Genomic DNA, 44705 nt, shown 5'->3' with positions numbered 1-44705 from the left:
TTATTTTGCCTAACATATTGCCACTATTTTATACTCAAATATACCATTTTTGGCAATAATTATCATCTATTTCTAGCTAAATTTTATTGTAATAAAATAACAATCAGACAGTTATTTGTTTTTTAAGGGATGACTAATTACTAGTCACTAATCACTAGTCACTAATCACTAGTCACTAATCACTAGTCACTAGTCACTAATCACTAGTCACTAATCACTAGCCACTAGTCACTAATCACTAGTCACTCTAAAGTCTAACGTCCAACGACTCCCCTCCGTCAAGACAAAAAGTAAAAAATCCAAGAAAAGCAGGATCTCAATACCATTCCAAAAAATCAAAAATCAACAATCAACAATCGTCAATCGTTAATCAAAATCCCCCCTTTGGGGGCTAGGGGACTAGGGGGCTCACTACTCACCCACCCTATAATACGCCTTATACCAATCCACAAAAGCTTTTACCCCTTTGTCCAAGTCGGTATGGGGTTGATAATGAAAATCGCGTTGTAATTCAGAAACATCGGCCCAGGTTTGCGCAACGTCACCGGGCTGCATAGGAAGCCAGTTTTTTTGCGCTGTAATTCCTGTATGCCGTTCGATAGCTTCAATAAAATCCAACAAACGAACGGGCTTGTTATTGCCAATATTATACAACCCATACGGTTTCGTGTAGGTGCCCGAAGCTAAGGCGGCTACAATGGCCTCCATGCCTTGGGTAATATCGTCAACGTAGGTAAAATCACGCGATAAGTCGCCATGATTGAAAACGTCTATTGGTTTTTGATTAAAAATGGCCTCTGTAAACAAAAACAAAGCCATATCGGGACGACCCCAAGGACCATACACCGTAAAGAAACGCAAACCTACAGTGGTAATGCCAAACAAATGACTGTACGTATGCGCCATTAACTCATTGGATTTCTTGGTGGCCGCATACAAACTTATCGGATGATCCACCGTATCGTTTACAGAAAATGGAACGTGTTCGTTGAGGCCATACACACTTGAACTACTCGCATAAATCAGTTTTTTTACCTGATGGTGGCGACAACATTCCAACACATTTAAAAAACCTGTTACATTACTGTCCAAATACGTAAATGGCTTTTCCAAACTATACCGAACGCCCGCTTGTGCTGCAAGATTACAAACGAGGTCAAAGGAAAATTGACCAAACAACGCGTCCATACCGCTTCGGTCTTCCAAATCGAGTAATACGAATTGAAACCGACCACCATAAGTAGTACTTTCTACAGGTACACCCGTTTGAAATACAGTGGACGTTATCCCCAAAACAGCCAAGCGATCTTTCTTTAAGGAAACCGGATAATACGGATTCAAATTATCCATACCCACTACGGTGTACCCTTTTTTTAATAAGAGTTCACAAAAATGGAATCCAATAAATCCCGCTGCTCCAGTGACCAATATGCGCATGACTCGTTTGAATTATTGATATTGTTTTTCGTAATATTCGCGGTAAGCCCCCGAAGTAACATTCTGCAACCATTGGGTGTTTTGTAAGTACCAATCAACGGTTTGCTCCAATCCTTCTTCAAAAGTGACCGAGGGCGACCACCCCAATTCGCGATTAATTTTATGAGCATCAATGGCATAACGCAAATCATGTCCAGGACGGTCTTTCACAAAGGTAATAAGCCCCTCCGAAGTCCCAACGTCACGTCCCAATTTACGATCCATTATTTGACATAACAAACGCACTAAGTCGATATTTTGCCATTCATTAAATCCACCAATATTATAGGTTTCATGATTTTTCCCTTCATGGAATACCAAATCAATGGCAATCGCATGGTCGATAACATACAACCAATCTCGCGTATATTTTCCATCCCCATAAATCGGCAGTGGTTTTTCTTGAATTATATTGTGAATGCACAGTGGAATCAATTTCTCAGGGAAATGATTGGGTCCGTAATTATTAGAACAATTGGTTAACACATAGGGTAATCCATAGGTTTCTCCATAAGCGCGTACAAAATGATCTGAGCTCGCTTTGGACGCTGAATAGGGAGAGTTTGGGTCATAGGGAGTTTCTTCAGTAAACAAACCCGTAGCCCCCAAGGTTCCATAGACCTCATCGGTTGAAATATGGTAGAAACGCTTGCCTTCAAACTGCCCTTGCCAAGCGGTTTTAGCCGCATTCAACAAATTCATAGTTCCCAAAACATTGGTACGCACAAAAGCCAATGGATCAGTAATCGAACGATCAACATGTGACTCCGCGGCCAAATGGATAACCCCCTCAAAAGCGTGCGTTTTAAAAAGAGAATCGATAAAATGGGCGTCAGTGATATCGCCTTTAACAAACGTATAATTGGGAAGTTTTTCTACATCGGCGATATTCTCTAAGTTCCCTGCATAAGTGAGGGCATCCAAATTGAAAATATGATAATTGGGGTAACGGGTCACCATGCGGCGCACCACATGCGAACCTATAAACCCGGCTCCTCCGGTAATTAATATTTTTTTCATACGTTATAATTTTCCGTCCACCGCATAGGGAAGAACGCCTTTAACATCATAAACTATTGACTTGGAATTTCGCAATCCCGCTAAATCCAGTTGTAAAAACTCTTGATGCGCCACACCCAACACAACAGCATCAAAAGTAGCTTGAGGTAGGGTGTTGGTCGTTGTCAAACCGTATTCATGCTTCACCTCCTCGGGATTGGCCCAAGGATCATAAATAGTTACCTGAATTCCGTAATCGGTTAAGGCATGCACCACATCAACAATCTTGGTATTTCGCACATCGGGACAGTTTTCTTTGAACGTTATTCCCAAAAGCAAAAGCGACGAATGATCGACCGAAATTCCTTTTTTAATCATCAATTTAATAATTCGCGACGCCACATATTCCCCCATACTATCATTCAAACGGCGTCCCGCCAAGATAATTTCAGGATGATACCCTGTCTCTTGGGCTTTTTGCGCCAAATAATACGGATCGACGCCTATACAATGTCCCCCAACCAAACCCGGCTTAAAAGGCAAAAAGTTCCATTTTGTTCCCGCAGCAGCCAAAACCGCATGCGTATCGATATCCAGTAAGTTAAAAATCTTGGCCAACTCATTGACAAAAGCAATATTAATATCGCGCTGCGCATTCTCAATTACTTTGGCCGCCTCAGCCACTTTAATGCATGGCGCTAAATGGGTACCTGCGGTGATGACAGAACGGTACAAAGCATCCACTTTTTGTCCAATTTCGGGAGTTGAACCTGAAGTGATTTTCAAGATTTTTTCAACGGTATGTTCCTTATCCCCAGGATTGATCCGCTCGGGGGAGTAGCCTGCAAAAAAATCTACATTGAACTTCAAACCACTCACCCGCTCTAAAACGGGTACGCACTCTTCTTCGGTTAATCCGGGATATACGGTTGATTCATAGACTACAATATCGCCTTTTTTCAACACCTTCCCTACCGTTTCACTTGATTTGTACAAGGGTGTTAAATCGGGGCGGTTGTTTTTATCGACTGGAGTTGGAACGGTTATGATGTAATAATTACAATCGCGAATGGCCTCCAAATCAGAAGCACACAACAACCCCTGGGCCTCCGTATGCTTCGATACCAATACCTGCTGAAGCAAGTCGGAGGACACTTCCAAGGTATTATCCTGCCCCGCATTCAATTCGGCAACCCGTTGCTGATTAATATCAAAACCTACAACGGGATACTTTGTGGCAAACAAACGCGCCAAAGGCAATCCCACATACCCCAATCCGATAACTGCTATTTTTATATCCATAGTGTTTGTATCACGAACCTATTCCTTGATAATGGAAGCCTATCGCGCGCATTGCCTCGGCATCTAATATATTCCGCCCATCAAAAATGAAGGCGGGTTTCAACATGGAATCGTAAATTTTTTGCCAATCATAGGCTTTAAATTCATCCCACTCGGTCATAATTGCAATCGCATGCGCCCCTTGACACGCTGTATAGGGATCGGCAAATGAAGTTACCAAACTGGCATTGGAAGCCGCATCACGGGTCTCCAAATAATTCAAATCCGAGAGCACTTGAGGGTGTTCCACTTTGGGATCATAAACCGCAATTTGTGCTTGTTCTTGCATCAAGGCATCGGCGACATAAATGGCCGCTGACTCACGGGTATCGTTGGTATCTTTTTTAAACGCCCATCCCAAAAAGGCAATCTTTTTTCCCGAAATGGTATTGTATAACGTACTTACGATATTGCGTGCGAAACGATTTTTCTGGTGGTCATTCAATTGAATTACTTGCTCCCAATAATCGGCAACTTCCTGCAATCCATAGGATTTGGCGATGTACACTAAATTCAAAATATCTTTTTGAAAACACGACCCTCCAAATCCAACAGAAGCTTTCAAAAACTTCGATCCAATGCGGCTGTCCATCCCGATAGCACGGGCTACTTCATTGACATTGGCTCCCGTTTTCTCACACAATTCTGAAATAGCATTAATCGACGAGACGCGTTGTGCCAAAAAGGCATTGGCCGTTAATTTCGACAACTCCGACGACCATACATTGGTGGTTAAAACACGCTCTTTGGGAACCCAATTGGCATAAATATCAACTAAAGATTGGATAGCATGCTGTCCTGCTTCGTCGGTTCCTCCTCCAATCAATACGCGATCGGGAGACAATAAATCTTCTACAGCCGTTCCTTCCGCCAAAAACTCGGGGTTGGATAGAATTTGATACTGAACTCCGTTTCCGGTATTGTCCAAAATACTTTTCAACGCTTCTGCGGTACGAACCGGTAAGGTTGATTTTTCAACGACAATTTTATCGGTAGTCGCCACGCGTGCAATTTGTCGGGCACACAATTCGATATATTTCAAATCGGCGGCCATTCCTTTACCCGTTCCATACGTTTTGGTAGGCGTATTGACCGATATGAAGATCATTTGTGCTTCATCAATAGCTTTATCTACTTCGGTTGAGAAAAATAAATTCTTCCCACGAGATTCCGCAACGATCGCACTCAATCCAGGTTCATACACCGGAATATTTTCAACATTATCATCATTCCAACGGGCAATACGTTCGGCATTTAAATCGACAACCGTCACTTTAATGTGGGGACATTTATTGGCAATGACCGCCATGGTGGGGCCGCCTACATAACCCGCTCCGATACAACAGATATGCGTAATTTTCATATGTATTTATCTTAAATTATCCCAATACCAAGCCACTGCTTCTTCTAAGCCGGCCGCAAAGTTGTATTGGGGTTGATAGCCTAATAATTTTTGCGCTTTGGCAATACTCGCTTTAGAATGCGGAATATCACCCACGCGCTGGGGTCCGTAAACGATAGGAACTTCAGCAATAGAAGCATCGTAACGGGATAAATATTTTTTGAGCAAATGCACCATTTCATTGAGCGAAATTTGATCACCGACCGCAGTATTATATACGGTATTCAGGGCTTCCGGTTGCGTTGCAGTCAATGCCAAAGCATTCATTTGAATCACATTATCAATATACGTAAAATCACGAGAATACGTTCCGTCACCATTGATCACCGGGGATTGTTTTTGCATCAATAATTTTACAAATTTAGGAATCACTGCCGCATAAGCTCCATCCGGATCCTGTCGGCGCCCAAATACATTGAAATAACGTAATCCAATGGTTTCCAACCCATAGGTGGAGGAAAAAATGGAGGCATACAATTCGTTAACGTACTTGGTTATCGCATAGGGCGACAAGGGCTTTCCTATCACCTCTTCCACTTTGGGTAAAGAAGCCGAATCCCCATAGGTCGACGAACTCGCGGCATACACAAAACGTTTCACCCCCGCATCGCGAGAGGCCACCAGCATATTCAAAAAACCAGACACATTCACTTCATTGGAGGTAATCGGGTCGTTAATTGAACGGGGAACCGAACCCAAAGCCGCTTGGTGAAGGACAAAAGTGGCTCCTTTTACCACACGATGACAGGTTGCTAAATCCCGAATATCCCCCTCGTAAAAAGTGAAGTTAGCATGGGAAAGAAACGGTTCTATATTGCGTCGATGTCCCGTTGCAAAGTTATCCAAACCCACCACGTGAAAACCTTGCTCCAAAAAGTGAGCGGTTAAATTGGAACCGATAAATCCGGCCGCACCGGTAATGACGAGGGTTTGCATAAATTTGATGCGTTATTTTTTACGCTTAAAAAGGGTTTCTTTTATTTTCTCAAATAGATTTTTGGGACGGTCATCTTCGTGATAGCCATTTGCATAATTTCCATAGCCGTAGCCATAGCCGTAGCCATAGCCGTAGCCTGTACCGTAACGTGCTTTGTTCTCAAAACCATTCAACACAATACTTACATTCGACAATTCATCCCGTTGCACACGGGTATTGATGAGTTGTACCATTTCTTTTTTGGTAAAATTCTGACGCATGATGTATAAGGTCACATCGGCAAAAGGAGCCAATTCAATAGCATCGGTCACCAAACCGACGGGAGGAGTATCCAAAATTACATAATCGTAACGACGCTTCAACTCATCCATAAACTCCCGCATCGTTTCTCCCATAATCAACTCTGAGGGATTCGGTGGAATGGGACCTGAAGTGATCACATCCAAATATGGAATTTTGGTGTTTTGAATGATTTCGTCCATGGCGTTTTGACCAATCAAATAGTTGACGACACCGATTTTATTTTTTAAGTTGAAATCATCAAAAATTTTAGGCTTACGCAAATCCAATCCAACTATAACTGTTTTCTTCTCACTGATAGCAAATACAGTAGCGATATTAATAGAACAGAATGTTTTTCCTTCCCCCGAAACGGAAGAGGTCAACATGAGGGTTTTACTTCCCTCCTTCTTCTGTTTTTTATACAAAAATTGAAGCGAAGAACGCAGTGCCCTAAAGGATTCCGAGAGGGCCGATTTGGGTTTTTCAAAAACGGCTAAATTCGAAGAGGTGTATTTCACCCCAATCACTCCAATTAATGGAATAGTGGTCAATGCACTAATATCTTCCGCATTTTGAATGGAATTATTGATAAAGAAAATCAAGAACACCACCAATAACGGAATCAGTAGTCCCGCAAAAATAGCAATTACATAGTTCACTCCCGTGCGCGGCCCAATCAATCCACCTCCAATGTCTTTGGCGGGATCAATAAACTCCACATCCGATAAATTGGCAGCTTTTACAATTTGGGCTTCATTGCGTTTTTGTAAATACGCATCGATAACACTGTTGCTTAGATTGAACTTGCGGGTAATTCGTAAATAATCTTGACTGTCCTCGGGGAGGCTTTCAATTTTGTTTTCTGACTCTCGGATTTTACGGTTTACTTGAGCCGCTTCATATTGAATAGCCGATTTAGCCGCCACAATATTTTCTAATAAAACCCGCTTTACGGCAGAAATTTCATTGTCAATATTGTTGTACATCAGCGCACTTTTCACCGAGTACGTCATCTCCGAACGGCGCACCGATAAATCAATGAGTTGCGCTACATTTTTAATTATATTGGGATCGTCAATACCCGCAACAGAAGGCGCAGGCAATTTGGAATAATCATTACTGTTGCGCAAATAATTGTTCAACACATTGTAGTAGTTGATCTTACGGTCAATTCCGTCTTTTATCAAATCTAAATCCTGAATTTGCGCTTGGTAAGTCTCCCCGCGTTTTTCTATCTCAACAACGTTACGACCCTTGCTAAAATCCTTTAAATCGTTGTTGGCCGACTTTAAATTTTCCTCCATCAAAGCCAAGGTAGTGTCAATGTACTTGATGGTGTTTTCAGCAAACAAGTTTTTGCTTTCTAATTGTTTCTTTTTCAACATTTGAACACTTTCGTTCAAATAATCAACAATACGGGCCTTATTGGTTCCTTGTAGTGAAATACGAATAATCGATCCCGCTTTTTCATCAATAACCACACGAACATTTCGGTACATACTGACGACATTATCAAACGAATTCATCCGAATGATAAATTTCTGCCCGGTATAATTTCCAGGCATCCCTTTGATGTCCAAAGTCCAATTGAGAAAAGGCAATCGCAACGGTTGTCCCACCTTGCAGCGCTTACGAAAATCGCCCGAGCGTACCGCCTGAGTGTCAATAATGTTCGTATTGTAATTAATTACGGGCACCGAATTGGATTTCACAGCAATACTGATTTCGTAGTCGGTTGGAGACACAAAATGTATTTCAACAGGAATCCCTAAAAGTTGGTTTTTGGTTTTATCCAATTTCACCTCAAAAGGAGCGGAACCGTACACATCTTTTTGATAGTATTTATCTTCTTGAAGATAGTCGATATAAAAACCGAGTTTATCCACTACCAATTCATTGTGCGAACGCGATTTCAAAGTACTCGCAATACGTTGCACCTGATCGGAAGTACCGCCCCAATTGAAAATTAAGTTGGTATTACTCATAAACAGCGGATTCTCTTGCTCTTTAACGGCTAAAGTAGCCTCCAAGGAGTAGATTTTCTGTTTACGAATATTGATTTGATGTGCCACAAATAAGGCAAAACCCAAACCAAATAAAAACCACTTCCAATAACTTCCTGTTTTAATCAGGAAAGCTTTGAAATCGAAGCTATTTTGTTTTTCAAAAAAGGAAAAATCTTTGATATCAAGCATGGAACGTCGTTTAATTGCGTAATAACAGCGTGAGCGTCAACAACATGGAAGCCGCAGTAATCATAACCGTCAATGTCTCGCGACCCGTACCTCCAAATCCCCATGATTTTTGTTTCAAAGGTTTGACGTAAATATAATCGTTGGGTTGCAAGTAAAAAGCCGGAGAATGAATTGCTGCCGCATCGGTCAAATCGATACTGAACGTCTCCAATCCATGGGGAAACTGACGAATCACCTTCACCTCTTTTCGGTCACCCGTCATCGTAATATCGCCCGAATTGGCCAAAGCTTCCAACACATTCACACGGTCTTGGTACAACACCTTCGAACCCGGATTGTTCACCTCACCATTGACTGTGTAACGGAATCCCGCAAGTTTTACATTGACAAACAGTTGGGCTTCTTTTTTAAAATAATCCGCTAACAATTGGGCCTCGATTTTGGCGCGTGCCTCCTCTACAGTGTATCCTAATACATTCACCTCTCCCAAAATTGGAATACGAATGTTTCCATGATCGTCTACGGTGTATCCATTAAAATAAAGCGTTTCCACGGTTTGACCCGCTTGATTTTGAGGAGACGTATTAAAAATTTCCAATAAACGCTCGTCCACCAACGCTTTGATTTGCACCGAAACAACATCATTGACCTGCAATCGGTAAGGCTTATTGCTTGGAGTAACTGCTTGCCCAGCGGAGGTAGTCGTATTTTTTTTATCTTGAAGGTATATGAGATCCTGTGTAGGAACACAAGCGGTAACAAGGAATAACAATACTATGGAAAACGACAGTATTTTGGTTTTCATCTACTTTGTTTTAGCCAACAAAGATAGTTTTTCAATCGTAAAATCAAAAGACTCGATGGGGAAATCTCTAATTATTTTTGAGGGAATTTTCAAAAGGAATGCGGTGTAAAATACTGCGTCCCAGCGTCACTTCATCGGCATATTCCAACTCATCACCTACGGCAATTCCACGGGCAATAGTCGACGTTTTTACCCCAGTATCTTGAATTTGTTTATAAATGTAAAAGTTGGTGGTATCGCCTTCCATCGTTGAACTTAACGCAAAAATGACTTCGTCAATGGGGGTTGTCTTCACTTTCTCAACCAATGAAGCAATGTGCAACTGACTCGGACCGACCCCATCAATGGGCGAAATTTTACCGCCCAACACATGGTAAATTCCTTTGTACTGCTGCGTATTTTCAATGGCCATAACATCGCGTACATCTTCAACAACACAGATCACGCGGTGGTTGCGGGTAGGGTTACTGCAAATCGAACACACCTCAACATCCGAAAGGGTATGGCAACTCGAACAAAACTTCATCTGCTCCCGCATTTGGGTCAAAGCCTCGGTCAAAAAACGGGTTTGCTCTTGGGGTTGTCGCAACAAATGCAGTACCAATCGCAACGCCGTTCGCTTCCCTATCCCAGGCAATTGTGCCATTTCATTGACGGCTTGCTCCAATAACTTTGATGAAAATTCCATACCACAAAAGTACATAATTTGAAAAAGGCATCAATATTTTTGTATTTTTCGCTTTTTAAAAATTACCGCATGAGCCCAACCCTCATTCTTTCCATCATCCTGGTGTATTTTGGATTGTTATTATTTATCGCCTTCCGCATTGGTAAAAAAAGCAGCGATAACGACACTTTTTTTAAAGCCAACAAAAATTCCAAATGGTACCTTGTTGCCTTCGGAATGATCGGAACAGCGCTCTCGGGTGTGACCTTTATTTCGGTTCCGGGCGCCGTAGGAAATCCTGAAAATCAGTTTTCGTACTTTCAATTTGTACTCGGCAATGCCCTCGGATTTATCCTCATTGCTACGGTGCTTCTCCCGCTGTATTACCGCATGAATCTTACCTCTATTTACAGTTATATCGAACAGCGTTTGGGGGTGGTCAGTTACAAAACAGCGGCCAGTATTTTTTTAATTAGCCGTACCATCGGATCAGCGTTTCGACTGTATTTGGTGGTTTTGGTGTTGCAACGCTATGTGTTTGATGCCTTCCAGGTGCCTTTTGCCGCCACGGTTTTAATCTCTTTAGGGTTGATTTTTGCGTATACCTATCGCGGGGGACTCAAAACCATCATCATCACCGATACGTTGCAAACATTTTTCTTGGTTACTTCGGTGTTTCTTACCATCTATTTCATTTGCAGTAGCCTCAATTACAGTCCCACCCAAGCCTTTGAAGCCGTAAAAAACAGCAGCTATTCGCAAATCTTTTTTTATGAAGATTACCTAAAAGGCCATTTTTTCTGGAAACAACTCCTTGGAGGAATCTTTGTTACTATTGCGATGGTCGGTTTGGATCAGGACTTAATGCAGAAAAACTTGAGCTGTGCCACTATCCAAGAAGCCCAAAAAAACATGTTTACGTTTACGGGAATTTTTGTACTCATCAATTTGTTTTTCTTGAGTGTAGGGGCTTTATTGTATCTGTATGCGGCGCAAAACCAAATTGCCATTCCCACCGTTAATGGTGTACCTCGAACCGATTTACTCTTTCCAGAAATTGCTTTTCATCACTTAGAAATCATTCCCGCCATCACTTTTCTGTTGGGCTTAACGGCGGCAACTTTTGCTACCACCGACAGTGCCTTAACGGCATTAACCACCTCTTTCTGTGTCGATTTCCTTCACATGGACAAGGTCGAAAACCAACATTCCCCTCAAAAACAGGTTCGTATTCGACACCAAGTACATCTCGGCTTTTCATTCCTGATGTTTTTAGTGATTGTCCTATTCAATATTCTCAATGACGAATCGGTAGTCAAAATGATTTTTAAAGTGGCCAGTTACACCTACGGTCCGCTTTTAGGACTCTATGGTTTTGGATTGTTTATGAAAACAAAAACGGTCAACGATCGCTGGGTGCCTGTCGTTTGCATCCTCGCTCCCATGGTGTGTTGGGTAATGACTACCTATGCCAACGATCTTTTTGGCGCGTACCAGTTTGACAACGAACTCATCATTGTCAATGGTTTACTGACGTTTGTAGGTTTGCTTTTTATCAGTAAACCTGCCGTGGGGCAAACCCGATTTTAATAGTGATGCATAGCCAACAACACCAACGTACAGGCCACTTCGATGTGAATTCCATGCGAAGTCAAAAGGGCATAAAACGCTGGATTTTCGGTTCCCGGATTGAAGATCACCCGTCGGGGACGCAACCCAATGATATAATCGTAATACCCCTGTTGGTGTGTGGGATTTATGTATAATGTAACGGTATCAACATCGGCCAGTTCGGGCAACCCTTCCTGAATTAGAATGCCGTCGACCTCAGTGGCTTTACGACCAATAGCGACCACTTCATGCTGGTGCTTTTGCAAACGGATTAACGCTTGGTAACTGTACCGTTCGGGGTTGTCAGAAGCGCCTAAGACTAAGGTTTTCATAGGTAACGATTATTTTACCCAACAAAAACACAACGAAACCCCCAATCCCCTACCTTTGCAACATGAACGATTTTATCTTTCTTTTAGCGGCCTTGTTTTCGGTGTTAAATCCTATTGGCACGGTGCCCATTTTTGTGGCGCTTACGCAAGATTATTCCAAAGCCGAACGCTCAAAAGTTTCCCTCTGGACTGCAATTAATGTTTGCTTAATATTGGTCATCTCCTATTTTATAGGGCAATATGTGCTCACTTTTTTTGGCATTACGATTCCCGCATTGCGCATCGCTGGGGGCATCATCATTGCCAGTTCAGGGTTTGGACTTTTGAACGGGAAATTCAGTCGCAACAAAGGGTTGGACAAAAAAGCCGAAGAGGAAGCACAACAACGCGACAACATCGCCCTTACGCCCCTTGCGATGCCCATGTTGGCAGGGCCCGGTTCTATTTCCCTTCTCATTGCCTATTACCAAGAACACAATAGTACGCGAGAAATTATTTTCTCAACGATTGCCATTTTTGCAGTGGCAGTATTGATTTTTCTCATTCTTCGAAGTGCGCATTATTTGGCTAAATACCTGGGCGCTTCTGGAATTGTAGCAATTTCTCGTATTGTGGGATTCTTAACCATTGCGATTGGTATCCAATACATTATTAATGCCGTTACCAGTATTTTAAAAATCTAAACTACTCTACGCATGCGATACGTTTTTTTTACTTTTTGTATTTCCCTTTTTTTATGGGGATGCAAATCTGCACAAACGTCAAAAAATACCGATAGTTCGGCAATGAAAGAATTAGTCACCCTCATGCAAGGCCACTACAGCTCTGAAAAACAAGCCAGCCAAGACAAAGACTATTTCAATATCTCCTTACGGATGACCCCCATTTGGAAATCCAAAGGCCATTACCTTTTTGTGGAACAAGCCTTATTTGACAAACAAAACCAACCCTATCGGGTACGCATTTACAAATTAACGCAACAAGGCGATCAATTCATCAGCACGATTTATACGCTTAAAGACGAAAAAAAATGGATAGGTAAATGGGCAACTCCCGAAGCGTATGACCAACTCACAGAAGCTGATATCGAAATAAAAGACGGCTGTGAAGTAATTTTAAAACGCACCCGCAAAAATACGTTCGAAGGCGCTACGGGGGATAAAACCTGTCCCAGTGAACTCCGCGGCGCACGTTGGGCCAATTCCAAAGTAACGGTTACCCATAACAGCATTCTGTCTTGGGACCAAGGATTTGATAAAGACGGCAAACAAGTATGGGGCGCCACCAAAGGCGGCTATGAATTCATCAAATTGTAATAAAAAAATCCCAAGCACCTAAAGCGTTTGGGATTTCTTGTAAAATTACGTTTGATTATCGCTTCGGTAAAAATACCTCTGCCATCATGCATCGGGCACTTCCTCCCCCACAAGCTTCAATGGTATCTAAACTCGAATGTAAAATAGTGACGTGCTGTTCGATTTGGGCAATTTGCTTCTTCGTCAGCGCTTGGTAAGCCGACGAGCTCATCACCAAATAGCGTTTCCCCTCCGATCCTTTCACTTCCAACATATTCCCCGCAAAATTATTGACCTGCTCTTCGGTAATCAAAATAATGTCTTTCTCATCGCTACGCAAGGAATCCAAAACCATTTTACGCTCTTTTTTATCGTCAATACAGTCGGCGCAAATCACCGCAAACGTATCGCCAATACACATCATTACATTGGTGTGGTAAATGAGTTTTCGTTCTCCATCCACGGTTTGAAACGCTTCAAAAATAACAGGCGTATACTCAAAATCCTCACAAAATTCAATCATCAGCTCCTCATCTGCACGGGGCGATAAGGCACAATAGGCTTTGCCGTTTTGTCGGTCAAGCAACAAACTACCCGTACCTTCCAGAAAGATATTGTCCTCTTCGGCTGAGGTATAATCCATAATGTCATTGACCACAAAACCTTTGTCCTCTAGTAAATCCAAAATATCTTCTCGCCGTTCAGCCCGACGGTTTTCGGCAAACATGGGGTACAACACCACATCGCCCGTTTCGTGAAACGAAATCCAGTTGTTCGGAAAAATACTGTCGGGGGTATTGGGCTCCAACGTATCGTCAACCACCGTAACATCAACCCCCACAAGGCGCAGTTTTTGCACAAAAGCATCAAACTCCTGCTGTGCTTTCGCATTGACCGTTTCGGGCGATAAGCCGTCCAAAACTTTTTGATAATAATTGTTGACCGCGGTCTGTTCGTTCATTCGAAACGCCACCGGACGGATCATTAAAATAGCATTTGTCGTTTGATTCATAGCTTCAGTCTAAAGGTTTCCCCAATTCATAATTCATAACTCATAATTCATAACTCATAACTTTTTGAGCGTGCCCTCTGGGCCGGGCTATCCGCGGTGCACGGCACCTAGCTCCTATCCCTCACGCGGCAGTGCTCCGAAAATCAATCCCGGATTAAAGGAAGTGTCGAACAACGCAACAACCCTTCTTGCTTGGCAATTTCGGCATAGGGAACTTCCTCTACTGTAAAGCCCTTGCTGCGCAACCAAGTGTTTAAACGGGTAAAATTGCGCTCGGAAACCACCACGTCTTCGGCAATCGAAAACACATTCGAATTCATATGGTACATTTCATCGCGGGTAATGTGGAATAGATTTTCTTTTCCAAACAAATTCAAGAGAAAAACATAATCGGCTTCTTCCCGAAAACCACTCTTGTAAATGATGCCTTTGTCTTTTCCCACAGGCTGAAAACAACAATCCAAATGCAAGGCATTGTCGCGGGCTTCCAATTTGGATTTGACCAAATCAAATTCTTTGACAATCTTATTTGGAAACAAACTTTGGATATAAGCCACCCCTTCCATATTGGTTCGAGCCGTAATGTAATCTTTATAATCCGAGCCTTTGTAGGTGCCAATAAAAATATAGTCGTTCCAAGGCATCACGTCACCGCCTTCGATGTGAACCTCTTCGGGGGGGCGTTGCACTTTTGCAGGATTGATTTGATCAATGATGTACTGAATCGCTTCCAATTCCCGTTCCCGATCGGGAAGAATATTGGCTTTGATAAACGTATCTTCGATAACAAATCCGATGTCCCGCGAAAAAATTTGATTGTAATTCTCGATAATTTCTGGACGAAAAACCTGCACATCGTATTTTTTAAACACGTCATGAAAAGCTTCCATTTCGCGAACCATATCGGCTTCAATCGGATAGGTTCCCGCCAAAATGTGTTCCAGTGACTTCGGATCATAAGCTTCTTCGGCCGTCGGCGTGGGTCCGTTACTCACCGCGGTCCCCAACACTACTGCACGTAACCGCGAAGTCTCGTTGGTGATATGTAATGGTAGCATAAAGTTTGTTGTTGGCTTTCTACAAATATAAAAAAGCTCCGCCGATTGACGAAGCTTTTCTACTATTGTGAACAAGTTTTAATTTTTCACCAATTTCTCCGCAATGACGGTTCCATCGGTAAGCACGATACTCACCATGTAAATGCCATTGGGATAGGCTTGCACATCCAAACGATGGCGTTGGGAAGCGCTAATTGTTTGTGCCGTCAGGATTTTTCCTTCGATGGTAGTGATTTGAATTTGGGTAAATTCACCTTCATCAACGGCAATTTCTACCCAAGATTGCGCCGGATTGGGCACCAAAGTGAAACCATTGCCTATACGAATGAGATGAATCTCTTCGGGAATTACATCCAGAGGAACCTCACGATCGGAAGGCACAGCCAAAGGAGTATCTCGATATAAGAAGTTTCCGGAACAACCCTCGGGATAAGCCGCGAAATGAGCTCCCGAAACCGCTTCAAAACCCGGAAGTAATTCGACAAAATTACCCGCATGGTACACGACACCATTGCCTACGCCATTATTCCCTTGTTGTATAACATTGGAGGCTCGAATCCAATCGGAACGCTCTTTCCGTTTTTCAGAAGGCGGCGCATTGTTACTGGTATCATCGGCGGGAGAAACTAAAGTAAGTACGGGCAAACAACAATTCTCAAACGTTACATCGGGACCAATAGCTGCCGATTCATCGCGTATGGTAAACTGAAAAGTTCCCGCAGGACAGGTGACATTGAAGGTAGCGACTACATCAAATTCAAAATCTCCTTGTGGATTGGCACCAAAGATGTTCGACGGGAGATCAAAACAAAATGTAGTGGACGTGAGTTGTGTGGGAGCATTAATTGTACCAATAATCGTATTCCCTTGCAACACATGAAGTACCAACGAACTTAGTGTGGCATTAATCGGCGGACTGTAGGTCCCACAAACTTGTACAGGAGTTGCTGGCGTAATCGACGGACAATTCAATTGAATCGGGTCAATATTTAGTGCTCCCAATTGCGGCGTAGCACACGTAAATCCACACACATTATCGATATAAACGGTACCAAAATGCGCCGAGGGTTGGCAATCACTTACCGACAACTCCAAAATTCCGGGTTGCCCAACTAATTCCCCCACATTCAAGCGAGCACATACCCACCCTGTGTATAGGATACGACGACGTGAACTCAAGTTGATACGACTGAACAAGCAGTTGTTGGGATTGGCAATAATACAAAACTCATCGACAATGTTTCCATTGACGTCTTTTACCCGAGCTCTAAAATAAGGCTGAATTTCTTGCTCATGATCGGGACGGTTGTCCATCACCAAAGAGAAATTAAAATCTAATGTTGCCTCATTGATCACCGGAAAGTAGCGAGAAACCGTAGCTAAATCAGAGGAGCCCATACCGCCCGTATTATTCAATTTAATACAGCGTGTCCCGCCGTTTGGCGCTAAAGTTGGCACATTTACCCCAAAACTCGCTAATACCGGATCAAACTGCTGGTAATTGGGTGCATTGCTATCAATTAAGGTTGCACGCGAGCCAAAATTATTGGTTGTGGCAGTAAGCACATTGGTTGTCGTTAATGCAGTGGGTGTGGCACACGATTGAAAAAAAGCGGTTCCTGATTGGGGTTGGGGACGTAAATCGGCCCAAAAAGTATAGCCTGCGGTTCCGTTTTCAAAATCACCATTGACACAAGTTTGCTCCTCCGAAACGGGTAACGTCCCGGCGCGATAATACTGTGTTTTTTCAGGAAATTTAGTAAAAAAGAGTTTTCGCAATTCGTTGCGTTTAGCCGCAATAATGGCTTTTTCTACTTCTTCATCGGTAAAATCCTCATGCTCACGAAGCTCTTCAATGAGTGTGGCCGAGGCTACTTTTGACAGTCGGTATTTGTGAAAGTTGGATTCGATAAATTGCTCCACTTCACGCTCAACGCTGGCAGCCACTGTTATTCTTCGCTGTTCCTCGTCCAAGAATTCCTGAACTTGTGCCTGTCCCCATGAAATATTTAGCAACAGGGCACTCATCCCGAGGAGATAGTGTACCTTGTTCATCTTATTTCATTTTTTGGATCAAAAGCGCTAATTGTGCTTTTAACTGATTGATTTCTTTTTGTTGCTGTGTTAGCGTAGCTTGTTGTGCTTGAATCGTTTTATTTTGATCGATTACATACAGCGTCAATTCTTCAATTTTTTCCATGTGTTTGGCTTGCATAGCAGCTACATCCAATCCCTCTTTGGCCAAAGTTTCAGCAGACGCCACACCGGGTAAATGTTTGTTTTTTTGAATAAAGGCTTCCACTTCGTTCAAAGGCATTAAACGGTAGTCATCGGCAAAAACATAATCCGCCCAATTGGCTGTACTTCGTAAGGCTACTTTCACTTTTTCTGTCAAAATACCTCCTTCAACATACAAGCGATAATTTCCTGTACTGGTGGGATAGGTCGCCGTATTTCCGATGTAAATTTTTCCATTATTTCCACTGCCGGTTGAGTTAAACCAAATGTTGCGGTTATTCATCGTCACCACGCGATTCAATCCCGTAGTGGTGGCTTGATTTATACTACCGTTGGCTGAGTATAAACTTGTATCATTTGCATTGATTACAAAGGGGGTTGCTGCCGTTCCATTGCCAGTTACGGTAACATTGGTTCCCGCTGTGATTTGAGTGGTCGGCAATGTAATGTTGTTTCCATTGGAAATGGACAACACATTACCATTTAATGCTAAGGTCTGCGCATCCGTATCAACAGGGAGCGTAAACGAACCGCCGCCGTTGGAAAGTGTTATTGTATTTCCATTTTGCGTTAAGGTTTGCAACTCATTGGTAGCATTCGAATCGCCATCGACGGGTAAGGTAATCGAATTTCCATTAGAAATCGAGAGCACCTGACCGTTTAACGCTAAGGTTTGTCCATCCGTATCTGTATCAACAGGCAGCGTAAACGACCCCCCTCCGTTGGAAAGTGTTATTGTATTTCCGTTTTGCGTTAAGGTTTGCAACTCATTGGTCGCATTCGAATCGCCATCGACGGGTAAGGTAACCGAATTTCCATTAGAAATCGAAAGCACCTGACCGTTTAACGCTAAGGTTTGTCCATCTGTATCTGTATCAACAGGGAGCGTGAACGAACCGCCGCCGTTGGAAAGCGTTATTGTATTCCCATTTTGTGTCAACGTTTGCAACTCATTGGTCGCATTCGAATCGCCATCGACGGGTAAGGTAACCGAATTTCCATTAGAAATCGAGAGCACCTGACCGTTTAACGCTAAGGTTTGTCCATCCGTGTCAATGTAAGCTGGAATGGGTAACGTCACAGGCGCGCTTGGAACACCATTAATAATTGTGACCAACTGGTTGCCTTCGTTGATTACGGTAGCCACCGAATTGATGATAGGCGTCGAAGTAGTTACTCCATTGACATTACTTTGCAACGTATTTTGAGTGGATTGCAATTGATTAGAAATTGTAAACGAAGGAATGCGTTCCAATACGACATCACCTGCTGCATTAACGGTTAAAAATTTATCGCTAAAGGTGGTATTCGTAGGCACAAAAGCACTGGTAAGATTGGTAAAACGCAACCCAGAAGCTCCGGGAGTTCCTTGTGCAATTTCCAAACGATTTCCTGGAGTAGCAGTTCCAAATCCCACACGGCCCTCAACTAAAAGTCCGTTGGTAGGGGCTGTAAATCCAGCGGTAGGGGTTGGCCAACTTCGCGAGGTATAATTGCGGCCAATGACAACGCCCCCATTGACATCCAAACGGTTGTTGGGAATCACGTTGTTTCCTAAACCCAAACCGACATTACCTGTAGCTGAAACAAATATGCGTTGGTTACCCGCCCCATCAGCAAAAATCATACTTCGATCGAGATTATTTCCAGCAATAATGGGTGTGGTAGGATCAGTAGAAACCGTTACACGACCTAGGAAGACGTTATTATCGCCCGTAAGTAAATTTACTGCGGTTTCGTTTCCTATGAAAATATTTCCGTTACCAGAGGTCATGTGTCGTGGGGTCATACTCCCCAACGCTACATTTCCACTTCCATACGTACTAAAAAGACTCCCAAATCCAACAGCTGTATTATTAGAACCCGGATTAATAACATTTCCCATACTTCGGTGACCAATAGCGACATTCCGATTGCCTGTGAAATTGTTTTCTAAGGCCCGCGTACCGATAGCCACGTTGAGCTCTCCTGTATCATTGTTGGCTAGGGCTCCATTACCAAAACCACAATTGAAGCTTCCTTTGGATAGGGTTAAGACGTTGTTTCCGAATCCAGCGTTACTTTGACCGCCGTTGTTGGTAAGTGTAAAAAAACCAAAACCGGCATTGTAGCTTCCAACATTGTTGGTTCCGGTTTGTTGTCCTTGAAACGTGTTGTTTAAAGGAGGCGTCTGTGCGAAGAACATAAAAGGGGTGCCGAGGGCAAGGCACGCCCACCATGAGGTAATTCTTTTCGTTTCCATAGGCATTAGTTTGAAGTGGGGTAGGTTAATGTTTGGGGTTCTTTTTCTACATGATAATTTAAATTAAGTTTGACCTATGATTCTGTGTGTTTTGTTGCACTAAATTATTGAATGTTTTTAAAAACAACGACAAAAAACTTATTAAATCGTTGAAAAACATATTTTAATATTTTATATAATATTTTTCTTACAAAAAAATAAAGGGCACAAAAAAAACTCTCCTAAAGGAGAGTTTTTGTAACAGGTTATCGTTGTTCAACTGGAACAAAGGGACGCAAAGCATACCCAGTGTACACCTGACGTGGTCTTCCGATAGGTTCTTTATTGATACGCATTTCTTTCCATTGGGCAATCCAACCGGGCAAACGTCCAATGGCAAACATCACGGTAAACATTTCTGTCGGTATCCCTAGAGCACGGTAAATAATCCCCGAATAGAAATCTACATTAGGATATAAATTACGTGATTTGAAATAATCATCCTCCAAAGCTACTTGCTCCAACTGTTTTGCAATATCCAAAAGCGGATCGTCAACACCTAATTTAGACAAGACTTCATCGGCCGCTTTCTTGATAATTTTTGCACGAGGGTCAAAATTTTTATAAACGCGGTGACCAAAGCCCATTAATCGGAAGGGATCGTCTTTATCTTTCGCTTTTAAAACATATTTGGCGACATCGCCTCCATCATTATTAATTTGTTCCAACATCTCCAAAACCGCTTGATTGGCTCCTCCATGTAAGGGACCCCATAAAGCAGAAACTCCAGCAGAAATCGAAGCAAACAATCCTGCATGCGAAGAGCCTACGATTCGAACCGTTGAAGTGGAACAGTTTTGCTCGTGGTCGGCATGCAAAATGAATAATTTATCCAATGCTTCTACAATGACTTTATCGGATTGATAAGGACCGGTAGGCAATTCAAACATTAATCGCATGAAATTTTCCACATAGCCTTTCGTATTGTCGTAATAATTCAAAGGGAATCCCATAGATTTACGATAAGTCCATGTAGCAATCACAATAAACTTCGCCATTGTTTTACACACAGCGATATACATTTCTTTGTCATCATGGGGATCTACCGACTTGGGATTGAATGCGGTTAAGGCACTGGTCAGAGAAGCCAAAACGCCCATGGGGTGAGCTGTTTTTGGAAACCCATCGATGATGTTTTTCATTTCCTCATTGACCAAAGTATATTTACGAATATCGTCTTCAAATTGATCAAGTTGCGTACGCGTTGGAAGCTCACCGAAAATCAACAAATAAGATACCTCTAGAAAACTTGCTTTTTCGGCCAACTCTTCAATGGCATAACCTCGGTAACGAAGAATTCCTTCTTCCCCATCGAGAAAAGTGATTTTACTCTCACAGGAACCTGAATTTTTGTACCCTGGGTCCAACGTAATAGCACCCGTTAAAGCACGTAACTTTTCGATGTCAATGGCGGCTTCATTTTCGCTTCCAACAATCATGGGAAACTCATACTTCTTGCCATCAATTTCTAATATCGCTGTTTTTGACATAATATAAATAGGAAATTAAATCTGATAAATAATAATTTAACAAAATTAGGGAATTAACCACGAACTAAAAAGGAAAATATCCAACGTTTTCGTTAAATAAATAATAAATTTTGCAAGATTGATATAGCTATACTTCAGACTGAAAATAAGCTAGTATTCACACTAAAAAATGAAAGACTATAAGTAAATGGATTAGTTCTTAATCAGTTTTTTCACAGCACTTCCGTTTTCTGTTTCTACTTTTATCCAATAAACCCCCGAAGCTTTTTGTTGAAAATCAAGTGCATCTTGTAATCCTTGGGTATATCGAATGTGCAACAAACGTCCTTGATTGTCGTACACTTCAATTTTTTGAATGGCTGCCGATGCATGAATGTTCACAAAATCGCTTACGGGATTAGGCGCTACAATTATCCCCACACTATCAGGGGTTTCCGGTAGATTCAAATCTTGATAAACCGTTTGGATAATCCCCGTATTTAGAGGAAGATTATAGTCAAAGAAAATATCCGCACGGCTGTTTACATCGTCTCCATTGCCCAAAGAATCCTTTGAACGAATTCGCATCAACACATTGCCATGACCGCCGGTATCGATTTGTAAATTTGGAAAAAAGATATCAATTAATGCATCCTTTTGACGAACCACTGCAGGAGCAGAAGTATCGAGAATTTGCCAAGAATCTATATCAAATTCAGTCCCATTTATATCTAATCGAACCACGACTTGCGCCGCTTGAGTCGCTCCCGTATTTTCAAAGTTAATCATGTAATGCAAATACGAACCAATTGCGGCTGTAGGCAATTGAGCCCCTTGTAAACACAATAATGAGTTGGGTTCAAATGATGCAATTACCGGCTGTTCAATCACAAACGAATCGTCGTTGGGCTGTTGATCACTATCTACAGGAGTTGCGGTGGCTTGAAAAGGCAAGGTATCGCCTACCCATACAGGAATCGCATCGGTTTCTGCATTCACGGCCAATTGCACATAAACTGTTTGTGTTGCCCATGGTTGTAGGCCCGTGTAATTCCACGTAATAAGTCCTCCCCCACTCTGATTTGGCACCACTGTGGCATTCAGGTAGGTACAGCGTGTAGCATCATAACTCAAGGAAAATGTTCCGTTGGACATTTGGTTGCCTTTATTACGAAGAACAACAACTAAGGTATTGGTAGTCCCGGGCTGAAATAAATATAGTGGTGCGACTGCCACTTCTACATCGTGATACACTCCGTTGGGTGCTAAACACACATCTACAATTTGCTCTTGCCCATTTTGTTGGGAAAATGTAATTGTCTGTTGAGATGGCGTAACTGTGGTATTCACTGCATTTTCAACCCAAGGCGAAAGGATATAATTAACCCCCGTGTTGGGAAATAATGCGTATGAACCATCGTTAGCAGTAAACGTACCGTAATTGGCTCCTCCTTCGACTTTAAGTTTTAAATAACGAACAGGAGCATCATTTGAATCGCATCCATTCTGCCCTGCATCCCATCGGGCTGTTCCGCGAAGGGTGTTGTAATTGCCCCCTGGCGGTATTGTACAAAAGTCGTTGACAGGAACGGTGGAAGTGCCCAAAGCAGTTTGAAAGTCATCAAAAGCCGTTGCATCGGCACAAACGTATTGTAAACTGGGCAAACTCGTTAACGTAAGTTGCTGATAGGTACTCTGTCCGTTTTTGGCAAAAATAAACTGTAAGGAGGGATTGTTATTACATTCCAAAAAGGTAAGTCCTTTTAAAGAATTAAGGTTGAGCGAAGATACATTAGGACAACTAGAAATAGTAACCGAATTTAAACTCGGCGCTAAGGGAAACACAAAAGACGAAAAGCTATTTTGACTGAGATCCACACTCAACAAGTTGGTATTTGACGATAGATCTAAATTTTGCAACCCCATGTTTCGAGCAATTAGGGTTTTCAAATTCACCAAAGCATTAAGATTTGGCGTAAATGAATTGTCTGATAACTTTAAAAAAATAATCCCTGGCGTCGACGATAAATTAAGTGTCGAAAGACTACAACTTTGTAACGATAAAAAGGAGAGCTCGGGTGTGAATTCCAAATTAACTGTCCCCAGCGGATTAAAATCGGCACGAAGGGATTCTAGCAATGCAACGGGTTGTAAATCTAAAGCCCCTAAGTTATTTTGCGAACAATCTAAATCATTCAAAAAGCCTAGTCCATTGAGGGTAAGCGTATTTAGCGCATTGTTGTTAATTTTTAAAATTTCAAGCGCAGGCAGTACCGCATCAAACTGGGTGAGTTGATTAAACGCAAGATTTAATTCGCGACAAGCCGTGAAGGCATTCAATCCCGTGGCATCCGTAAAAGCATTGGGGCTTGGTAAATTAGTATTGTTTAGTTTTAAACGCAATACAACCTGGGCTTCACTCACTTGAATTTCACCATCATTATTGGTATCGACATCACCATCGTAAATACCATCGTCATTAAAATCAGCACAGGAAGTACTAACCAATTTATTCTTCAATACAGCATCGGGAATCACAACCGTTTGTGCTCCTAGGGTAAGTGTACCCATGCTTAACCAGAAGAATAAAATTTTCTTCATATCCTGCGTAGTTATAATGTTTTGGTTATCAATTCTTGCAAGCGTTCTTTGTTTCGTTGTGAAATGGGCAAATGGGTTTGATCGGCCATGATTACATAGCCCCCATTTTTCTTGACGTAACTCTTCAAGAACGTCAAATTAATCAAATGGGACTGATGTATACGAACAAAACCATGGTCTCGCAATAGTTCTTCAAACTCTTTTAAAGTGCGTGAAACCAAAATCGGCTTGTTGTTTCGTATGTAAAATGTGGTATAGTTATCCTCACTTTCGCATCGAATAATGTCGGCGATTTCAAACAAATGAATGCCATCAGAATTCGTGAGGGCAATGCGTTTAAAATTGTTCGTTTGTCGTTTGATATTTTCTAACAACAATTCGACATGCGAGATTCCTGTTGTCTCATTTTGTGATTTTTTCAACTTTTCGACCACCGATTTCAACTCATCTGGATCGACAGGTTTGAGCAGATAATCAAGGGCACTCAACCGAAAAGCTTTCACAGCATATTGCTCATGGGCGGTGATAAATACCACTTGACTTCGCAATGTAGTGTTGTTTTTTGTAAAATATTCAAGCACGTCAAACCCCGTACCGTCGTTGAGTTGGATGTCTAAAAAAATAACTTGAGGTTGCCACTTCTCAATCGCAGCGACTCCAGTGGCTACGTCATCGGCTTCGGCTACAATCGCTACTTCGGGAGCAACCATAGACAATAAACCGCGCATACCACTGCGTAGGTTTGGATCGTCGTCAATTAAAAGGGCGGTTATTTTCATACTATTGTGCTATAAATTGAATAGGGATACTCAAAATCACTTCGGTACCCGATACCGTCCCTTCTGAGGACAATTCTTTTATTTCAACTCCCGCAGTTTTCCCTGTCGTGGAGGCTATTTTTTCTAAGCGCATTCGAATAATTTCGATCGCCATGGATTTATGCACCGATACCGATTGCGCTTTTATTTTTTGTGATGCTGTAATCCCAATCCCGTTGTCGGTAATGGTACATCGCAACTGTTCGGCGTCCAAATCAAAGCGGATGGAAATCAACCCTGCATTTTTCTTCGGCACAATACCGTGAATCAATGCATTTTCCACAAAAGGTTGGATGAGCAGTGGTGGTATTCCCATATTATCTTCAATGTCATCCGACTTTTCAATGGTAAATTCAAAAATCGAATTGAACCGCAATTGCTCCAATTCCAAATAATTTTGAAGCGCATCAATTTCTTTATCTACCGAAATTAAGGATTCTTTTGAAAACTCAAGCGTTAAACGCATTAATTTTGAAAATTTGGCCAAATATTTTACTGCCGATTCTTTTCCATTATTCACAATAAAACTGGAAATCGACCCCAAACAGTTAAAGACAAAATGGGGATTCATTTGCAAGTGCAAGGCTTTCTGTTCATATTCGGCCAGTTCTTTTTGTAACGTCAACGTTTTCTTGATTTGCAAACGATTATACCATAAAAACCCTAATCCAAATAACAACACGGCGATTAAGATGGAGTATACTAATTGTAAGCGATTTCGCTTTGCGGTTTCTTGCAATAGCAAGTCTTTCTTTAACAAGGCTTCTTTTTGCAACAAATTGCGTTTGTCAAATTCAAAATTTAGCTCTGCCTCAACACCTTTCCGTATGGAAGCCGCATTTTGAATACTATCTTTAAGTGTCGTGTATAATTTATAATGACGAAATGCCGCCGTGAGATCGCCTTCTTTTTCGGCCAATTCACTGAGCAATTTCTCAACCAGCATTTGTTGTTCCAACACGTCATTTTGCCGCGCCAATGCTAAAGTTTTTTGCGCATAAAATCGGGCTTTATCCGTTTGCTTTTCCGTTTGCCAAAACTGAGCCAAATAAAAGTACGTATCGCCCAATCCAAAGGATTCTCCGAAAGCAGTAAACGTTTGTTCTGCCGATTGCCAGGCTTGTATTGCCGCGGTTTTTTGACCTTTTTTTTGGTAGAGCAATCCTAGATTATTAAATAATTCTCCCAGACCCCGAGCGTCTTGATTTTTCTCTAAAATAATTTGAGCTTTTTGGTAATACGAAGTAGCACTAGTGTATTGTTTTTGACCTACCAAAGCATTGCCTATATTGGTATACGTCACCCCCAAAACAGGATCATTCGGATCTTTCAGCAGCTTTTCGGTTTTTGTAAAATAGGTTAATGCTTTACCATAAGCCTGTTGCGACTGGTAAAGTACGCCGATATTATTGTACAACCGTGCACATCGTTCAGGTTCGTTTAACTGCTCATAAATTGTTACTGCTTTTAAATAAAACTCGAGCGCTTTGGTGTAATTACTTTGTTCTGAAAAAATAATTCCAAGACTCCCGAGCGCTTTGGCCATTCCTATTTTTACGGAGGGTAATGTTTGATTCTCGGTTTCAAAAATAGATTTTGCTTGTTGAAAATAGCGAAGTGCTCTTTTGTAATTCGACTGCAATACGTCGGCGTTCCCCAAACTAATTAAGGCATAGCCTTCTTGCACATGATCGTCCAATTGTACCGCAAGTTTTTGAGCTTGCAATGCATAGGTTCGCATGGATTCTGGAGCTGCGGGTTTATACGCATCGGATAAAGCATTTAAAAGACGTAAGCGCTCGACAGGATTGTTTTCTTTGCGCAAAACTTGTTGCAAACTATCGGCGCTCTGGGGTTGTGCACCAACCCAGAAATAAAAAAATAAAAAACCGATAATAAATCTGTAACGCATGCCTTTTTAGGTAAGAAATCAAAGATAAACAAATCTTCACATGCACTTTACATCAATGAGCAATTGCGGGGGCAAGACGAGAATTTGCATAAAAAAAAGCCCCATCAACACTTGTGATAGGGCTTGTGTATGAAAAAAACTAACTTATCGTTGTTTAAAGGCTTTTTCACCTGGGAAGTAAGCCGTTTCAGCCAATTCTTCCTCGATACGTAACAATTGATTGTATTTGGCCATACGATCGGAGCGGGAAGCTGAACCCGTTTTGATTTGTCCACAATTGAGTGCTACGGCTAAATCGGCAATCGTAGTATCTTCGGTTTCTCCCGAACGATGCGACATCACTGATGTATACCCTGCATTATGCGCCATGGTGACTGCCGCAATGGTTTCAGACAATGTACCAATTTGATTTACCTTTACCAAAATTGAATTGGCAATTCCTTTTTCGATACCGGTAGCTAAACGCGCAACATTGGTTACAAATAAATCATCACCTACCAGTTGAACTTTGTCACCAATTTTATCGGTCAACATTTTCCATCCGTCCCAATCGTCTTCATACATGCCGTCTTCGATAGACACAATGGGATATTTTGAAGCCAAGGAAGCCAAATAATCGGCTTGCTCTTCTGAAGTACGGACTTTTCCATGTGCCCCTTCAAACTTGGTATAGTCATATTTCCCGTTTACATAAAACTCAGAAGCGGCACAGTCTAGGGCGATTTTGATGTCTTCACCAAACGTATATCCTGCCTTTTCAACAGCTACTTTAATCGAGTCGAGAGCATCTTCAGTTCCTCCTGCCAAGTTTGGTGCAAATCCCCCTTCATCACCTACTGCAGTAGAAAGATGGCGGTCGTGTAACACTTTTTTCAAATGATGAAAAATCTCAGTACCCATTTGCATGGCGTGTGTAAATGACTTTGCTTTTACCGGCATAATCATAAACTCTTGGAAAGCAATTGGAGCATCGGAATGCGATCCTCCGTTGATGATATTCATCATGGGAACTGGTAAAGTGTTTGCAGAAACACCTCCAACGTAACGGTACAAAGGCAAGCCCAATTCATTGGCAGCTGCTTTAGCCACCGCAAGCGAAACCCCTAAAATAGCATTGGCTCCTAAATTGGATTTGTTGGCTGTTCCATCCAAAGTGATCATGGTTTTATCGATACTATTTTGCTCAAAAACAGAAGTCCCAACGAGTTCGGGCGCAATTTTAGTGTTGACATTCTCAACCGCTTTTAAAACGCCTTTTCCAAGGTAATCTTTGCCGCCGTCGCGTAACTCAACCGCTTCATGCTCGCCAGTTGAAGCACCACTTGGGACAGCAGCGCGGCCTAAAACACCATTTTCGGTAACGACATCTACTTCAATGGTAGGATTTCCACGAGAGTCTAAAATTTGACGCGCATGTACTTTAATGATAATACTCATGCTAATAGGAATTTAATAGTTATGCAATGTTCTTTTTACAAAATTAAAGAATCAAAAGGAACCAAAGTTTGAATTCCTCAAAAACTTATAAACTCAATCGATTGCGCATCAGAAAAAAACAGCTCAATAGTGACCATCATGCGCTATTGATATTTTAATGTGTTTTTTCTTACCTTTAAAGCTCTTAATGTTATTTTATCGTATTTTTTTGTATTTTTGTCGAATAAAAAATTGCACAGTTCATTCGCAGTTTGTATTTTTAAACCGTTTTTTAACTAAAACAAGTGAACCCATGAAAACCCTACGCCTCCAATCGATGTTGTTGCTATGCTTTTGTTCTTCGCTGCTGATGGGACAACATTACCGCAATGCGAAAGCCTACATTAATGATTTTGGTAAAAACGAATTGTTTGTCAAGGAATCCTTAATGGAATATTCAAAATCCATTATTGATTTTACACCAGACTCAAGGATTAGTGCTACGATGGAGCGGATTTATAACAAACTGGAAGATATCAACGAAAATCTTTTGCGGAATGACATTGGTATTGAGGGTGATGTGGCTTTACGGGATGCATTCATTCAAATGAATACTAAAACCATTGAATTACTTAAAAACAAATCGCTCAAATTAAATGATTACACGGTACAAAGTGGTTTGGATTATGCGGATATTTTCAAAAATTTTGCCTACAAAGAACATCAAATTGCGAATTATTATAAAGACATCTTAGCCTATGAAACGGCCAAGAAAGCTTTTGGATTAAAGCACCGTATCCTCATTCGTAGTTTCAACAAACGCAATGTATTTGAATACAATGCCTACCAAAATCTTATTTTTTACAAGATTAACGTATTGGATGACAAATTAATGGCGTTATTAAAATTCCGTTCCGTTGACCAAGTACAAGAATGCATGACATTTATGAGTGGCGTATTGCAGGAGTCGATGTTGAAAACGGACTTATATAAGAACGATTACGAAGATCAGAGCTTAATAGAAGCAAATGTTGAGTTTATCCATTTTATCAAAAGTCAAAACGAAGCTTTACTTCCCTTGTTTCAACACTATGTGACCGTGTATGAAGATTTTCAAAAAATTAAAAAGAATTTTCTTGAAAACAACTCTCCGATTAAAGTCGAGGATTACAATGCTGAAGTACGCCGATTTAATGAAATAAAAAACACTTTTTTTGACACGCTCTATGCGATACAAGTCAAAAAAAGTGAATTAGTAAACCGCTGGTATATTACAAACAGTCAGTTCTTAAAAAACAATATTGAATTTGAAGATCTTTACGAAAAATTCACCAACAACGATTAAGCGGTAACTGATTTAACTTGCTGAATTGCTTCAATAAATTGATCAAACAAATAGGAAGCATCGTGTGGCCCCGGACTTGCCTCAGGATGGTATTGTACTGAAAAACAGGGCTTTGACTTCATGCGCATCCCTGCAACGGTTTGGTCGTTAAGATGGTAGTGGGTTATTTCCAAATCAGGATGGCTTTCTAAAGCTTCACGATCGACTGCAAAGCCGTGATTTTGAGAAGTGATTTCCCCTTTCCCTGTCACTATATTCATCACGGGATGATTAATTCCTCGGTGGCCATTAAACATTTTATAGGTAGGTACCCCATTGGCCAAAGCTAGAATTTGATGGCCTAAGCATATTCCAAACACGGGTGTATTGGAAGCAATCATCTGTCGAGCGGTTTCCTGTACTTGCACTAACGGATCAGGATCCCCTGGACCGTTAGACAAAAAATAACCGTCGGGCTGAAGAGCAGCTAAAGTTTCAAAAGGAGTATCGTAGGGAAATACATGAATACAGCAATCTCTTTGCGCTAAATTTCGAAGGATATTGCGTTTTATTCCCAAATCTAAAGCTGCAACATGATAGGTAGCCTCTGTATCGCCAAAGGTATAGGCTTCGGTTGTAGAAACTTTTGAGGCCAACTCTAGTCCTTTCATGTCTGGCACTAAAGCCAATTGGCGTTTGAGTTCGTCAACAGGAGTTCCATCGGTACAAATTACAGCATTTTGAGCACCATGGTCACGTATATAACTTACCAAAGCTCGGGTATCCACATCGGAAATAGCAACAACATGTTGTTTTTCAAAATAAGTAAACAAATCACTTTCGGAATCGGGGCGCGAATGGGTAAAACTAAAATTTTTACACACCAAGCCCGAAATCATAATTTGATCGGACTCGACTTCTATAGCATTTACCCCATAATTTCCGATATGTGCATTGGTGGTTACCATAATTTGACCGAAATATGAAGGATCGGTGAAAACTTCTTGATATCCCGTCATACCGGTATTAAAGCAAACTTCACCAAAAGTGGTTCCTGAAATTCCGATGGATTTTCCATAAAAAATTGTTCCGTCTGCGAGTAGCAAAAGGGCTTGAGGACGTGTAGTATATTTCATAGTGTTGTGTTGTTGTGGGCAAAATTAGGATTTCACTTTGGGATGAAGAAATTCTTTTATCAAACTTTTTAAACAAAAAAAAAGGATAAACCCGAAGGCCCATCCTTTATTATTGTCAATTCAAAAATTGAATTATTCTGCATTTTCAGCGGATTCTTCAGTACTTGCTTGAGGAGCTTCAGGAGCAGCTTCGGCAGCAGGAGCAGCAGTTTCAGCTTTTTTAGCTTTACCACCGCGACGGCTTTTTGCTTTTTTCTCCTCTTTTTTACCTCCGTTGTACAATTCGTTGAAATCTACCAATTCGATCATCGCCATATCAGCGTTATCTCCCAAACGATTACCCAATTTGATAATACGAGTATATCCTCCTGGACGATCACCAACTTTCGCTGCTACATCGCGGAATAATTCTGTAACGGCATATTTATTTCTCAAATAAGAGAAAACGATACGACGATTATGGGTAGAATCTTCTTTTGATTTAGTGATCAAAGGTTCAACGAATACTTTTAGTGCTTTCGCTTTCGCAACTGTGGTGTTGATGCGTTTATGCTCAATTAAAGAACAAGCCATATTCGCCAACATCGACTTTCTGTGTCCGCTTTGTCTACTTAAGTGATTTACTTTTTTTCCGTGTCTCATTTTAAAATCTTTTTACGCAATAAAGCACTAGTCTTTATCTAATTTATATTTTGATAAATCCATTCCGAAGGTTAGGTTTTTGTTGGCTACCAACTCATCCAATTCGGTCAATGATTTTTTACCGAAGTTGCGGAATTTCATCAAATCATGTTTGTTAAACGAAACCAAATCGCCAAGGGTTTCCACTTCAGCTGCTTTCAAACAGTTCAGGGCGCGAACAGACAAATCCATATCGACCAATTTTGTTTTTAACAACTGACGCATGTGAAGGGATTCTTCATCATACGTATCGGTTTGAGCGATTTCGTCAGCTTCCAACGTGATACGCTCGTCAGAGAAAAGCATAAAATGGTGGATCAAAACTTTAGCTGCTTCTGTTAAAGCATCTTTCGGATTGATTGAACCGTCGGTTTTGATTTCGAAAACTAACTTTTCGTAGTCGGTTTTTTGTTCCACACGGAAGTTTTCGATGGCATATTTCACATTGACTACTGGGGTAAAGATAGAGTCAATATAGATCGTACCGAATGGAGCATTTTGTTTTTTATTTTCTTCGGCGGGAACGTATCCACGACCTTTTTCGATCGTTAATTCGATATTGAAATTAACTTTAGAATCAAGATTACAAATCACCAATTCTGGATTTAGAACCTGGAAACCGGAGATGAATTTTTGGAAATCACCCGCAGTAATTTGGTCTTTTCCAGTCAAGGAAACAGTTACCGACTCATTATCGATATCTTCGATTTGACGTTTGAAACGAACTTGCTTCAAATTCAAAACGATTTCGGTTACATCTTCCACAACACCAGAGATCGTTGAAAACTCATGCTCAACACCCTCGATTCTTACAGAAGTAATTGCGTAACCTTCTAAAGCGGATAACAACACGCGACGCAGTGCGTTACCCACAGTCAATCCATATCCCGGTTCTAAAGGTCTGAATTCAAACTTACCTTCAAAATCGGTAGAATCGATCATGATTACTTTGTCTGGTTTTTGAAAATTAAATAATGCCATAATTTCGACAGGTGTCAGTTATTATTTGTTGTACAACTCTACGATCAATTGTTCTTTGATATTCTCAGGAATTTGAATTCTGGCAGGGACAGAAACAAAAGTTCCTTCTTTAGTATCGTTGTTCCAAGTAATCCACTCGTAAACAGCTGAGGAGTTAGCTAATGAACGTTCGATTGATTCTAATGATTTTGATTTCTCACGAACCGCAATTTTATCGCCAGGTTTTAAGTGGTACGAAGGGATGTTTACCACTTCACCGTTAACGGTAATGTGACGGTGAGAAACAATTTGACGTGCAGCACGACGCGAAGAAGCAATACCCATACGGTACACAACATTATCTAAACGCGCTTCGCACAATTGTAATAGAATTTCACCCGTTACTCCAGAAGCAGCAGATGCTTTTTCATATAGGTTACGGAATTGTTTTTCTAGAATACCGTACGTGTACTTCGCTTTTTGCTTTTCCATTAACTGTACTGCATATTCTGATTTTTTACCTCTCTTTTTAGCCAAACCATGTTGACCAGGAGGGTAATTTCTTTTTTCGAAGGCTTTATCGTCTCCGAAGATTGCTTCGCCAAATTTACGGGCGATTTTAGTTTTTGGACCAGTATATCTTGCCATTTTACTTTTTATTTGGGATAGAGATTATGAATTCAGGTCAAATCCTCCGATAATCTGTATTCTATCCGAGTTATACTTTAAAATTAAACGCGACGTCTTTTCGGTGGACGACAACCGTTGTGAGGCATTGGTGTAACATCAATGATTTCGGTAACTTCAATTCCTCCATTGTGGATAGAACGGATAGCAGATTCTCTACCATTACCTGGCCCTTTGACATATACCTTCACTTTCTTTAAACCTGCTTCTAAGGCAACTTTTGAACAATCTTCAGCAGCCATTTGTGCCGCATAAGGCGTGTTCTTTTTAGAACCACGGAATCCCATTTTACCGGCAGATGACCAAGAGATTACTTCTCCTTTTTTGTTGGTTAACGAAATGATGATATTGTTGAAAGTAGCGTTAATATGAGCTTCACCAGATGATTCAACAATTACTTTGCGTTTTTTTGTATTTGCTTTAGCCATACTACTTATTATTTAGTTGCTTTCTTCTTGTTAGCAACAGTTTTGCGCTTACCTTTTCTAGTTCGAGAATTGTTTTTGGTACGTTGACCGCGTAATGGAAGTCCTGATCTGTGACGGATTCCACGGTAACATCCAATATCCATTAAACGTTTGATGTTTAAGGAAGTTTCTGAACGTAATTCCCCTTCAATTTTGTAGTAGGAAACCGCATCACGGATTGCTCCGATTTCGGTATCATTCCAATCTTGAACTTTTTTGTCTTCGCTAACATTAGCTTTTGCTAAAATTTCGCTAGCTCTGCTTTTACCAATTCCGAAGATATAGGTCAAAGCAATTACCCCTCTTTTATTTTTAGGTATATCTACCCCTGCTATTCTTGCCATAATTATCCTTGTCTTTGTTTAAATCTAGGATTCTTTTTATTAATAACGTACAATCTTCCTTTACGACGCACAATGATACATTCTGCGCTTCTTTTTTTAACTGATGCTCTTACTTTCATTTTTTAATAACTTTAGTATCTGTAAGTGATTCTTGCTTTGGATAAATCGTAAGGACTCATTTCCAATTTCACTTTGTCGCCGGGCAACAATTTGATGTAATGCATGCGCATTTTTCCGGAAATATGAGCAATTACGACATGCCCGTTTTCTAACTCTACTCGGAACATCGCATTGGATAATGCTTCAATGATGGATCCGTCTTGTTCTATTGCTGATTGTTTTGCCATAAAAATTAAGCTACTGCTTTTCTATTTTTACCACTTTTCATCAAACTGTCATAGTGTTGATTCAAAAGATACGTATTGATCTGTTGAATTGTATCGATGGCAACACCTACCATAATGATCAATGAAGTTCCACCGTAAAACATGGCCCAAGACTGTTGCACATCCATACTCACTACAATCGCAGGGAATACAGCAATCAACGCTAGGAATAACGAACCAGGGAACGTAATCAAAGACATAATACGGTCTAAGTAATCGGAAGTTTCAACGCCGGGTTTTACGCCAGGTATAAAACCACCACTACGTTTTAAGTCGTCGGCCATTTTGTTGGTTGGGACAGTAATTGCGGTGTAGAAATACGTAAAAATGATGATTAGCAAAGCAAAAACAACATTATACCATAATCCAAAGATATTACTGAAAGTACCCGCAATGGATTGAGAAACATCGGATTTTGACAAACCAGCTACAACACCGGGAATAAACATAATGGCTTGTGCAAAAATGATCGGCATTACACCTGAAGCATTCAACTTCAATGGAATCCATTGACGATTTCCTCCGTTGGCATCTTGTTCAAAATCACCTGTAGTTGTTCGGCGTGCATATTGCACTGGAATTTTTCGTACGGCCATAACCAATAAGACACAAGCGATAATCACCAACAACCAAATGATAATCTCGAAAACCAACAACATTGGTCCTCCATTATTATTGGTTACACGAGAGGAGAATTCTTGTATCAAAGCTTGTGGCAAACGCGCCAAAATTCCGACCATGATTAACAATGAGATTCCGTTTCCTATTCCTTTATCGGTAATTTTTTCACCCAACCACATCGCAAAAATTGTCCCTGTAGTTAAGATTAATACCGATGAAAATAAGAAGGCAAATGAATCAAATCCAAGTAAAAAGGCACTGGAAGGAATGGTTTGATAGAGGTTGTAAATATACCCAGGGCCTTGCAATAGGGTAATACCTATAGTTAACCAACGGGTAATTTGATTTAATTTTTTACGACCGCTTTCGCCATCCTTCTGTAACTTTTGAAGATACGGAATTGCAATCCCCATTAATTGAACAACAATTGATGCAGAGATGTAAGGCATGATACCCAAAGCAAAAACAGAAGCTTTAGAGAAGGCACCTCCGGTAAACATGTCCAAAATAGAACCCAACCCTTGATCGGTTTGACCTGCTAGGTTGGCCAATTGATTGGCATCAATCCCTGGAAGTGTAACGTGAGCTCCAAATCGGTACACCAAAAGCAAGCCTAGGGTGAAAACGATACGGTTTTTCAACTCTTCTATTTTCCAAACACTCTTAATGGATTCAATAAACTTCTTCATAAAGTTAACGTATTATAAAGTTACAGCCTCACCACCAGCAGCTTCGATTGCTGCTTTAGCCGTAGCTGTAAATTTGTGAGCAGTTACTTTCAATTTAGCCTTCAACTCGCCGCGACCAAGAATCTTTACCAATTCGTTTTTAGTTGCCAAACGGTTTTCAACCAATACTGTAAAATCTACAGTATCTGTAACCAAACCATTATCAACTAAAGCCTGAAGCGTGTCTAAGTTTACACCTTGATATTCTACTCGGTTGATATTTTTAAAACCAAACTTTGGTACACGACGTTGAAGTGGCATCTGACCCCCTTCAAAACCAATCTTTTTGGAGTAACCAGAACGAGACTTAGCTCCTTTGTGACCGCGCGTTGAAGTACCTCCTTTTCCGGAACCTTCTCCACGACCTACTCTTTTGTTTTGGTTGTGCGTAGAACCCGCTGCTGGTTGTAAGTTACTTAAATTCATAACGTATCTTGTTATTTAACTTCCTCAACGGAAACTAAGTGTTTAACTTTATTTATCATTCCAAGGATAGCTGGGTTTGATTCATGTTCCACAACTTGTCCTATTCTACGAAGACCTAAAGCAACCAATCCTCTTTTTTGAGATTGCGGACAGTTGATTTGACTTCTAACTTGTTTTACTACTAACTTTGCCATACTTTAAGCGAATTATCCTTTAAAAACTTTATCCAAAGACACTCCTCTTTGTTTGGCAACAGTAGCTGCACTACGCATTTGAAGTAATGCATCAAAAGTAGCTTTTACCACATTGTGAGGGTTTGAGGATCCTTGCGATTTTGACAATACATCGTGAACACCTACCGATTCCAAAACGGCACGAACAGCACCACCAGCAATAACTCCGGTACCGTGTGAAGCCGGCATTAAATAAACGCGAGCTCCTCCGTATTTTCCTTTTTGTTCGTGAGGTACAGAGTGACCACTAAGAGGAATGCGCACTAGATTTTTCTTTGCATCTTCTACCGCTTTAGCAATAGCTTCAGAAACGTCTTTGGATTTTCCAAGACCGTGACCTACTACACCATGCTCATCACCGACAACGACGATAGCAGAGAAACCAAATGCTCTACCTCCTTTGGTTACTTTAGTAACACGATTTACACTCACCAAACGGTCTTTCAACTCAAGTCCGCTGGGTTTTACTAGTTCGATATTTTTGTACTTGTACATAACGATTAGAATTTAAGTCCAGCGGCTCTAGCGCCATCTGCTAATGATTTAACACGTCCATTGTATAAATAACCCCCACGATCGAATGCGATAGTTTCTACACCTGCTTTTAACGCTTTTTCACCCAAAAGTTTACCAACTTGCTCGGCAATTTCCACGTTTGTACCTTTGAAATCTACTCCTTTTTCGCGCGATGAAGCAGCTAATAAAGTAACACCATTCACATCGTCTATGAGCTGGGCATAGATTTCTTTATTACTTCTGAATACCGAAAGTCTGGGTTGGGTAGCAGTACCCTTGACAATCTTACGGATTCTGAACTGAATTCTTTGTCTTCTTTCCGATTTTGATAATGACATAACCTTTATTTTTAAGCTGATTTACCTGCTTTTCTTCTTAATACTTCACCTACAAACTTGATACCTTTTCCTTTGTATGGCTCAGGCTTACGGAAACCGCGAATTTTCGCAGTCACTTGACCTAAAAGCTGTTTGTCGTAAGAGGTAAGTTTTACAATAGGGTTTTTTCCTTTTTCAGAAATAGTTTCCACCGTAACTTCTGGTGCAATTTCTAAAACGATATTGTGTGAATATCCTAAAGCAAGATCCAATTTTTGACCTGCATTAGAAGCACGATATCCTACCCCTACTAGTTCTAATTCATTCGTAAAACCGGTTGAAACCCCAATAATCATGTTGTTGATTAAAGAGCGGTATAAACCGTGTTTTGCGCGTTGATCTTTATAATCAGATGATCGTTCTACTGTGATTTGATCACCTTCAACTTTTACAGTTACGTCTGAGAACTCCTGTGTAAGTTGACCTAATTTTCCTTTTACTGTAATCACACCTTCGCCTAGAGTTACCTCTACTCCCGCTGGGATCGTAATTGGGCTTTTACCTATTCTTGACATCGTTTCCCTTTTTATTAGTATACGTAACAAATAACTTCACCACCCACATTCAACTGGCGCGCTTGCTTACCGGTCATCAATCCTTTGGAAGTTGACACAATAGCAATACCCAAACCGTTCAAGATTCGGGGTAATTTTGTAGCACCTGCATATTTACGTAAACCTGGTTTACTAATTCTTTGGATATCTCTAATCACCGACTCTTTAGTATCCTTATCGTACTTAAGAGCGATTTTGATGGTACCCTGAACGGTATTATCTTCAAACTTGTAGCTTAAGATATACCCTTGATCAAATAAAATTTTGGTGATTTCTTTCTTCATATTAGAAGCAGGAATTTCAACCACTTTGTGATTGGCTTTTGCTGCATTTCTAATTCTCGTAAGAAAATCGGCAATTGGATCTGTATACATATGTATGAATTTGCGGTTATGGTTTTCGCTGAACACTATGCCCAGCGAACCTTTAACCAATTAAACTTTTTATTGCTTACCAGCTCGCTTTTTTCACCCCAGGAATTAAGCCTTGGTTGGCCATTTCACGGAAAGTAACACGTGAAATACCGAATTGACGCATGTATCCGCGAGGACGACCCGTTAATTTACAACGGTTGTGCAAACGAACAGGAGAAGCGTTTTTAGGTAATTTCTGTAACCCTTCGTAATCTCCAGCTTCTAATAACGCTTTGCGCTTTTCAGCATATTTCGCTACCGTTTTTTGGCGTTTCACCTCACGGGCTTTCATTGATTCTTTAGCCATAACTTAATTCTTTTTAAAAGGTAAACCTAATTCAGCTAGTAATGATTTTGCTTCTTTGTCGGTTTTGGCAGTCGTTACAAAAGTAATGTCCATACCGGCAATTTTGTTCACTTTATCGATGTCGATTTCAGGAAAAATGATTTGCTCTGTAACCCCTAAGTTGTAATTTCCACGTCCATCAAAACCATTTGCTTTGATACCGCTGAAATCACGTACACGAGGTAACGCTGAAGTAATCAAACGATCCAAGAATTCATACATACGCTCACCACGTAAAGTTACTTTAGCACCAATAGGCATTCCTTTACGCAATTTAAAGGAAGCAACGTCTTTTTTAGAAATGGTCGCTAACGCTTTTTGACCGGTGATTTTAGTCAACTCATCAACCGCGTAATCTACTAATTTTTTATCAGATACCGCAGCACCTACACCTCGGCTAATTACAATTTTCTCAAGTTTAGGCACTTGCATTACATTTTTGTAACCGAATTCTTCTTTAAGAGCGGTGATAACACGACTCTTATATTCTTGTTTTAGTCTTGGAATATATGCCATAACTACAATACTTGATTAGATTTTTTTGAAAATCTTACTTTCTTATCTCCTTCAGACTTGAATCCAACTTTGGTAGCTTCTTTAGATTTAGGATCTACTAAAGCTAAGTTAGAAATATGAATAGGAGCTTCTTTCTTTACAATACCCCCTTGAGGATTTTGAGCGCTTGGTTTGGTGTGTTTAGAAACCATATTGACTCCTTCCACGATCGCTTTGTTATCCTCACGGATTACACGAACTACCTTGCCTTCAGCCCCTTTGTGGTCACCAGCAATGACTTTAACAACGTCGCCTGATTTAATTTTAATCTTTGTCATCTCTTGATCGAATTAAAGCACTTCAGGTGCCAATGATACAATTTTCATGAATTGCTTCTCACGAAGCTCTCGAGCAACCGGACCAAAAACACGCGTACCACGCATCTCACCTGCCGCATTCAACAATACACAAGCGTTATCATCAAAACGGATGTAAGAACCATCAGCACGACGTACTTCTTTTTTGGTACGTACAACAACTGCAGTGGAAACCGCACCTTTTTTAACGTTTCCGTTGGGTGTGGCATCTTTGATAGAAACTACAATTTTATCTCCAACAGAGGCATAACGACGTTTCGTTCCTCCTAACACGCGGATAGTTAGTACTTCCTTAGCACCTGTATTGTCCGCAACTTTTAATCTACTTTCCTGTTGTACCATGATTACTTCGCTCTTTCAATGATTTCAACTAATCTCCAACATTTGGTTTTACTCAACGGACGTGTTTCCATGATACGTACGGTATCGCCAATGTTACAGTCATTTTTTTCGTCGTGTGCAACATATTTCTTAGTTTTTAACACGAACTTACCATATAATGGGTGCTTTACTTTTTTAGTTTCAGCAACAACAATAGATTTTGCCATTTTGTTGCTAGTAACCACACCAATTCTTTCTTTTCTTAAATTTCTTTTTTCCATCATTCAGCGGATATTACAATTATTGTAACTCTCTTTTGCTTAATTCAGTCGCCAATCGAGCTACCGTTCTACGCATACTGCGAATTTGAAGCGGATTTTGGATTGGAGAAACGGCGTGAGCCATTTGTAAATCAGCGTAAGACTTTTTCATTTCACTAAGCTTTGCTTGCAACTCAGCTGTAGACAGATTGATAATTTCTGATTGTTTCATAATGTGATCTAATTATGCTTCGAAATCTCTAGCAACGACAAACTTAGTTTTAACGGGAAGTTTCTGAGCGGCCAAACGCAAAGCTTCTTTGGCTACTGATAGCGGCACTCCACCTACTTCAAACATGATTCTGCCTGGTTTAACAACGGCAGCCCAATATTCAACGGCACCTTTACCTTTACCCATACGTACTTCAAGGGGTTTCTTTGTAATTGGTTTATCCGGGAAGATCTTAATCCATAACTGTCCTTCACGCTTCATGTAACGGGTAGCAGCGATACGGGCAGCCTCGATTTGACGGGATGTTAAAAACGCTGAATCTAACGATTTAATTCCAAACATTCCGTTGGAAAGTACATGTCCACGTTGTGACACGCCTTTCATTTTACCTTTCTGTACCTTGCGGTATTTTGTTCTTTTAGGCTGTAACATTTTTCTTTAATTTAAAAAATTACTTTCTTTTACGGGCCCCTCCCGATTTACCGGATTTCCCATTACGGGGTGCATCCCCTTTACCACCAGCAGCTTGTTTTTTATCCATGCCTACTAATGGCGATAAATCGCGTTTTCCGTAAACTTCACCTTTCATGATCCATACTTTGATACCCATTCTACCGTAAGTAGTATGTGCTTCAGCCAAAGCGTAATCAATATCGGCTCTGAAAGTGGATAGAGGAATACGACCTTCTTTGAAATTTTCAGAACGTGCCATTTCAGCTCCATTCAATCGACCAGAAATCATAACTTTGATTCCTTCCGCATTCATACGCATGGCAGCCGCGATAGCCATTTTAATAGCTCTTCGGTATGAAATACGACTTTCGATTTGACGTGCAATACTAGAAGCTACTAGGAAAGCATCCAACTCGGGTCTTTTGATTTCAAAGATGTTGATTTGAACCTCTTTGTCCGTAATTTTCTTTAACTCCTCTTTCAACTTGTCTACCTCTTGACCGCCTTTACCAATGATGATACCAGGACGAGCCGTAGTGATAGTAACGGTTACAAGTTTTAAAGTGCGCTCGATAATTACTTTAGATACACTAGCTTTTGATAAACGCGCATGGATATACTTTCTGATTTTATAATCTTCAGCGATTTTGTCGCCGTAATCATTTCCACCATACCAGTTTGAATCCCATCCTCTGATGATACCAAGGCGATTTCCAATTGGATTTGTCTTTTGTCCCATACTGTTTATTAATTACTTTGTGTGTTATCTACTTGTCCTAACACGATAGTTACGTGGTTGGAACGTTTTCTGATTCTGTGTGCGCGACCTTGTGGAGCAGGACGTAATCGTTTTAACATTACACCCCCATCAACTTTGATCTCTTTTACAAATAAGCCTGCTTCTGCCACATTGCCTTCACTATTTTTCTGCTCCCAGTTATTGATGGCAGATAACAATAGTTTTTCCAATTTGCGTGAAGCTTCTTTTGAGCTGAATCTTAGAATACTAAGTGCTCTTTCCACTTTCTGACCTCTTACCAAGTCTGCTACTAAGCGCATTTTTCTAGGTGAAGTAGGGCAGTTATTTAACTTAGCAAAAGCCAAAGACTTATTCGCCTCTTTTCTTGCGTCTGCTGTATTTCTTTTACGAACTCCCATTTCTTCTTATTTTTTACCTTTATTTTTAGCTCCAGCATGACCTCTAAAGGATCTTGTTGGTGAAAATTCTCCTAATTTATGACCCACCATGTTCTCGGTAACATACACAGGAACGAATTGGCGACCATTGTGAACTGCGATAGTTTGTCCAACGAAGTCAGGCGTAATCATTGAGGCTCTTGACCAAGTCTTAACCACATTTTTATTGCCATTTTCAGCGTTTTCTAAAACTTTCTTTTCTAATTTATAGTGAACGTAAGGTCCTTTCTTTAATGAACGTGCCATGTCTATCTAATTATTTCTTTCTGCGTTCAACAATATACTTGTTACTTGGATTAACTAAAGAACGTGTTCTGTATCCTTTAGCTGGTAGACCTTTTCTAGAACGTGGGTGACCTCCAGAAGAACGTCCTTCACCACCTCCCATCGGGTGATCTACAGGGTTCATCGCTACTGGTCGTGTTCTTGGTCTTCTACCTAACCATCTGCTTCTACCTGCTTTACCAGATACAATTAACTGGTGGTCAGAGTTGGAAACTGCACCAATGGTAGCCATACAAGTCAACAAGATTAAACGAGTTTCTCCTGAAGGCATTTTGATCGTTGCATATTTACCATCACGAGCCATCAATTGGGCAAAAGTACCCGCTGAACGCGCAATAATAGCTCCCTGACCTGGACGTAATTCAATACATGAAATTACCGTTCCAAGAGGAATCTTACTTAATGGTAAAGTGTTTCCGATTTCAGGCGCAGCATTTTCACCTGATACTACTGTCTGACCTACTTGTAAACCATTTTGAGCAATGATGTAGGTTTTTTCTCCATCCGCATACGCTAATAATGCGATAAAGGCAGTTCGGTTTGGATCATACTCAATCGACTTAACGGTTGCAGGGATACCAAACTTAGTTCTTTTGAAATCGATAATACGATAACGTTGCTTGTGACCACCGCCTGTATAACGCATGGTCATTTTTCCTTGACTATTTCTACCTCCTGAGCTTTTTTTCGGTGCGATTAATGAACGCTCCGGCTTATCAGTTGTAATGGCGTCAAAACCATTGACAACTCTAAAACGCTGGCCAGGGGTAATAGGTTTTAATTTTCTAACTGACATTGTTTACTTAGTTATTAGGATAAAAATCAATTGTTTCACCTTCCTGTACTTGTACGATGGCTTTTTTGTACGAATTTGTTTTTCCTTGAATCAAACCACTTTTGGTATATTTAGTAGTGCGATCAGGACGAACATTCATCGTATTAACTTCAACAACGGTAACGCCATAAGCAGCCTCTACAGCTTTCTTGATCTGTACTTTGTTGGCTTTTTTATCTACAACGAAACCAAAACGATTAAAAAGCTCCCCGTCTTTGGTCACTTTTTCGGTAATGATAGGTTTAATGATGATACTCATGGCTCTGTTATTTACTTAAATTTTCTACAATTCCCGCTACAGAACTCTCTGTTAGCACTAAATTATTTGCATGTAATATGCCGTAAGCGCTTAATTCTGAAGAAGTTACAACCTTAGAGGCTTGTAAATTGCGTGACGACAAATATACATTATTATTTGTATCACCCAACACGAACAATGATTTTTTGTTCTCTAACCCTAAAGCATTCAATACACTAAGGAATTTTTTGGTGCTTGGTGTTTCAAAAGTGAAATCTTCCACAACAATCAAATTAGACTCTTTCGCTTTCATAGACAAAGCTGATTTACGCGCTAAACGCTTCAAGCCTTTGTTCAATTTGAAAGAATAGCTACGTGGACGAGGACCGAAAATTGTACCTCCACCTACGAATACAGGAGACTTAACACTACCTGCACGCGCTGTACCTGTTCCTTTTTGTTTTTTTATCTTGCGTGTACTACCAGCCACTTCATTGCGCTCTTTCGCTTTGTGTGTTCCTTGTCTTTGGTTAGCAAGGTATTGCTTAACATCAAGATATACCGCATGGTTGTTTGGCTCGATGCCAAATACAGCATCAGAAAGTTCTACTTTTCTGCCTGTATCTTTTCCGTTACTATCTAAAACTTTTACTTCCATTACTTCTGAATGATTACATACGAGTTTTTATGTCCAGGAACCGCACCTTTAACCACCAATAGGTTTTTGTCAGCTACGACTTTCAAAACTCTAAGATTTTGTACTTTAACATTTTGACCTCCCATTCTTCCGGCCATACGCATTCCTTTGAATACACGAGAAGGATACGATGAAGCACCCACAGACCCCGGTGCACGCAAACGGTTGTGCTGACCGTGTGTAGATTGTCCAACCCCACCAAATCCGTGACGTTTTACAACCCCTTGGAAACCTTTTCCTTTTGACACACCTTGTACATCGACAAATTCGCCTTCGCTGAAAACGTCAACTGTGATGTTATCACCAAGTTTATACTCCGTTTCAAAACCTTGGAATTCAACGACTTTTTTCTTAGCAGATGTCCCCGCTTTTTTAAAGTGACCTACGGCCGCTTTAGTGGCGTGTTTTTCTGTTTTGTCATCGAAACCAAGTTGCAACGCTTCATACCCGTCAACCTCTTTGGTTCTGACTTGGGTAACGACACATGGACCTGCTTCAATCACGGTACAGGGGATGTTTTTCCCGTTCTCGTCAAAGATGCTGGTCATGCCGATTTTTCTTCCAATTAACCCAGACATAAAAATTATTAATTAATTAAACATTGTTTAGCAATGGCAAGTAGCCATTTTTTTGAGCGTGCAAATATATAGATTAGAATCCATCAATCAAAATAATCTAAGTAATTATTTTTCAGGAAGTAATCAACCGATTTTAAACGACAATTTATTAAGAAATAAAATTGGCAAAAATATGTTGTAAGCCCCCGAAAACAAAAGGAATCAACGCAACTGTATTCATTTTTAAGCAGCCAGAGAGACGGGCAAATGCTTAAATAGTCATTCCTTAAAAAGCCACTATTTTAAATTTCGATTAAAATAGTGGTTTTATTTTTAGTGAAAAAGTTGAACAATAATTGTAACCAAAAAATAATTAGTTCTTTAATTTGGTTAAATCGGAGCTTTAGATTGT

At 40.7% G+C, this 44705-nt stretch carries 51 protein-coding genes; 4 read left to right on the top strand and 47 right to left on the bottom strand.

The window, feature by feature from the left end; genetic code table 11:
- Positions 1–411: 411 nt before the first annotated feature.
- The 8 genes from O9316_RS10705 to recR form a co-directional block, all read right to left on the bottom strand.
- Positions 412–1437 carry an NAD-dependent epimerase gene (locus O9316_RS10705; protein WP_298204843.1) on the bottom strand — a complete coding sequence of 342 codons (1026 nt, stop codon included), beginning with the start codon at positions 1435–1437 and terminating at the stop codon, positions 412–414.
- Positions 1438–1449: 12 nt separating this feature from the next.
- Positions 1450–2496 (bottom strand): dTDP-glucose 4,6-dehydratase, encoded by a 1047-nt coding sequence (gene rfbB, locus O9316_RS10700; protein WP_298204844.1) that lies wholly within the window; start codon positions 2494–2496, stop codon positions 1450–1452.
- 3 nt (positions 2497–2499) lie between these two features.
- Positions 2500–3777 carry a nucleotide sugar dehydrogenase gene (locus O9316_RS10695; RefSeq protein WP_298204845.1) on the bottom strand — a complete coding sequence of 426 codons (1278 nt, stop codon included), beginning with the start codon at positions 3775–3777 and terminating at the stop codon, positions 2500–2502.
- A gap of 10 nt (positions 3778–3787) precedes the next feature.
- Positions 3788–5179, bottom strand: coding sequence for a UDP-glucose 6-dehydrogenase (locus O9316_RS10690; RefSeq protein ID WP_298204846.1), 1392 nt, complete (start codon positions 5177–5179; stop codon positions 3788–3790).
- A 6-nt stretch (positions 5180–5185) separates the two neighbouring features.
- Complete coding sequence (locus tag O9316_RS10685) at positions 5186–6154, bottom strand: SDR family oxidoreductase (RefSeq protein ID WP_298204847.1); 969 nt, start codon at positions 6152–6154, stop codon at positions 5186–5188.
- A 12-nt stretch (positions 6155–6166) separates the two neighbouring features.
- Complete coding sequence (locus tag O9316_RS10680; protein WP_298204848.1) at positions 6167–8632, bottom strand: polysaccharide biosynthesis tyrosine autokinase; 2466 nt, start codon at positions 8630–8632, stop codon at positions 6167–6169.
- A gap of 10 nt (positions 8633–8642) precedes the next feature.
- The gene (locus O9316_RS10675; RefSeq protein WP_298204849.1) at positions 8643–9437 is read right to left on the bottom strand and encodes a polysaccharide biosynthesis/export family protein; all 795 of its coding nucleotides are present in this window, start codon (positions 9435–9437) and stop codon (positions 8643–8645) included.
- A 67-nt stretch (positions 9438–9504) separates the two neighbouring features.
- Positions 9505–10125, bottom strand: coding sequence for a recombination mediator RecR (gene recR, locus O9316_RS10670; RefSeq protein WP_298204850.1), 621 nt, complete (start codon positions 10123–10125; stop codon positions 9505–9507).
- Between the two features lie 69 nt (positions 10126–10194).
- Between recR and O9316_RS10665 the strand changes: the two genes are divergently transcribed.
- Positions 10195–11694 (top strand): sodium:solute symporter, encoded by a 1500-nt coding sequence (locus tag O9316_RS10665; RefSeq protein ID WP_298204851.1) that lies wholly within the window; start codon positions 10195–10197, stop codon positions 11692–11694.
- On the opposite strand, the gene O9316_RS10660 is transcribed toward O9316_RS10665, so the two are convergent.
- Positions 11691–12047, bottom strand: coding sequence for a CoA-binding protein (locus O9316_RS10660; RefSeq protein ID WP_298204852.1), 357 nt, complete (start codon positions 12045–12047; stop codon positions 11691–11693). The genes O9316_RS10665 and O9316_RS10660 overlap by 4 nt on opposite strands.
- Positions 12048–12109: 62 nt before the next feature.
- Here O9316_RS10660 and O9316_RS10655 point away from each other — a divergent pair, with 62 nt between their 5' ends.
- Both O9316_RS10655 and O9316_RS10650 read left to right on the top strand, forming a co-directional pair.
- Positions 12110–12730: a MarC family NAAT transporter gene (locus O9316_RS10655; protein WP_297514423.1), complete on the top strand. Its 621-nt coding sequence runs from the start codon at positions 12110–12112 to the stop codon at positions 12728–12730.
- A 102-nt stretch (positions 12731–12832) separates the two neighbouring features.
- On the top strand, positions 12833–13363 hold the full coding sequence (locus O9316_RS10650; RefSeq protein ID WP_298204853.1) for a chromophore lyase CpcT/CpeT: 531 nt from the start codon (positions 12833–12835) through the stop codon (positions 13361–13363).
- Between the two features lie 55 nt (positions 13364–13418).
- Here the strand turns inward: O9316_RS10650 and ctlX are convergent, their stop codons facing one another.
- The 9 genes from ctlX to eno form a co-directional block, all read right to left on the bottom strand.
- Positions 13419–14354, bottom strand: a complete 936-nt coding sequence (ctlX, locus tag O9316_RS10645) for a citrulline utilization hydrolase CtlX (protein ID WP_298204854.1) — start codon at positions 14352–14354, stop codon at positions 13419–13421.
- A gap of 143 nt (positions 14355–14497) precedes the next feature.
- Positions 14498–15412, bottom strand: a complete 915-nt coding sequence (locus O9316_RS10640) for a dimethylarginine dimethylaminohydrolase family protein (protein WP_298204855.1) — start codon at positions 15410–15412, stop codon at positions 14498–14500.
- Between the two features lie 78 nt (positions 15413–15490).
- Complete coding sequence (locus O9316_RS10635; RefSeq protein WP_298204856.1) at positions 15491–17467, bottom strand: 3-coathanger stack domain-containing protein; 1977 nt, start codon at positions 17465–17467, stop codon at positions 15491–15493.
- A 1-nt stretch (position 17468) separates the two neighbouring features.
- Positions 17469–19892 (bottom strand): hypothetical protein, encoded by a 2424-nt coding sequence (locus O9316_RS10630; RefSeq protein ID WP_298347185.1) that lies wholly within the window; start codon positions 19890–19892, stop codon positions 17469–17471.
- Between the two features lie 245 nt (positions 19893–20137).
- The gene (locus O9316_RS10625; protein WP_298203937.1) at positions 20138–21421 is read right to left on the bottom strand and encodes a citrate synthase; all 1284 of its coding nucleotides are present in this window, start codon (positions 21419–21421) and stop codon (positions 20138–20140) included.
- A gap of 192 nt (positions 21422–21613) precedes the next feature.
- Positions 21614–24001 carry a T9SS type A sorting domain-containing protein gene (locus tag O9316_RS10620; RefSeq protein WP_298203936.1) on the bottom strand — a complete coding sequence of 796 codons (2388 nt, stop codon included), beginning with the start codon at positions 23999–24001 and terminating at the stop codon, positions 21614–21616.
- A gap of 11 nt (positions 24002–24012) precedes the next feature.
- Positions 24013–24780: a LytTR family DNA-binding domain-containing protein gene (locus O9316_RS10615; protein WP_298203935.1), complete on the bottom strand. Its 768-nt coding sequence runs from the start codon at positions 24778–24780 to the stop codon at positions 24013–24015.
- A gap of 1 nt (position 24781) precedes the next feature.
- On the bottom strand, positions 24782–26731 hold the full coding sequence (locus tag O9316_RS10610; protein WP_298203934.1) for a tetratricopeptide repeat protein: 1950 nt from the start codon (positions 26729–26731) through the stop codon (positions 24782–24784).
- A gap of 144 nt (positions 26732–26875) precedes the next feature.
- On the bottom strand, positions 26876–28168 hold the full coding sequence (gene eno / locus O9316_RS10605; RefSeq protein WP_298203933.1) for a phosphopyruvate hydratase: 1293 nt from the start codon (positions 28166–28168) through the stop codon (positions 26876–26878).
- 292 nt (positions 28169–28460) lie between these two features.
- Here eno and O9316_RS10600 point away from each other — a divergent pair, with 292 nt between their 5' ends.
- Positions 28461–29492 (top strand): hypothetical protein, encoded by a 1032-nt coding sequence (locus tag O9316_RS10600; RefSeq protein ID WP_298203932.1) that lies wholly within the window; start codon positions 28461–28463, stop codon positions 29490–29492.
- Here O9316_RS10600 and carA read toward each other — a convergent pair.
- From carA to rplC, 29 genes are all read right to left on the bottom strand, one after another.
- Positions 29489–30607 carry a glutamine-hydrolyzing carbamoyl-phosphate synthase small subunit gene (gene carA / locus O9316_RS10595; RefSeq protein ID WP_298203931.1) on the bottom strand — a complete coding sequence of 373 codons (1119 nt, stop codon included), beginning with the start codon at positions 30605–30607 and terminating at the stop codon, positions 29489–29491. The two genes, O9316_RS10600 and carA, sit on opposite strands and share 4 nt — an antisense overlap.
- 132 nt (positions 30608–30739) lie before the next feature.
- Positions 30740–31249 (bottom strand): 50S ribosomal protein L17, encoded by a 510-nt coding sequence (rplQ, locus tag O9316_RS10590; protein WP_298203930.1) that lies wholly within the window; start codon positions 31247–31249, stop codon positions 30740–30742.
- A 27-nt stretch (positions 31250–31276) separates the two neighbouring features.
- Positions 31277–32269, bottom strand: coding sequence for a DNA-directed RNA polymerase subunit alpha (locus O9316_RS10585; RefSeq protein WP_073361277.1), 993 nt, complete (start codon positions 32267–32269; stop codon positions 31277–31279).
- A 21-nt stretch (positions 32270–32290) separates the two neighbouring features.
- Positions 32291–32896 carry a 30S ribosomal protein S4 gene (rpsD, locus tag O9316_RS10580; protein WP_073361279.1) on the bottom strand — a complete coding sequence of 202 codons (606 nt, stop codon included), beginning with the start codon at positions 32894–32896 and terminating at the stop codon, positions 32291–32293.
- 83 nt (positions 32897–32979) lie between these two features.
- Positions 32980–33363 (bottom strand): 30S ribosomal protein S11, encoded by a 384-nt coding sequence (gene rpsK / locus O9316_RS10575; protein WP_073361281.1) that lies wholly within the window; start codon positions 33361–33363, stop codon positions 32980–32982.
- A gap of 8 nt (positions 33364–33371) precedes the next feature.
- The gene (gene rpsM, locus O9316_RS10570) at positions 33372–33746 is read right to left on the bottom strand and encodes a 30S ribosomal protein S13 (protein ID WP_073361283.1); all 375 of its coding nucleotides are present in this window, start codon (positions 33744–33746) and stop codon (positions 33372–33374) included.
- 2 nt (positions 33747–33748) lie between these two features.
- A complete protein-coding gene (gene ykgO, locus O9316_RS10565) occupies positions 33749–33865 on the bottom strand; it encodes a type B 50S ribosomal protein L36 (protein ID WP_002987490.1) in 117 nt (38 codons plus the stop codon).
- Between the two features lie 12 nt (positions 33866–33877).
- Complete coding sequence (gene infA, locus O9316_RS10560; protein ID WP_026714631.1) at positions 33878–34093, bottom strand: translation initiation factor IF-1; 216 nt, start codon at positions 34091–34093, stop codon at positions 33878–33880.
- A 5-nt stretch (positions 34094–34098) separates the two neighbouring features.
- A complete protein-coding gene (secY, locus tag O9316_RS10555) occupies positions 34099–35442 on the bottom strand; it encodes a preprotein translocase subunit SecY (protein ID WP_073361287.1) in 1344 nt (447 codons plus the stop codon).
- A 12-nt stretch (positions 35443–35454) separates the two neighbouring features.
- Positions 35455–35907, bottom strand: coding sequence for a 50S ribosomal protein L15 (gene rplO / locus O9316_RS10550; RefSeq protein ID WP_073361289.1), 453 nt, complete (start codon positions 35905–35907; stop codon positions 35455–35457).
- 11 nt (positions 35908–35918) lie between these two features.
- Positions 35919–36101 (bottom strand): 50S ribosomal protein L30, encoded by a 183-nt coding sequence (gene rpmD, locus O9316_RS10545; RefSeq protein WP_073361291.1) that lies wholly within the window; start codon positions 36099–36101, stop codon positions 35919–35921.
- Positions 36102–36113: 12 nt separating this feature from the next.
- Positions 36114–36635 carry a 30S ribosomal protein S5 gene (gene rpsE / locus O9316_RS10540; RefSeq protein ID WP_073361293.1) on the bottom strand — a complete coding sequence of 174 codons (522 nt, stop codon included), beginning with the start codon at positions 36633–36635 and terminating at the stop codon, positions 36114–36116.
- A 5-nt stretch (positions 36636–36640) separates the two neighbouring features.
- Complete coding sequence (gene rplR, locus O9316_RS10535) at positions 36641–36994, bottom strand: 50S ribosomal protein L18 (protein WP_298347183.1); 354 nt, start codon at positions 36992–36994, stop codon at positions 36641–36643.
- 11 nt (positions 36995–37005) lie between these two features.
- Entirely contained in the window at positions 37006–37548 is a 543-nt protein-coding gene (gene rplF, locus O9316_RS10530) for a 50S ribosomal protein L6 (protein WP_298203929.1), read from the bottom strand.
- Between the two features lie 14 nt (positions 37549–37562).
- Positions 37563–37961: a 30S ribosomal protein S8 gene (gene rpsH / locus O9316_RS10525; protein ID WP_287781872.1), complete on the bottom strand. Its 399-nt coding sequence runs from the start codon at positions 37959–37961 to the stop codon at positions 37563–37565.
- A 76-nt stretch (positions 37962–38037) separates the two neighbouring features.
- A complete protein-coding gene (rpsN, locus tag O9316_RS10520; RefSeq protein ID WP_073361301.1) occupies positions 38038–38307 on the bottom strand; it encodes a 30S ribosomal protein S14 in 270 nt (89 codons plus the stop codon).
- A gap of 3 nt (positions 38308–38310) precedes the next feature.
- Entirely contained in the window at positions 38311–38862 is a 552-nt protein-coding gene (gene rplE / locus O9316_RS10515) for a 50S ribosomal protein L5 (protein WP_073361303.1), read from the bottom strand.
- Between the two features lie 2 nt (positions 38863–38864).
- Positions 38865–39179 carry a 50S ribosomal protein L24 gene (gene rplX, locus O9316_RS10510; protein WP_287781869.1) on the bottom strand — a complete coding sequence of 105 codons (315 nt, stop codon included), beginning with the start codon at positions 39177–39179 and terminating at the stop codon, positions 38865–38867.
- A 12-nt stretch (positions 39180–39191) separates the two neighbouring features.
- Entirely contained in the window at positions 39192–39560 is a 369-nt protein-coding gene (gene rplN / locus O9316_RS10505) for a 50S ribosomal protein L14 (protein WP_007803649.1), read from the bottom strand.
- A 2-nt stretch (positions 39561–39562) separates the two neighbouring features.
- Complete coding sequence (gene rpsQ / locus O9316_RS10500) at positions 39563–39820, bottom strand: 30S ribosomal protein S17 (RefSeq protein ID WP_073361652.1); 258 nt, start codon at positions 39818–39820, stop codon at positions 39563–39565.
- 19 nt (positions 39821–39839) lie between these two features.
- Positions 39840–40031, bottom strand: a complete 192-nt coding sequence (gene rpmC, locus O9316_RS10495; RefSeq protein ID WP_073361307.1) for a 50S ribosomal protein L29 — start codon at positions 40029–40031, stop codon at positions 39840–39842.
- 12 nt (positions 40032–40043) lie between these two features.
- Complete coding sequence (rplP, locus tag O9316_RS10490) at positions 40044–40463, bottom strand: 50S ribosomal protein L16 (RefSeq protein WP_073361309.1); 420 nt, start codon at positions 40461–40463, stop codon at positions 40044–40046.
- 19 nt (positions 40464–40482) lie between these two features.
- Positions 40483–41223, bottom strand: coding sequence for a 30S ribosomal protein S3 (rpsC, locus tag O9316_RS10485; protein WP_073361311.1), 741 nt, complete (start codon positions 41221–41223; stop codon positions 40483–40485).
- Between the two features lie 8 nt (positions 41224–41231).
- Positions 41232–41642 (bottom strand): 50S ribosomal protein L22, encoded by a 411-nt coding sequence (gene rplV, locus O9316_RS10480; protein ID WP_073361313.1) that lies wholly within the window; start codon positions 41640–41642, stop codon positions 41232–41234.
- 6 nt (positions 41643–41648) lie between these two features.
- Complete coding sequence (gene rpsS, locus O9316_RS10475) at positions 41649–41927, bottom strand: 30S ribosomal protein S19 (protein ID WP_073361315.1); 279 nt, start codon at positions 41925–41927, stop codon at positions 41649–41651.
- A 10-nt stretch (positions 41928–41937) separates the two neighbouring features.
- Positions 41938–42762: a 50S ribosomal protein L2 gene (rplB, locus tag O9316_RS10470; RefSeq protein WP_297516365.1), complete on the bottom strand. Its 825-nt coding sequence runs from the start codon at positions 42760–42762 to the stop codon at positions 41938–41940.
- A 7-nt stretch (positions 42763–42769) separates the two neighbouring features.
- The gene (rplW, locus tag O9316_RS10465; protein ID WP_298203928.1) at positions 42770–43060 is read right to left on the bottom strand and encodes a 50S ribosomal protein L23; all 291 of its coding nucleotides are present in this window, start codon (positions 43058–43060) and stop codon (positions 42770–42772) included.
- 7 nt (positions 43061–43067) lie between these two features.
- On the bottom strand, positions 43068–43697 hold the full coding sequence (gene rplD / locus O9316_RS10460; RefSeq protein WP_298203927.1) for a 50S ribosomal protein L4: 630 nt from the start codon (positions 43695–43697) through the stop codon (positions 43068–43070).
- The gene (gene rplC / locus O9316_RS10455) at positions 43697–44314 is read right to left on the bottom strand and encodes a 50S ribosomal protein L3 (protein WP_073361324.1); all 618 of its coding nucleotides are present in this window, start codon (positions 44312–44314) and stop codon (positions 43697–43699) included. Before rplC ends, rplD begins: the two co-directional genes overlap by 1 nt.
- Positions 44315–44705 lie beyond the last annotated feature (391 nt).

Origin of the sequence: Flavobacterium sp. (genome assembly GCF_027533505.1) — a bacterium.
Classification (GTDB): domain Bacteria; phylum Bacteroidota; class Bacteroidia; order Flavobacteriales; family Flavobacteriaceae; genus Flavobacterium.
Note: the sequence above shows the minus strand (reverse complement) of the source record. Positions and strands in the feature narration are given on the sequence as shown.

Coding starts and splice junctions, on each gene's coding strand:
- O9316_RS10705 (WP_298204843.1), bottom strand. CDS start 1,437: ATGCGCATATTGGTCACTGGAGCAGCGGGATTTATTGGATTCCATTTT.
- rfbB (WP_298204844.1), bottom strand. CDS start 2,496: ATGAAAAAAATATTAATTACCGGAGGAGCCGGGTTTATAGGTTCGCAT.
- O9316_RS10695 (WP_298204845.1), bottom strand. CDS start 3,777: ATGGATATAAAAATAGCAGTTATCGGATTGGGGTATGTGGGATTGCCT.
- O9316_RS10690 (WP_298204846.1), bottom strand. CDS start 5,179: ATGAAAATTACGCATATCTGTTGTATCGGAGCGGGTTATGTAGGCGGC.
- O9316_RS10685 (WP_298204847.1), bottom strand. CDS start 6,154: ATGCAAACCCTCGTCATTACCGGTGCGGCCGGATTTATCGGTTCCAAT.
- O9316_RS10680 (WP_298204848.1), bottom strand. CDS start 8,632: ATGCTTGATATCAAAGATTTTTCCTTTTTTGAAAAACAAAATAGCTTC.
- O9316_RS10675 (WP_298204849.1), bottom strand. CDS start 9,437: ATGAAAACCAAAATACTGTCGTTTTCCATAGTATTGTTATTCCTTGTT.
- recR (WP_298204850.1), bottom strand. CDS start 10,125: ATGGAATTTTCATCAAAGTTATTGGAGCAAGCCGTCAATGAAATGGCA.
- O9316_RS10665 (WP_298204851.1), top strand. CDS start 10,195: ATGAGCCCAACCCTCATTCTTTCCATCATCCTGGTGTATTTTGGATTG.
- O9316_RS10660 (WP_298204852.1), bottom strand. CDS start 12,047: ATGAAAACCTTAGTCTTAGGCGCTTCTGACAACCCCGAACGGTACAGT.
- O9316_RS10655 (WP_297514423.1), top strand. CDS start 12,110: ATGAACGATTTTATCTTTCTTTTAGCGGCCTTGTTTTCGGTGTTAAAT.
- O9316_RS10650 (WP_298204853.1), top strand. CDS start 12,833: ATGAAAGAATTAGTCACCCTCATGCAAGGCCACTACAGCTCTGAAAAA.
- ctlX (WP_298204854.1), bottom strand. CDS start 14,354: ATGAATCAAACGACAAATGCTATTTTAATGATCCGTCCGGTGGCGTTT.
- O9316_RS10640 (WP_298204855.1), bottom strand. CDS start 15,412: ATGCTACCATTACATATCACCAACGAGACTTCGCGGTTACGTGCAGTA.
- O9316_RS10635 (WP_298204856.1), bottom strand. CDS start 17,467: ATGAACAAGGTACACTATCTCCTCGGGATGAGTGCCCTGTTGCTAAAT.
- O9316_RS10630 (WP_298347185.1), bottom strand. CDS start 19,892: ATGGAAACGAAAAGAATTACCTCATGGTGGGCGTGCCTTGCCCTCGGC.
- O9316_RS10625 (WP_298203937.1), bottom strand. CDS start 21,421: ATGTCAAAAACAGCGATATTAGAAATTGATGGCAAGAAGTATGAGTTT.
- O9316_RS10620 (WP_298203936.1), bottom strand. CDS start 24,001: ATGAAGAAAATTTTATTCTTCTGGTTAAGCATGGGTACACTTACCCTA.
- O9316_RS10615 (WP_298203935.1), bottom strand. CDS start 24,780: ATGAAAATAACCGCCCTTTTAATTGACGACGATCCAAACCTACGCAGT.
- O9316_RS10610 (WP_298203934.1), bottom strand. CDS start 26,731: ATGCGTTACAGATTTATTATCGGTTTTTTATTTTTTTATTTCTGGGTT.
- eno (WP_298203933.1), bottom strand. CDS start 28,168: ATGAGTATTATCATTAAAGTACATGCGCGTCAAATTTTAGACTCTCGT.
- O9316_RS10600 (WP_298203932.1), top strand. CDS start 28,461: ATGAAAACCCTACGCCTCCAATCGATGTTGTTGCTATGCTTTTGTTCT.
- carA (WP_298203931.1), bottom strand. CDS start 30,607: ATGAAATATACTACACGTCCTCAAGCCCTTTTGCTACTCGCAGACGGA.
- rplQ (WP_298203930.1), bottom strand. CDS start 31,249: ATGAGACACGGAAAAAAAGTAAATCACTTAAGTAGACAAAGCGGACAC.
- O9316_RS10585 (WP_073361277.1), bottom strand. CDS start 32,269: ATGGCATTATTTAATTTTCAAAAACCAGACAAAGTAATCATGATCGAT.
- rpsD (WP_073361279.1), bottom strand. CDS start 32,896: ATGGCAAGATATACTGGTCCAAAAACTAAAATCGCCCGTAAATTTGGC.
- rpsK (WP_073361281.1), bottom strand. CDS start 33,363: ATGGCTAAAGCAAATACAAAAAAACGCAAAGTAATTGTTGAATCATCT.
- rpsM (WP_073361283.1), bottom strand. CDS start 33,746: ATGGCAAGAATAGCAGGGGTAGATATACCTAAAAATAAAAGAGGGGTA.
- ykgO (WP_002987490.1), bottom strand. CDS start 33,865: ATGAAAGTAAGAGCATCAGTTAAAAAAAGAAGCGCAGAATGTATCATT.
- infA (WP_026714631.1), bottom strand. CDS start 34,093: ATGGCAAAACAATCAGCAATAGAACAAGACGGATCCATCATTGAAGCA.
- secY (WP_073361287.1), bottom strand. CDS start 35,442: ATGAAGAAGTTTATTGAATCCATTAAGAGTGTTTGGAAAATAGAAGAG.
- rplO (WP_073361289.1), bottom strand. CDS start 35,907: ATGAATTTAAGTAACTTACAACCAGCAGCGGGTTCTACGCACAACCAA.
- rpmD (WP_073361291.1), bottom strand. CDS start 36,101: ATGGCAAAGTTAGTAGTAAAACAAGTTAGAAGTCAAATCAACTGTCCG.
- rpsE (WP_073361293.1), bottom strand. CDS start 36,635: ATGTACAAGTACAAAAATATCGAACTAGTAAAACCCAGCGGACTTGAG.
- rplR (WP_298347183.1), bottom strand. CDS start 36,994: ATGTCATTATCAAAATCGGAAAGAAGACAAAGAATTCAGTTCAGAATC.
- rplF (WP_298203929.1), bottom strand. CDS start 37,548: ATGTCAAGAATAGGTAAAAGCCCAATTACGATCCCAGCGGGAGTAGAG.
- rpsH (WP_287781872.1), bottom strand. CDS start 37,961: ATGTATACAGATCCAATTGCCGATTTTCTTACGAGAATTAGAAATGCA.
- rpsN (WP_073361301.1), bottom strand. CDS start 38,307: ATGGCTAAAGAATCAATGAAAGCCCGTGAGGTGAAACGCCAAAAAACG.
- rplE (WP_073361303.1), bottom strand. CDS start 38,862: ATGGCATATATTCCAAGACTAAAACAAGAATATAAGAGTCGTGTTATC.
- rplX (WP_287781869.1), bottom strand. CDS start 39,179: ATGACAAAGATTAAAATTAAATCAGGCGACGTTGTTAAAGTCATTGCT.
- rplN (WP_007803649.1), bottom strand. CDS start 39,560: ATGGTACAACAGGAAAGTAGATTAAAAGTTGCGGACAATACAGGTGCT.
- rpsQ (WP_073361652.1), bottom strand. CDS start 39,820: ATGGAAAAAAGAAATTTAAGAAAAGAAAGAATTGGTGTGGTTACTAGC.
- rpmC (WP_073361307.1), bottom strand. CDS start 40,031: ATGAAACAATCAGAAATTATCAATCTGTCTACAGCTGAGTTGCAAGCA.
- rplP (WP_073361309.1), bottom strand. CDS start 40,463: ATGTTACAGCCTAAAAGAACAAAATACCGCAAGGTACAGAAAGGTAAA.
- rpsC (WP_073361311.1), bottom strand. CDS start 41,223: ATGGGACAAAAGACAAATCCAATTGGAAATCGCCTTGGTATCATCAGA.
- rplV (WP_073361313.1), bottom strand. CDS start 41,642: ATGGGAGTTCGTAAAAGAAATACAGCAGACGCAAGAAAAGAGGCGAAT.
- rpsS (WP_073361315.1), bottom strand. CDS start 41,927: ATGGCACGTTCATTAAAGAAAGGACCTTACGTTCACTATAAATTAGAA.
- rplB (WP_297516365.1), bottom strand. CDS start 42,762: ATGTCAGTTAGAAAATTAAAACCTATTACCCCTGGCCAGCGTTTTAGA.
- rplW (WP_298203928.1), bottom strand. CDS start 43,060: ATGAGTATCATCATTAAACCTATCATTACCGAAAAAGTGACCAAAGAC.
- rplD (WP_298203927.1), bottom strand. CDS start 43,697: ATGGAAGTAAAAGTTTTAGATAGTAACGGAAAAGATACAGGCAGAAAA.
- rplC (WP_073361324.1), bottom strand. CDS start 44,314: ATGTCTGGGTTAATTGGAAGAAAAATCGGCATGACCAGCATCTTTGAC.